General features: G+C 55.4%; 52 protein-coding genes, 3 tRNA genes and 3 pseudogenes (1 of these 58 cut by a window edge). 36 read left to right on the forward strand and 22 right to left on the reverse strand.

Features of this window, described 5'->3' with window-relative positions:
- Positions 1–57: 57 nt before the first annotated feature.
- The 3 genes from H4J77_RS10455 to H4J77_RS10465 all read right to left on the reverse strand — a co-directional run bounded on the left by H4J77_RS10455 (position 58) and on the right by H4J77_RS10465 (position 377).
- Positions 58–149: transfer RNA gene (locus tag H4J77_RS10455), tRNA-Gly, on the reverse strand.
- Positions 150–208: 59 nt separating this feature from the next.
- A tRNA-Gly gene (locus H4J77_RS10460) sits at positions 209–284 on the reverse strand.
- A gap of 17 nt (positions 285–301) precedes the next feature.
- A tRNA-Glu gene (locus H4J77_RS10465) sits at positions 302–377 on the reverse strand.
- A gap of 420 nt (positions 378–797) precedes the next feature.
- On the opposite strand from H4J77_RS10465, the gene H4J77_RS10470 reads away from it, so the two are divergent.
- From H4J77_RS10470 to H4J77_RS10480, 3 genes are all read left to right on the forward strand, one after another.
- Positions 798–1,565 carry a hypothetical protein gene (locus tag H4J77_RS10470; RefSeq protein WP_123889015.1) on the forward strand — a complete coding sequence of 256 codons (768 nt, stop codon included), beginning with the start codon at positions 798–800 and terminating at the stop codon, positions 1,563–1,565.
- A 63-nt stretch (positions 1,566–1,628) separates the two neighbouring features.
- A complete protein-coding gene (locus tag H4J77_RS10475; RefSeq protein WP_123889016.1) occupies positions 1,629–2,288 on the forward strand; it encodes a glutathione S-transferase family protein in 660 nt (219 codons plus the stop codon).
- Positions 2,289–2,545: 257 nt separating this feature from the next.
- Entirely contained in the window at positions 2,546–4,894 is a 2,349-nt protein-coding gene (locus H4J77_RS10480; protein WP_123889017.1) for an ATP-binding protein, read from the forward strand.
- A gap of 18 nt (positions 4,895–4,912) precedes the next feature.
- On the opposite strand, the gene H4J77_RS10485 is transcribed toward H4J77_RS10480, so the two are convergent.
- Positions 4,913–5,398 carry a glutathione peroxidase gene (locus tag H4J77_RS10485; RefSeq protein WP_123889018.1) on the reverse strand — a complete coding sequence of 162 codons (486 nt, stop codon included), beginning with the start codon at positions 5,396–5,398 and terminating at the stop codon, positions 4,913–4,915.
- A gap of 447 nt (positions 5,399–5,845) precedes the next feature.
- On the opposite strand from H4J77_RS10485, the gene H4J77_RS10490 reads away from it, so the two are divergent.
- The 3 genes from H4J77_RS10490 to htpX all read left to right on the forward strand — a co-directional run bounded on the left by H4J77_RS10490 (position 5,846) and on the right by htpX (position 8,557).
- Positions 5,846–7,057 carry a pyridoxal phosphate-dependent aminotransferase gene (locus tag H4J77_RS10490; protein ID WP_123889019.1) on the forward strand — a complete coding sequence of 404 codons (1,212 nt, stop codon included), beginning with the start codon at positions 5,846–5,848 and terminating at the stop codon, positions 7,055–7,057.
- 12 nt (positions 7,058–7,069) lie between these two features.
- Positions 7,070–7,501 (forward strand): hypothetical protein, encoded by a 432-nt coding sequence (locus tag H4J77_RS10495; RefSeq protein ID WP_123889020.1) that lies wholly within the window; start codon positions 7,070–7,072, stop codon positions 7,499–7,501.
- A 162-nt stretch (positions 7,502–7,663) separates the two neighbouring features.
- Positions 7,664–8,557 (forward strand): protease HtpX, encoded by an 894-nt coding sequence (gene htpX / locus H4J77_RS10500; protein WP_123889021.1) that lies wholly within the window; start codon positions 7,664–7,666, stop codon positions 8,555–8,557.
- A gap of 207 nt (positions 8,558–8,764) precedes the next feature.
- On the opposite strand, the gene H4J77_RS10505 is transcribed toward htpX, so the two are convergent.
- Both H4J77_RS10505 and ilvY read right to left on the reverse strand, forming a co-directional pair.
- Complete coding sequence (locus H4J77_RS10505; protein ID WP_123889022.1) at positions 8,765–9,376, reverse strand: hypothetical protein; 612 nt, start codon at positions 9,374–9,376, stop codon at positions 8,765–8,767.
- Positions 9,377–9,857: 481 nt separating this feature from the next.
- A complete protein-coding gene (ilvY, locus tag H4J77_RS10510; protein ID WP_123889023.1) occupies positions 9,858–10,736 on the reverse strand; it encodes an HTH-type transcriptional activator IlvY in 879 nt (292 codons plus the stop codon).
- A 194-nt stretch (positions 10,737–10,930) separates the two neighbouring features.
- Here ilvY and ilvC point away from each other — a divergent pair, with 194 nt between their 5' ends.
- On the forward strand, positions 10,931–12,403 hold the full coding sequence (gene ilvC, locus H4J77_RS10515) for a ketol-acid reductoisomerase (protein WP_123889024.1): 1,473 nt from the start codon (positions 10,931–10,933) through the stop codon (positions 12,401–12,403).
- 110 nt (positions 12,404–12,513) lie between these two features.
- Complete coding sequence (gene modF, locus H4J77_RS10520; RefSeq protein WP_123889025.1) at positions 12,514–13,986, forward strand: molybdate ABC transporter ATP-binding protein ModF; 1,473 nt, start codon at positions 12,514–12,516, stop codon at positions 13,984–13,986.
- A gap of 71 nt (positions 13,987–14,057) precedes the next feature.
- On the opposite strand, the gene H4J77_RS10525 is transcribed toward modF, so the two are convergent.
- The 7 genes and pseudogenes from H4J77_RS10525 to H4J77_RS10550 form a co-directional block, all read right to left on the reverse strand.
- Entirely contained in the window at positions 14,058–14,936 is an 879-nt protein-coding gene (locus H4J77_RS10525; RefSeq protein WP_218565735.1) for a TIGR00730 family Rossman fold protein, read from the reverse strand.
- Positions 14,937–14,949: 13 nt separating this feature from the next.
- Positions 14,950–16,368: an MBL fold metallo-hydrolase RNA specificity domain-containing protein gene (locus H4J77_RS10530; RefSeq protein WP_123889026.1), complete on the reverse strand. Its 1,419-nt coding sequence runs from the start codon at positions 16,366–16,368 to the stop codon at positions 14,950–14,952.
- Between the two features lie 133 nt (positions 16,369–16,501).
- On the reverse strand, positions 16,502–18,889 hold the full coding sequence (locus tag H4J77_RS10535) for a phosphoketolase (RefSeq protein WP_123889027.1): 2,388 nt from the start codon (positions 18,887–18,889) through the stop codon (positions 16,502–16,504).
- A 447-nt stretch (positions 18,890–19,336) separates the two neighbouring features.
- Positions 19,337–20,098: an alpha/beta fold hydrolase gene (locus H4J77_RS10540; protein WP_182248261.1), complete on the reverse strand. Its 762-nt coding sequence runs from the start codon at positions 20,096–20,098 to the stop codon at positions 19,337–19,339.
- Between the two features lie 229 nt (positions 20,099–20,327).
- On the reverse strand, positions 20,328–21,437 hold the full coding sequence (locus tag H4J77_RS20365; RefSeq protein ID WP_404940770.1) for a methyl-accepting chemotaxis protein: 1,110 nt from the start codon (positions 21,435–21,437) through the stop codon (positions 20,328–20,330).
- Between the two features lie 9 nt (positions 21,438–21,446).
- Positions 21,447–22,325 (reverse strand): annotated as a pseudogene (locus tag H4J77_RS20370) (nitrate- and nitrite sensing domain-containing protein); the annotation flags it as partial.
- A gap of 240 nt (positions 22,326–22,565) precedes the next feature.
- Positions 22,566–23,198, reverse strand: a complete 633-nt coding sequence (locus tag H4J77_RS10550) for an FMN-binding negative transcriptional regulator (protein WP_123889030.1) — start codon at positions 23,196–23,198, stop codon at positions 22,566–22,568.
- A gap of 253 nt (positions 23,199–23,451) precedes the next feature.
- Between H4J77_RS10550 and H4J77_RS10555 the strand changes: the two genes are divergently transcribed.
- The 5 genes and pseudogenes from H4J77_RS10555 to H4J77_RS20380 form a co-directional block, all read left to right on the forward strand.
- Positions 23,452–24,033 carry a TIGR00730 family Rossman fold protein gene (locus tag H4J77_RS10555; protein ID WP_123889031.1) on the forward strand — a complete coding sequence of 194 codons (582 nt, stop codon included), beginning with the start codon at positions 23,452–23,454 and terminating at the stop codon, positions 24,031–24,033.
- Between the two features lie 119 nt (positions 24,034–24,152).
- Positions 24,153–24,995 (forward strand): AraC family transcriptional regulator, encoded by an 843-nt coding sequence (locus H4J77_RS10560; RefSeq protein WP_182248264.1) that lies wholly within the window; start codon positions 24,153–24,155, stop codon positions 24,993–24,995.
- Positions 24,996–25,042: 47 nt separating this feature from the next.
- Positions 25,043–25,630 carry a LysE family translocator gene (locus H4J77_RS10565; protein WP_123889033.1) on the forward strand — a complete coding sequence of 196 codons (588 nt, stop codon included), beginning with the start codon at positions 25,043–25,045 and terminating at the stop codon, positions 25,628–25,630.
- A 157-nt stretch (positions 25,631–25,787) separates the two neighbouring features.
- Positions 25,788–26,483, forward strand: a pseudogene (locus H4J77_RS20375) (PAS domain-containing protein); the annotation flags it as partial.
- 105 nt (positions 26,484–26,588) lie between these two features.
- Positions 26,589–27,023 (forward strand): annotated as a pseudogene (locus H4J77_RS20380) (methyl-accepting chemotaxis protein); the annotation flags it as partial.
- Between the two features lie 126 nt (positions 27,024–27,149).
- Here the strand turns inward: H4J77_RS20380 and H4J77_RS10575 are convergent.
- A complete protein-coding gene (locus tag H4J77_RS10575) occupies positions 27,150–27,419 on the reverse strand; it encodes an ORF6N domain-containing protein (RefSeq protein ID WP_220469327.1) in 270 nt (89 codons plus the stop codon).
- Positions 27,420–27,520: 101 nt separating this feature from the next.
- Here H4J77_RS10575 and H4J77_RS10580 point away from each other — a divergent pair, with 101 nt between their 5' ends.
- Positions 27,521–27,736, forward strand: a complete 216-nt coding sequence (locus H4J77_RS10580) for a hypothetical protein (RefSeq protein WP_123889035.1) — start codon at positions 27,521–27,523, stop codon at positions 27,734–27,736.
- A gap of 7 nt (positions 27,737–27,743) precedes the next feature.
- Here the strand turns inward: H4J77_RS10580 and H4J77_RS10585 are convergent, their stop codons facing one another.
- Both H4J77_RS10585 and algB read right to left on the reverse strand, forming a co-directional pair.
- Entirely contained in the window at positions 27,744–29,522 is a 1,779-nt protein-coding gene (locus H4J77_RS10585; RefSeq protein ID WP_123889036.1) for a KinB sensor domain-containing domain, read from the reverse strand.
- Complete coding sequence (algB, locus tag H4J77_RS10590) at positions 29,519–30,862, reverse strand: sigma-54-dependent response regulator transcription factor AlgB (protein WP_123889037.1); 1,344 nt, start codon at positions 30,860–30,862, stop codon at positions 29,519–29,521. The genes H4J77_RS10585 and algB overlap by 4 nt, the downstream gene beginning before the upstream one ends.
- Positions 30,863–31,107: 245 nt before the next feature.
- Here algB and H4J77_RS10595 point away from each other — a divergent pair, with 245 nt between their 5' ends.
- The 4 genes from H4J77_RS10595 to H4J77_RS10610 all read left to right on the forward strand — a co-directional run bounded on the left by H4J77_RS10595 (position 31,108) and on the right by H4J77_RS10610 (position 33,329).
- On the forward strand, positions 31,108–31,530 hold the full coding sequence (locus H4J77_RS10595) for a BON domain-containing protein (protein WP_123889038.1): 423 nt from the start codon (positions 31,108–31,110) through the stop codon (positions 31,528–31,530).
- Positions 31,531–31,570: 40 nt separating this feature from the next.
- Positions 31,571–31,864: a DUF1328 domain-containing protein gene (locus H4J77_RS19760; RefSeq protein WP_220469328.1), complete on the forward strand. Its 294-nt coding sequence runs from the start codon at positions 31,571–31,573 to the stop codon at positions 31,862–31,864.
- A gap of 71 nt (positions 31,865–31,935) precedes the next feature.
- Complete coding sequence (locus tag H4J77_RS10605) at positions 31,936–32,343, forward strand: GNAT family N-acetyltransferase (RefSeq protein WP_182248268.1); 408 nt, start codon at positions 31,936–31,938, stop codon at positions 32,341–32,343.
- A gap of 269 nt (positions 32,344–32,612) precedes the next feature.
- A complete protein-coding gene (locus H4J77_RS10610; protein WP_182248270.1) occupies positions 32,613–33,329 on the forward strand; it encodes a TorF family putative porin in 717 nt (238 codons plus the stop codon).
- A gap of 197 nt (positions 33,330–33,526) precedes the next feature.
- Here H4J77_RS10610 and dcd read toward each other — a convergent pair whose 3' ends face one another.
- From dcd to dctP, 4 genes are all read right to left on the reverse strand, one after another.
- A complete protein-coding gene (gene dcd / locus H4J77_RS10615) occupies positions 33,527–34,093 on the reverse strand; it encodes a dCTP deaminase (protein WP_182248272.1) in 567 nt (188 codons plus the stop codon).
- Between the two features lie 70 nt (positions 34,094–34,163).
- Positions 34,164–35,255: an iron-sulfur cluster carrier protein ApbC gene (gene apbC, locus H4J77_RS10620; protein ID WP_182248274.1), complete on the reverse strand. Its 1,092-nt coding sequence runs from the start codon at positions 35,253–35,255 to the stop codon at positions 34,164–34,166.
- 197 nt (positions 35,256–35,452) lie between these two features.
- The gene (locus tag H4J77_RS10625; RefSeq protein WP_182248276.1) at positions 35,453–36,832 is read right to left on the reverse strand and encodes an NAD-dependent succinate-semialdehyde dehydrogenase; all 1,380 of its coding nucleotides are present in this window, start codon (positions 36,830–36,832) and stop codon (positions 35,453–35,455) included.
- Between the two features lie 134 nt (positions 36,833–36,966).
- A complete protein-coding gene (gene dctP / locus H4J77_RS10630; protein ID WP_123890660.1) occupies positions 36,967–38,121 on the reverse strand; it encodes a TRAP transporter substrate-binding protein DctP in 1,155 nt (384 codons plus the stop codon).
- 240 nt (positions 38,122–38,361) lie between these two features.
- Here dctP and H4J77_RS10635 point away from each other — a divergent pair, with 240 nt between their 5' ends.
- From H4J77_RS10635 to H4J77_RS10650, 4 genes are all read left to right on the forward strand, one after another.
- Positions 38,362–38,955 (forward strand): TRAP transporter small permease, encoded by a 594-nt coding sequence (locus H4J77_RS10635; RefSeq protein WP_123890659.1) that lies wholly within the window; start codon positions 38,362–38,364, stop codon positions 38,953–38,955.
- Between the two features lie 19 nt (positions 38,956–38,974).
- Positions 38,975–40,255: a TRAP transporter large permease gene (locus H4J77_RS10640; RefSeq protein ID WP_123890658.1), complete on the forward strand. Its 1,281-nt coding sequence runs from the start codon at positions 38,975–38,977 to the stop codon at positions 40,253–40,255.
- 192 nt (positions 40,256–40,447) lie between these two features.
- Complete coding sequence (locus H4J77_RS10645) at positions 40,448–40,771, forward strand: hypothetical protein (protein WP_182248278.1); 324 nt, start codon at positions 40,448–40,450, stop codon at positions 40,769–40,771.
- A gap of 309 nt (positions 40,772–41,080) precedes the next feature.
- The gene (locus H4J77_RS10650) at positions 41,081–42,169 is read left to right on the forward strand and encodes a methyl-accepting chemotaxis protein (protein ID WP_404940771.1); all 1,089 of its coding nucleotides are present in this window, start codon (positions 41,081–41,083) and stop codon (positions 42,167–42,169) included.
- A gap of 15 nt (positions 42,170–42,184) precedes the next feature.
- On the opposite strand, the gene H4J77_RS10655 is transcribed toward H4J77_RS10650, so the two are convergent.
- Positions 42,185–42,805 carry an alpha/beta family hydrolase gene (locus tag H4J77_RS10655; RefSeq protein WP_182248282.1) on the reverse strand — a complete coding sequence of 207 codons (621 nt, stop codon included), beginning with the start codon at positions 42,803–42,805 and terminating at the stop codon, positions 42,185–42,187.
- A 377-nt stretch (positions 42,806–43,182) separates the two neighbouring features.
- Here H4J77_RS10655 and ccoN point away from each other — a divergent pair, with 377 nt between their 5' ends.
- From ccoN to H4J77_RS10720, 13 genes are all read left to right on the forward strand, one after another.
- On the forward strand, positions 43,183–44,610 hold the full coding sequence (gene ccoN / locus H4J77_RS10660; RefSeq protein ID WP_182248284.1) for a cytochrome-c oxidase, cbb3-type subunit I: 1,428 nt from the start codon (positions 43,183–43,185) through the stop codon (positions 44,608–44,610).
- A 12-nt stretch (positions 44,611–44,622) separates the two neighbouring features.
- On the forward strand, positions 44,623–45,231 hold the full coding sequence (gene ccoO / locus H4J77_RS10665; RefSeq protein WP_182248286.1) for a cytochrome-c oxidase, cbb3-type subunit II: 609 nt from the start codon (positions 44,623–44,625) through the stop codon (positions 45,229–45,231).
- A 6-nt stretch (positions 45,232–45,237) separates the two neighbouring features.
- Entirely contained in the window at positions 45,238–45,426 is a 189-nt protein-coding gene (locus tag H4J77_RS10670) for a cbb3-type cytochrome c oxidase subunit 3 (protein WP_182248288.1), read from the forward strand.
- Positions 45,426–46,316: a cytochrome-c oxidase, cbb3-type subunit III gene (gene ccoP, locus H4J77_RS10675; protein WP_182248290.1), complete on the forward strand. Its 891-nt coding sequence runs from the start codon at positions 45,426–45,428 to the stop codon at positions 46,314–46,316. Before H4J77_RS10670 ends, ccoP begins: the two co-directional genes overlap by 1 nt.
- A gap of 202 nt (positions 46,317–46,518) precedes the next feature.
- Positions 46,519–47,931, forward strand: a complete 1,413-nt coding sequence (ccoG, locus tag H4J77_RS10680; RefSeq protein WP_182248292.1) for a cytochrome c oxidase accessory protein CcoG — start codon at positions 46,519–46,521, stop codon at positions 47,929–47,931.
- A gap of 32 nt (positions 47,932–47,963) precedes the next feature.
- Positions 47,964–48,479, forward strand: a complete 516-nt coding sequence (locus H4J77_RS10685; RefSeq protein WP_158611294.1) for a FixH family protein — start codon at positions 47,964–47,966, stop codon at positions 48,477–48,479.
- A 3-nt stretch (positions 48,480–48,482) separates the two neighbouring features.
- On the forward strand, positions 48,483–50,933 hold the full coding sequence (locus tag H4J77_RS10690; RefSeq protein ID WP_182248294.1) for a heavy metal translocating P-type ATPase: 2,451 nt from the start codon (positions 48,483–48,485) through the stop codon (positions 50,931–50,933).
- The gene (ccoS, locus tag H4J77_RS10695; protein ID WP_123890648.1) at positions 50,930–51,148 is read left to right on the forward strand and encodes a cbb3-type cytochrome oxidase assembly protein CcoS; all 219 of its coding nucleotides are present in this window, start codon (positions 50,930–50,932) and stop codon (positions 51,146–51,148) included. Before H4J77_RS10690 ends, ccoS begins: the two co-directional genes overlap by 4 nt.
- A complete protein-coding gene (locus H4J77_RS10700) occupies positions 51,145–51,891 on the forward strand; it encodes a sulfite exporter TauE/SafE family protein (protein WP_182248296.1) in 747 nt (248 codons plus the stop codon). Before ccoS ends, H4J77_RS10700 begins: the two co-directional genes overlap by 4 nt.
- A 99-nt stretch (positions 51,892–51,990) precedes the next feature.
- Positions 51,991–52,722: a fumarate/nitrate reduction transcriptional regulator Fnr gene (gene fnr / locus H4J77_RS10705; protein WP_123890646.1), complete on the forward strand. Its 732-nt coding sequence runs from the start codon at positions 51,991–51,993 to the stop codon at positions 52,720–52,722.
- A 15-nt stretch (positions 52,723–52,737) separates the two neighbouring features.
- Positions 52,738–53,286, forward strand: a complete 549-nt coding sequence (locus tag H4J77_RS10710; RefSeq protein WP_123890645.1) for an adenine phosphoribosyltransferase — start codon at positions 52,738–52,740, stop codon at positions 53,284–53,286.
- 52 nt (positions 53,287–53,338) lie between these two features.
- A complete protein-coding gene (locus H4J77_RS10715) occupies positions 53,339–54,175 on the forward strand; it encodes an ion transporter (protein ID WP_182248298.1) in 837 nt (278 codons plus the stop codon).
- A gap of 120 nt (positions 54,176–54,295) precedes the next feature.
- Positions 54,296–54,937, forward strand: coding sequence for a response regulator transcription factor (locus H4J77_RS10720; RefSeq protein ID WP_220469329.1), 642 nt, complete (start codon positions 54,296–54,298; stop codon positions 54,935–54,937).
- A 4-nt stretch (positions 54,938–54,941) separates the two neighbouring features.
- On the opposite strand, the gene H4J77_RS10725 is transcribed toward H4J77_RS10720, so the two are convergent.
- Positions 54,942–56,732, reverse strand: coding sequence for a hybrid sensor histidine kinase/response regulator (locus tag H4J77_RS10725; protein ID WP_182248302.1), 1,791 nt, complete (start codon positions 56,730–56,732; stop codon positions 54,942–54,944).
- 152 nt (positions 56,733–56,884) lie between these two features.
- Here H4J77_RS10725 and H4J77_RS10730 point away from each other — a divergent pair, with 152 nt between their 5' ends.
- Positions 56,885–57,382: the 5' portion of a hypothetical protein gene (locus H4J77_RS10730; RefSeq protein ID WP_182248304.1), read on the forward strand. The gene runs 60 nt beyond the window's last position; only the first 498 of its 558 coding nucleotides appear in the window; the start codon lies at positions 56,885–56,887; its stop codon lies beyond the right edge, outside the window.

Here is a 57,382-nt window from a genome sequence, read left to right on the forward strand (position 1 = left end):
TCGCACCAAATCGCAGACACAAAAAAACCGCTGCTTGAGCGGTTTCTTTGTTACTTCTGGAGCGGGAAACGAGACTCGAACTCGCGAGGCTCGCCGCCCGCCCCCGACCTCGGCAAGGTCGTGCTCTGCCAACTGAGCTATTCCTGCGCCTTCGCACCAAATCGCAGACACAAAAAAACCGCTGCTTGAGCGGTTTCTTCGTTACTTCTGGAGCGGGAAACGAGACTCGAACTCGCGACCCCGACCTTGGCAAGGTCGTGCTCTACCAACTGAGCTATTCCCGCAAAACTGACGCCGTAATTGGCGTCCCCTAGGGGACTCGAACCCCTGTTACCGCCGTGAAAGGGCGGTGTCCTAGGCCACTAGACGAAGGGGACACATCCGGACTTCACATCGCTAAGGCTGTTAACCTTGGCTCCTTGCTGAACATTGTTCGCTGCAAGTGGCGCGCATTTTATGCATGGTCTGGAATATCGTCAACCCCTCAACCCAATCTTTTTTCAGGTTTTTTTGCACAGCGCTGCCCATGTAACACCTCTACCATCGGCAAAGGCCGATAAAGCGAGGGCTAGACGCAAAAACATAACATCCAAGCGCAAGTCGACCAACGGCAGAAAAAAGCTTGTCGCCTCCGGCTGTGTCGGCCATGATGCTTTAGTGAGAGCTAACGAGCTGGGACTCTGCTAACGCATGCGCGCTGCGCATCAGTCAGGGAACGCTGATATCGCAGTCGCTACCAGATAGCCTGCTCTGATCAGCACAGCTCAGGATATTCAGTACAAAAGAGAGACAACTAAGTGTCCCCACTCCTTATAGGCGGTTTACTGGCAGCTGGCCTAGTCGTTTTGGTCAGCATTGGTCTCATCAGCCAGGGGCTAGAGCGCGCTCGTCTGGAGCGCGCCAGAAAATCGGCAGAAATTGCTGCGCGTATCAAAATAGGTAACAGCGTTATGGCCAACCTGCCCGGCCAGTTTTTCCCCGCTGAGCTGGGCAACCTGTTGCTCAGCATTGAAATCAAACTTCTGCAAAAGTTAGCGAGCATTAACAATAACGCGCCGGAAACCACGAAACGCCTGGAAGAATCCAAAGCACAACTTCAGCAGAATAACCCACCCAGCAACGAGCCTGTAGCACTGGATACCGAAGCCAAAGGCAAAGAAGCTCGAATACAACTGGAAAACCTCTACAAGCAACTGCAACAAGCACAGGCTGACGGTTTCATCGATAAAGCCACACTGAAAAAGTGGTCAGACCACATCCGTCAATTCCTGGTTGCAGCTACGCTCGACACCTTCAATGCCAGCGCCAAGCTAGGCATGCAGCAAGGCAAGCCACGAGTTGCCAAGTTACAATATGAACGAGCTGTAGCGTATCTCACCAAGCTAAACAACCCAGCTTTCAGTGAGCATCTGGCTCAGTACAAGGCCTTAATGCAGCGAGCCGACGCCGCCGTCGCAGCCGAAAACCAGCAAAGTACAGGCGCTCCCAGCGAGCTAAATGCTGGTCTTGAGGTTATGGAAAGTGCCGAAGAAATCTGGAAGAAGAAAGCGGTCTACGACGACTGATCTTCATTCCTCATTCGCGGCTGGCAGCCCAGCCGCGTCCTTCACCCCTGTACGGAAGACGCAATGGCCCTGACTCTCTATGGCGCGCCACTATCACCTTTTGTTCGCAAGATTCGTATTCAGCTCGCCGAGCAAAATATCGCCTACGAACTAAAACCCATCCCACCGCGCGGCCAACCTGATTGGTATTTTGACATCAGTCCGCTGGGCCGTATTCCTGCAATACAGGATGGCGATGTCAAGCTGGCAGACTCTGCGGTAATCGCACAATACCTTCACGAAAGCCGCGGTGGTCAATCGCTCTATGGCAATACCGCGGAGCAGGCGGCAAGAGTTCGCTGGCTGGAGAAGTACGCCGATTACGAGCTGGCCCCGCACAGCACATTCGCGCTGTTCTTTCAGCGAGTGGTAGCACCAAACTACGGTGAGGAGCCCGATCAGGACATGATTCAGGCGGCACTTGAACACCATCTGCCGCGCCTGCTCAACTACCTGGAAACAGAACTGGGCAACTCGCTGTATTTTCTGGGCGAGCAGTTCAGTCTGGCGGATATCGCAGTCTGCACCCAACTGATTAACATGGCACACGCGGGCGAGCTGATTGACGAGTACCGCTGGCCTGGCCTGTCATCGCTACTCAGCCGGGTGAGCTCACGGTCCAGTGTCTCGGCGCTGCTACCAGCAGAGCATCAAATGGTTGCCAAGCTAACCGGGCGCATCTAAAAATCCGCATAGCGATCCATATGGATCTCTGGATTGGTAAACGGATAAGCGCAGCGATAGCCTCGTGCACCTTGCTCGGTAACTTAACAGACAACCTTCGCCAGAAGCTCGTAGACCCAACGCCACTCAAGGGCAGCATTTCTGACTGAGGGAGTAGAAAAGAACAAACTAGCCAGCGGGTGTCATGCTGATACCTTGCTGGCGATAGTACGCTAAGCTTCTGCCATAAGACTGCACAAAGGACCGCTGCCGCCGTGATGGATATCCGCCTGACCAACCGCCTTTCATTCAAGCAGACCCGCCTGGGCGTGCTGGCAGCGTTTATTCTAGGCACTTTGCTCGGACTGGTGCAGGTTATGGTGGATTATCGTTCTGAAGACGCGGCTATAGACGAAGCTGTCCAGGCGCAAATCAACGTCAGTCTCGGGCCGGCCTCACGCATTGCCTACAACATTGATGCCGAGCTGGCACTGGAGCTGGTCAACGGCCTGCTGCAGGCCCCGCCAATCATTCGTGCCGAAATCATCGATAACAATGGTATCGCGCTAGCCAGCGTCAGTCGGCCAATGGCCTCCAGCCGCTACCGCTTTGTCAGCGACGCGCTATTCAAGCGTCGCCGGGATTACTCGCATCCACTCTACGTTGAACACACGCCCAACGAGCTGCTAGGCCACCTGGTCATTGAAGTCGATACCTTTCATCAGGGTGCCAGCTTCCTGCGCCGTGCCGGGCTGACCATGCTCTCAGGCTTCATTCTTAGCCTGGTACTCTCGCTCATTCTGATGGTGTTGTTTTACGGCATGCTTACCAAGCCGCTGGTGCGCTTGATTCAAGACCTGCTGAACATGAAAACCGAGGGCGAGCGCAGCCGCCTGCCCTGCCCCGATGGCCATGAACGCGACGAGATCGGAGCCCTGGTCGAGGTTATCAACAGACAACTGCAGAGCATCGACGTCAATATGCGGCAGAAGCTGCGCGCCGAAGAACGCCTGCGCAAATACCTGGAAGAACTGGAAAGCATCGTTGAGTCACGCACCAACGAACTGCAAGAGACCAACGCGCAGCTACGCCGCTCGAATCAGGATCTGGAGTGCTCACGCGAAGAAGCGCTGGATATGGCACGCGCGCGCTCAGCCTTTTTGGCCAACATGAGCCACGAAATACGCACACCAATCAACGGCCTGCTGGGTATGATCGGGCTAACGCTGGACAGTCCCCTGAACAACGAACAGAAACAACAACTGTCGATTGCCTACGACTCGGGCAAGGTATTGGTAGCACTGCTCAATGATATTCTCGACCTGTCCAAGTTTGAAGCTGGCAAGCTACAACTGGAACGCATCCCCTTCGATCTTGGTGCACTGCTGGAAGAAACCGCCAGCCTGCTATCACAGAATGCGGGCAAACAGGACATTGAACTCACCTGCCGGGTTGATCCGCGCCTGCCCGGCATGTTGCTGGGCGACCCTACTCGCATACGTCAAATTATCAGCAACCTTCTGTCCAACGCACTCAAGTTTACGGAGCAGGGCCATGTCGCCCTGACCCTCAATCTGGAGCACAGCGGTAGCAGCGAGCAACGCGTGCGCATCAGCGTCTCGGACACCGGTATCGGTATTGCGGACGAATCTTTGGAAGCTATTTTCTCGCCCTTTACCCAAGCTGACGCACACATCTCCCGGCGCTTTGGTGGCACAGGCCTGGGGTTGGCACTGTGCCGAAGCCTGACAGACGCTATGGGCGGCGATCTGACCGTCCAATCGACCCTGGGGCATGGCAGTACCTTCAGCGTATCCATCCCACTGGCCACCCATACCCAGCAACCGGGCTTCCCCAAACCAACACCACGCACAGTCACTATCTGGAATCAAAGCGGAAACCTGCAAGGCGCCGTGCTAGAAGAACTGCTGACAAGCTGGGGCATGACCTGCATGCTGATCGACTACCAGCCAGCCGCCACCCTACCTGCGATGACGCACGACAGTGACTTCTGGTTGCTCGACAGCCCTGCCCTGGCGCAGCGGTTGAAAGCGGTCGAACCGAACAAACCACGCCTGCTGATTTGTGGCTACAGGGCCTTGCTGACTACCAACAAGGCCTTGAAACTCGGAATTCGCCAGCAAGTCGCCTCGCCACCCTCAAGACGCCGACTGGCGCAGGCGATCGACGAGCTGTTTGGTCTGTTCAAAGACACCCAGGCGCCCAGTAAGACTGAAGTCTCAGCGGCGGGTCAGCGCTTGTTACTGGTAGAGGACAACATGGTCAACCAGATGGTTGCCAAAGGCATGCTAAGCCGCCTGGGCTACGAGGTAGATCTCGCTGAACACGGTGAAATTGCTCTGAGCATGCTGGAAAAAGCACCTTATTCGCTGGTGCTAATGGACTGCAATATGCCCGTCATGGACGGTTACGAGGCGAGCCGGCGGATACGTGCAGATCCGCGCTGGAAAGATCTGCCGATCATCGCGTTAACGGCTAATGCACTGCACGAGGACCGGCAGCGCTGCCAGGATGCAGGTATGAGCGACTATCTGGCCAAACCCTTCAAGCGAGAAGATCTACAAGCCATTCTGCAGCGCTGGCTGAGCAGCCAACGCACAGACTGACCGGCGTCGTACCAGCGTTTAAGCCAGCAATGCCTCAATATCGGCACGCAGATCTTCCGGCTTGGTAGTAGGTGCATAGCGCTTGACTACCTTACCCTGACCGTCGACCAGAAACTTGGTGAAGTTCCACTTGATACCCTTGCTGCCCAGCAAGCCAGGCGCCTGCGATTTAAGTTGCACAAACAGCGGGTGAGCCTGGTCGCCATTTACATCGACCTTCTTGAACAGCGGAAAGCTAACGCCGTAGTTCAGCTCACAAAACTCGGAAATCTGTCCTTCATCACCCGGCTCTTGCGCGCCAAACTGGTTACACGGAAAGCCCGCCACCCGCAGCCCCTTGGCCTGATAGTCCTGCCACAAGGCTTCCAGCCCCTTGTACTGAGGAGTGAAACCACATTTGCTCGCGGTATTGACCACCAGATACGCCCTACCATCCAGTTCGGCGAGACTGCTTTCACGGTTATCAATGGTGGTACAGGGGATCTGCAGTAGTTGTTCAGCCATGGGGTGGTGCTCCTTGGGAGTATTGTTGACGACGTCACAACAGCTTAGCGTATATTTGTTTGCATGCAATTTATTTGCGCGCAATTAAAGTAGGCATGGCGGCGCTCAAAGGAAGTGCACGCAACCACGGGTACTTTTCCCTGGCAAATTCAAGCACCAGTTCGTTCAGGGCTGGCGGTAACGCTGCATAATCACTCCGCCCCACCTGCTGCGGTAGGTTAAAACGGTCCTTCTCAGCCTCCATGTCTTCATGCACTCAGGTCAAAACCCACAAACACCAATACAGCTACACACTTTCTGCACTTTCCCCACCCAGAATCGCCAACACAGGCTTTCACAGGGAGCCACGCAAGACGTATGATGGTCGTATTACAATCGCTCAGGGATGACTGCCATCACCCTCCTCCCTGACGTGCACATCAGCCCTGGATCGACAAGGTAAGCACCATGCAGGTTAGCAAGTCCAACAAATTGGCCAACGTCTGCTACGACATTCGCGGCCCCGTGCTGCGTCACGCCAAGCGCCTCGAAGAAGAGGGCCACCGCATTCTCAAGCTGAACATCGGCAACCCCGCTCCCTTCGGTTTTGAAGCGCCGGAAGAGATCCTGCAGGACGTTATCCTCAATTTATCTACGGCCCAGGGTTACAGCGACTCGCGCGGTCTGTTCTCCGCCCGCAAAGCGGTCATGCATTACACCCAGACCAAGAACATTCCCAACGTCGGCATCGAAGATATCTATCTCGGCAACGGCGTATCCGAGCTCATCGTCATGGCCATGCAAGGCCTGCTGAACAACGGCGATGAAGTACTGATCCCGGCGCCGGACTACCCGCTGTGGACGGCATCAGTGAGCCTCTCCGGCGGCAAGCCGGTGCACTACCTGTGCGACGAACAGTCGGACTGGTATCCGGACATCGAAGATATTCGCAGCAAGATCACCAGTAACACCAAGGCGCTGGTCATCATCAACCCCAACAACCCTACTGGCGCCGTATATCCGCGCGAGGTGCTGGAGCAGTTGGCGCAAGTTGCTCGCGAGAACGACTTGATCCTGTTTGCCGATGAGATTTACGACAAGATCCTGTACGACGGCGTAGAGCATGAATCCGTCGCAGCCGTTGCACCTGACGTGCTCTGCCTGACCTTCAACGGTTTGTCCAAGTCCTATCGCGTCGCGGGCTTCCGCTCTGGCTGGATGATCATCAGCGGGCCCAAACAGCATGCGACCAGTTACCTCGAAGGCCTGGAAATTCTCGCCTCCATGCGCCTGTGCGCCAACGTACCGGCACAGCACGCAATCCAAACCGCACTGGGCGGCTATCAGAGCATCAATGACCTGATCCTTCCGGGCGGCCGTTTGCTGGAGCAGCGCGACACCGCTTGGGAGTTACTCAACGAAATCCCCGGCGTTAGCTGTACCAAACCCAAGGGCGCGCTCTACCTCTTCCCGCGGCTGGACCCCAAGGTCTACCCTATTCATAACGATGAAAAGATGGTGCTCGACCTGCTGCTGCAGGAGAAAATCCTGATCGTGCAAGGCACCGCATTCAACTGGCCATGGCCCGACCACTTCCGTATTGTCTCGCTGCCGCGTAAAGACGATCTGGAGATGGCCATCGGGCGCATCGCCAACTTTCTCAAGACCTACAAGCAGTAAAGGGCTAGCAACGTGGCTGATTTGCATATCGAAGACTTTCACCAGGATGTCGCCCGCATCCTGGTGGCGCTGTACAACCGCTTTCCACAGCCTACAGCCATCTTCGTCAGCGACCTTATCGGCGAGCACGAACCCGACTCCTTTGGCGTGCCCGCGCCACGCCACCTCGGCTGCTTCAGCGCCATGCTGTGGCTGGCCGATGAAGGTTTTTTGCGCTTCACCGACACCATCCGTCAGGAGGCCATTGATCAGGCCTGCCTGACCGAACGCGCCTTTGTACTGCTCTCCAAAGCAGAACCACAAGCGCGCGATCCCGAGCTTCCTGCCAGCATTGCGCGCCAACGCGCCACCCTTGCTCAGCGTCTGCGCGATGCGCTTAGCAGCGGTTCCAGCAGCCAGCTATACGACACGGTTCAGCACTGCTTCATACCGAGTTACAAATAGCTACAGCCCTCACTTCCTGCCAGTGAAACCTGACCATGACATCTTTTGTCATAGAGTCAGTATTGAAAGCCCGCCCCGCTCGCCCAATATAAGCTCAGAATAGAGCTTGAAACCGCGATGCCGGACGAGCTGATTTTTCTCTATACAGGAACGATCCAAAACATGATGCGCATTTTCCTATTTCTGGCTACCAACATTGCGGTAGTGCTGGTTGCCAGCATTACTCTGAGCCTGCTTGGCGTCGGTAATATTCACAACGGCCAGGGCGGCATGAACCTGCAGGCGCTGTTGATTTTCTGCGCCGTGATCGGTTTTGCCGGCTCCTTCATATCGCTGTTTCTATCCAAGTGGATGGCCAAACGCGGCACGGGCGCGCGCGTTATCGAGCAGCCACAAACCCAACAGGAACAATGGCTGGTCAAAACCGTAGAAGAGCTGGCTCGCAACGCCGGCATCGGTATGCCCGAAGTCGCCATATTCCCCTCACGGGCACCTAACGCCTTTGCCACTGGCTGGAATCGAAATGCCTCACTGGTCGCCGTATCAGAAGGCATGCTGCAGCGTTTCAGCCAGGCAGAAATCAAGGCCGTCATGGCGCACGAGATTGGCCACGTGGCCAATGGCGACATGATCACCCTTACCTTGATTCAGGGCGTAGTGAACACCTTCGTTATGTTCTTCGCCCGCATTATCGGTAACTTTGTTGACCGCGCCGTGTTTAGAAATGAAGGCAGTGGGCCTGGCATCGGCTACTTCGTCGCGACCATATTTGCTGAAATGGTACTGGGCATTCTCGCCAGCATTATCGTCATGTGGTTCTCGCGCCAGCGTGAGTTCCGCGCAGATGCCGCCAGCGCCCAGCTAGTCGGTGCCGGGTCGATGATTGCAGCACTCGAGCGATTGAAGGCCGAGCAAGGTATCCCGGTAGAACTGCCAGGTGAAATGACCGCCTTTGGCATCAACGGCGGCCTGAAGCACGGCCTGGCCGGTCTGCTGATGAGCCACCCGCCGCTGGATGAACGCATCGCAGCGCTCAAGGCCGGGAATTATCGTTGAGGTACTGACACGTGGAGCAGGGAGCTTAGAGGTTGAAGCGGAAAGTTAAACTCAAAGCGGACTGGGTAAAAACCAGCCCGCTTGAAACCTTAAGCCAATGCAAAACAATACAACCCTTTATTGAGCATTGCGTAAACGTCTGGACCAAACTTGAAGCAACCAGGTCCAGACGTATACCAAGATCGCAAGCGCTGTCGCCCAGCGCTATTACGCGCTATTACGCATAAACAATTCATTGAGCGTCAAAACATTACTGTCCTGCATTTCCTTAACAAACTGCAAAACAACATCTTCTACGACGCCACTAAATGCGTTAGCCAAAGTCGTTGGCGTAACACCTTGAACCGGAGCGGCCTTGTTACCTACAGTAGTGTGTATGGCATGGTCATATGTTTTAGAAACAACTTCATCACCACGCTTCAACTCAATAGTAATCTGATAGAAGTCAGTAACTGCCGTACCTGCAGCACCGAAGGTTAACCCGGTACCAAACCCCTTCATCGCCGCACCGCTAATATCAGCGATGTTGTTGCAGACGACCTTGATACTCATATCAGAAGAGCCTGGCGAAGGAACAACGACACCCGATGCTCGAAAAATCCGCTCTACATTAGCTCGAAGCTCTGAGTCAGCCGCAGAATAGTGACTGCCATTGCGTTGAAACTCGACATCAATATTCGCGTTGTACTGCTTTTCAACACGCTTTATCTCCGAGTAGCTGGTACCTGCGTACTTCGGATCCACATACGCTTTAGGCGATACACAACCACCTAAAGCCAGCACTAACAGTCCAATCGAAACCGCATATTTGCTCTTCATACGCCTCTCCATATTTTTTATTGTATTAACTTAGCGTCTTGATACGGGCCGACACGCCTAAAATCACAGCACCGCTAACGCAAAGTCAGTTTCCTTACTAAGTTTTTTGTGAAGCTTTTTTTCACGAGAATGAGAAACGCAACAATTTCCCCAAGATCGCAACATCACGTTTTACACTTAAAACACACACTCATTCTGACCACTTTTTTTGGTTAGCACCCTCCTACGTCTTCATATATACGCAGCGAACCAAAAGCGAGGCCTTCCACACCTCATCGCCAGCTAAAACTCTTCTGACTTTTTATAAAAACCGCATAAATATCTACCACTACAGCGGTTAGCGCAATCATCTTTATGCATCAACCTCTCTATGAATCTTCGCTTATAAGTATGACAAAACAGACACAGTGCCTGCCCGCTAGCCAGCGCACTTCCGCTCAGGATCCAACCTCGCACCAACGTGGCAAACTGGCTGACAAACTCACATCAAACTCCAAAAAGCCTCAACCAGTGGGTTTTTCAGGTTCTTCTTCAAGACAAACAAACCGATATCGTAAGGCTCCAGTTCAGGCGTCACCTCAAGCACACGAATACGATCGCGCAGTGGACTATTGTCGAGCACGATCTTGGGCACCACACCAATACCAAAGCCCAAGCTGACCATGCTGACAATAGCTTCATTACCGGTGACCTGAGCATAAATGCGCGGGGTGATGTCTTGCAGGCGAAACCATTCATCCACCCGGGTTCGGGACACACCGCTCTCCGAGAGAATCACCGGAATAGTCGCCCACTCTTGCGGCGTCGCCGGCGTGCTGGTGGGTACGTTCGGTACTTGCTGCTCAAGAGGCGCGATAAACAGCAAAGGCGAAATAGCGATAGGCTGGAATGCCAAGCCACGCGGCAGGCTTGCTGGCCGTGCTGCGATACTGATGTCTTCCTTGCCCCCCAGCACATGCGCGATAGCATGCTCCGGGTCGCCGGTACGCAGTTTGATTTCAATGGCCGGGTACGCATTTCGAAAGCGTCGCAACAGCTCATACAGAAAGCTGTAGCTGGCAGTAACCGAGCCATACAAACTGATCTCGCCACTTAACTGATCAGAATTGTCGGTCAGTTCATGCCGAATCAGATTCCACTGATTGCTGGTTTCGCGCGCATACTTGAGAAACTTTTGCCCTTCCCGAGTCAACACCACGGTACGATTGTCGCGACTAAACAGCGAGACACCCAGCTCGTCCTCCAGCTGGCGGATATTGCGCGACAAGGCAGATATGCTGATATGGCACTCATCGCTGGCACGGCCAAAATGCAGGGTCTCGGCCAAGGCGAGAAACTGTTTCAGGGTTTTGATATTCATACCCGTGAGCATAACGGATGATTGCAAAAAACGGGACGTCTTGTTGCAAATATATCAATTTCCGAAAAGGTAAATTTTCTATACAGTAGCGGCACTCACATGGCGCTGTACCTCAGATGTAGCGGCTGTGTCACTTTTCAGGATCGATGTACCCACCCCATCGATGTCTTCAACATATAAGCAGGGTTCTCAAAATGGCTAATTACTTCAATACCTTACCGCTGCGCGAGCAACTCGCTGAGCTGGCAAAATGCCGCTTCATGCACAACGCTGAATTTGCTGATGGCGTAGACGCGCTGAAAGGCAAAAAGCTGGTCGTCATCGGTTGCGGTGCACAAGGCCTTAACCAGGGTTTGAACCTGCGCGACAGCGGCCTGGACGTTTCCTACGCCCTGCGCCCTGAAGCCATTGCCCAGAAGCGCCAGTCCTGGAAGAACGCGACTGAAAACGGCTTTACCGTGGGTACCTACGAAGAACTGATCCCCACCGCAGACCTGGTTCTGAACCTGACACCAGACAAGCAGCATAGCGCTGTTGTGACTGCTGTTATGCCGCTGATGAAGAACGGCGCTTGCCTGTCTTACTCGCACGGTTTCAACATTGTCGAAGAAGGCATGAAAATCCGTGACGACCTGACCGTCATCATGGTTGCTCCCAAGTGCCCAGGTTCTGAAGTACGCGCTGAATACGTGCGTGGCTTCGGTGTACCTACCCTGATCGCCGTGCACGAAGACAACGATCCAAAAGGCGAAGGCCTGGCGCTGGCCAAAGCCTACGCAGTGGGTACGGGCGGTCACAAAGCCGGCGTTCTGATGTCGTCCTTCATCGCCGAAGTTAAATCCGACCTGATGGGCGAGCAAACCATCCTGTGCGGCATGCTGCAGACCGGGTCTATCCTGTGCTTCGACAAGATGGTTGAAGAAGGCATCGACGCTGGCTATGCCTCTCGCCTGATCCAGTACGGCTGGGAAACCATCACCGAAGCTCTGAAGTACGGTGGCGTGACCAACATGCTGGACCGTCTGTCCAACCCTGCCAAGATCAAAGCCTTTGATCTGGCTGAAGAGCTGAAGCAGATCATGCGTCCGTTGTACAACAAGCACCAGGACGACATCATCAGCGGTCACTTCTCCAAGACCATGATGGAAGACTGGGCCAACGACGACAAAAATCTGCTGCAATGGCGCGCCGATACCGCTGAAACCAACTTCGAGAAAACCCCAGCTGGCGATGTAGAAATCTCCGAGCAGGAATTCTTCGACAACGGCATCCTGATGGTTGCCATGGTTAAAGCCGGCGTTGAGCTGGCCTTTGAAACCATGACGGCTGCTGGCATCATCGCCGAGTCTGCTTATTACGAGTCTCTGCACGAAACGCCACTGATCGCCAACACCATCGCGCGTAAGAAGCTGTATGAGATGAACGCGACCATTTCTGACACTGCAGAATACGGTTGCTACCTGTACAACCACGCGTGCGTGCCGCTGCTGGCCGACTTCATGAAAAACATCAAGACCGACGTCATCGGCAAAGGTCTGTCACTGGAAGACAACGGCGTTGATAACGCGCGCTTGATCGAAGTAAACGCAGCGCTGCGTTCACACCCGGTAGAAGCAGTAGGTACCGTCCTGCGCGGCTACATGGCTGACATGAAGAAAATCGTTTAATCGATTAGTCAGCGTTAAGCCACAGAAGCCGGGTTTCCAACCAGAAACCCGGCTTTTTTGTCTCTGCCATTCGCAGACCCGGTAGTTTGCACAGCAAAAGGCATGCATCAATGAACGCTTCAACCCGTTTAGGCCCTATTCAATTGAAAAAAGCGACTGTCAGCTTTGACGATCGCTTCACCCTAAGCGAGATCGATTGGACCATTACGCCGGACCAACACTGGGTGATCACTGGCCCCAATGGCGCGGGCAAATCAGCCCTGGCCGCCGCGCTGGCTGGTATTGGCGAGATCACGGCTGGGAGTTCTGAAGGCCTTCCAGCACGCGCAGGCTTGGTCTCATTTGAAGCCCAGGCGGAGCTGATCGCCAGGGAACTGAAAAAAGACGATGCCGACATCATGGACGTGATTTCACTCGGCACGCCCGTCCATGAAATGATTTTCGACTACTGCCAAGACCCTGAACTCGCCCAGGCGCTGGTCGAGAAATTCGGTCTGAGCAGACTGCTCGATCGCGCGTTTCGCAAACTTTCCACCGGTGAAACCCGCAAGGTTATGCTGATCCGCGCGCTGGCTAACAAACCAGATATGCTTATTCTCGACGAGCCATTCGACGGCCTGGACGCTGAGACCCTTGCCATGCTGCAAGCACACCTCGCCTCCATCGTCGATAGCGTGCCTATGGTCATGGTGCTGAACCGCTTTGATGAAATGCCAGACTTCATCACCCATGTTGCCTACCTGGATAAAGACACCTCGGACCCAAAGAACCCGAATCAGGGTCGTTTAAAGCTCACTGTCGATAAAAGCAACGAAGCCGCCTTCAACGAGCTGTACCAATTACTGCATTTGAAAAGCACCGACCTGACCGTGCCCGAGTCGGACCCAAGTAACACCCTACCGGGCCTCGACCCAAGCCAACCTCTAGTGAAGCTTAACGCCGCCACCATCAAATACGGCGATACCGTCATTGTCGACAAACTGGATTGGACCATAGAGCCCGGCCAGCACTGGCAACTCAGCGGCCCGAACGGTAGCGGCAAAACCGGCGTTTTATCACTGATTACCGGCGATCACCCGCAGTGCTATACCAACGATATATTTGTGTTTGGCTTTCAGCGCGGCAAGGGTGAAAGCATCTGGCAGATTAAACAGTTTATCGGTTACGTCTCCACTGCCCTGCAGTGGGAATACCGCGTCAGCACCAGTTGCAAGAACGTGATCATCTCCGGCTTCCACGACAGCATCGGCCTGTATAGCAAGTCGTCCGACAACCAGAAGAAAATCGCCGACCAATGGCTGGAACTGCTCGGCATGACAGCCCGCGCCGATCAACCGTTCAACAAGCTGTCCTACGGCGACCAGCGTTTGCTACTCATCGCGCGCGCCATGGTCAAGCACCCGCCGCTGCTGATTCTGGATGAACCCTGCCTTGGCCTGGACGACATGAACCGCCAACTGGTGCTGGCCCTGATCGAAAAGATCTGCCAAGGCTCAGAAACGACCGTGTTGTACGTTAACCACCACGCAGAAGATCGGATAACGGGGATAGAGCGGTACTTGAAATTGAAAAAAAACGGTTAGGCTGTCTACTGGCGAGAAGACCCTGCAATGCGGAAAAACGCGGGCGCTGCATTGCGCTACCCGCAACCCGCTCAGTCAGCCCAGGATTGGCATAAATACTGATATGCCTCCTCGGCTGTATCGACAAAGTGAACAAGCTGAAGGTCGCCTTCGGTGATGGCGCCTTGCTCAATCAGATAGTCAAAGCTAATCAGTTTATTCCAATATTCCTTGCCTATGAGGACTACAGGCAAGGGCTGAATTTTCGTGGTTTGAATGAGAGTGAGGGTTTCAAACAACTCATCCAAGGTGCCAAACCCTCCGGGAAAAGCCGCGAGACCTCGAGCTCGTTTTAGAAAGTGCATTTTGCGCATCGCAAAATAATGAAACTGGAAACACAGGTCCTGAGTGATATAGGGGTTGGGTTGCTGCTCAAAAGGCAGCACTATATTGAACCCTATGCTCTTGCCACCCATGTCGGCAGCCCCACGATTAGCGGCCTCCATAATGCCTGGCCCACCGCCGGTGGCGACTACAAATTCATTGCCTCCCCTCAGCAGCGACAGCTCGGTGAGCTTTTGCGCAAGCGTCCTTGCCTGTTGATAATAGTGGCTGTTTTTCAGCGCATTCTCGGCCACCTTTTGGTTGCGCTGAAGCAGCTCCGCTGCCGGGTTCTGCGCCAGCATCTCAGTAGCAGTACGCAAATCGCGCTCCGCCACCTCCGGATCTCGGAAGCGCGCGCCGCCAAAGATCACTACCGTGGAAACAACCTGATTTTCTTCCAGTATGAGATCAGGCTTAAGCCACTCTAGTTGCAGCCGGACAGCGCGCAGTTCGTCGCGCAGCATAAAGTCTTCGTCAACATACGCCAGCCGATACGAAGCACTGTCCATTCGCACTTTTTTGGCATGCTCAACATCGTCAGCAGCGCTCGGAGGCCAGTTTTTCGATACGTTGTCCGGATGAATCAATATTTCTCGCCCCTTAAAATTTTACTTTCTCTCCTAACCCGGCAATATGCGGCCGCCAACCATGGGTTGTGGCCACCGTCGCCAAAGCCTGCTTGGCATTTTCCTCGCCATGCACCAGGAACAAGCGCGGCTTCTCGCCCTCGAAGTGCCCAAGCCACTCGATAAGCTGCGTCTGGCTCGCATGCGCTGAGAAACCACCCAGGGTATGGATGGCCGCTTTAACAATCACTTCTTCGCCGGCTATTTTGAAATACCGCGCGCCATCAACCAGCGCTCTTCCAGGCGTGCCCATTGCCTGGAAGCCGACAAAGATCACATGCGACTGCTTGCGCCAGAGATTATGCTTCAGGTGGTGGCGTATCCGCCCACCGTTACACATGCCGCTGCCTGCGATAATTATGGCACCACGCTCTACCTTGTTCAGCGCCATGGATTCATCTGTGCTGATCGAGTATCGAAGGATCGGCAGAAAGGTGTGCAGGCTGCGCTCTTTAGCGCTCGCGGTAAGCGACGCCGTTTCAATTGCCGCTTTGTCTTCCGCATTATAGATATTCTGATAGCGGTGATAGATCTCAGTCACAGCGATAGCCATGGGGCTATCCAGAAAGATTGCCTGCTGATGCAACTTGCCCTGCTGATACAGCTCACCCAAGCGAAAAATTATTTCTTGGGTTCTGCCGACCGCAAACGAAGGAATCAATATGTTGCCACCGTTTTCGGAAGCCTCAAGAATCACGTCTTCAAACTCTTGCAGGGTATCTTCCATTGAGCGATGATCGCGATCACCATAGGTAGATTCCAGCAACAACACATCCGCGCTTTGTACCGCTTCAGGGTCGCGCAACAAGGCGGCTTGCGAATTGCCAAGATCGCCGGAAAATACCAGCTTCTTCTCCACGCCCCGTTCACTTATATACAACTCGACAATCGCCGAGCCGAGAATATGCCCGGCATCGAGGAAACGAACCTCCACATCCTCAGTGATACTGATACGTTGCTGGTAATTCAGCCCCTGACAAAGTTTCAGCGTCTCCTGCACATCCTCAGCCCGATAGAGAGGCTCGACTTCCGGCTTGCCCGCACGACGAAGGCGCTTGTTCTCCCACTCAACGTCACGCTCCTGCAGCGAAGCGGCATCCTTGAGCAATACTTCAATCAGATCACCGGATGGCTTGGTCATATAGATAGGGCCGCTGTAGCCCTCGGCCACCAACAGCGGCAACCGACCGGAATGATCAAGGTGAGCGTGCGACAAAACAACCGCATCCAGGCTTGAGACTGCAAATGGCAGAGGCTTTAGATTGGCCTCCTCTTCTTCTCTGCGCCCCTGGAAAAGCCCACAGTCGAGCAACAGGTTGCTATGATCGGTTTGCAACAAATACATGGAGCCGGTGACACCGGCAACCGCACCGTAGAAAGTTAATTGAGCCATAGCGACCTCCAGTTTGTGGAAACACGTGCAGGGAATTTCACCTGTCCGGGGGGTTTGCAAAAGCCGGAGATCGGATTGCCTGCGCCGTGCTTCTCAACTTGCCCACGGAGCCACCACATACCCGGCTGTACCACTAATCATAGGGCCACACCCAGTCACTGACCGCAGGATCATCAATGCCGTAAGTGTGAGCATACTGGCGGCAGGCTATCTGCTGGTCCAGAAAACGCTGCTTGGCATGCGCGCCAGCGACGCTTAAACCCGGAACCCGACTGATAACCTCAATTGCCAGGCTAAAACGGTCAATTCGGTTATCGATGGCCAGTTCCAGAGGCGTATTTATATTACCGTGTTCAACATAGCCTCTTACGTGCAGGTTGGCGTGATTTTTACGTCGATATGCCAAACGATGGATCAGCCAAGGGTAGCCATGAAAGTTGAAAATAACCGGTTTATCAGTAGTGAACAGGCTGTCGAAGTCGCTATCAGAGAGGCCGTGGGGATGATCGCGCTCGGGGCTTAAACGAAACAGGTCGACCACGTTGATAAAGCGGATCTTCAGCAAGGGGAAAGCCTCACGCAGCAACACGGTGGCGGCCAGCGCCTCCTTGGTCGGGATATCGCCGCAGCCCACCATTACCACGTCCGGCTCCTCGCCCATATCATTGCTGGCCCATCTCCATATCCCCAACCCCTTGGTGCAGTGGGCTATAGCGCTCTCCATATCAAGATATTGAATATGTGACTGCTTATCACAAACGATCACATTGATATTGTTATGGCTGCGCAGACAATGATCTGCGGTGGACAATAAACAATTCACGTCGGGGGGCAGATAGATGCGCGTGACCAGCGGATTTTTGTTAACAACCAGGTCGAGAAACCCCGGATCCTGGTGTGAAAACCCATTGTGATCCTGTCGCCACACCGTGGAGGTGATCAATAAATTGAGCGAAGCGATAGGCGCTCGCCAGGGGAGTTTTGCGGCAATGGTGAGCCATTTGGCGTGTTGGTTAACCATCGAATCAATTACGTGTACAAAAGCTTCATAGGTGGCCAGAAAGCCATGCCGCCCGGTCAGCAGGTAACCTTCCAGCCAGCCCTCCAAAGTATGCTCGGAAAGCATTTCCAGCACTCGACCATCGGGGCTAAGCTCACCACCGTTCTCGTCCTCGGGCAGGTAGTCAGCCAGCCACAACTTCTTGCTCACTTCATAAATGGCATCAAGTTTGTTGGAGGTATTTTCATCTGGGCCGAAGACCCGAAAGTTGTGCCCGTTCAAACGCATGATATCGCGTAGCATGGCCCCTAGTGGCTTGGTATTCATGGCACTGGAGGTCGCTGGCCGGCTGACATCGAGCGCATATTCGCGGAAATCAGGCATTCGTAAATTGCGCTTCAACAACCCGCCATTGGTATGCCGGCTCGCACTCATGCGCCGCTCACCCTGAGGCGCCAATGCTTGCAGTGCGGGGACCAGCTGCCCGTCTTGTGTAAAGAGTTCCTCGGGGCGATAACTGCGCAGCCACTGTTCCAGAATTCGCAGATGCTCGGGGTTGCTGTGGACCATCGTCAGCGGTACCTGGTGGGCGCGCCAAAAACCCTCGATTTTGTTGCCGTCAACTTCGCCTGGGCAAGTCCAGCCCTTGGGCGTGCGCAGTACAATCATCGGCCAGATCTGTCGCTGCGCCTTTCCCGACTCGCGTGCTTCGCGCTGCAGTGTGCGGATCTCTTCAACACAGGCTTGCATAGTAGCAGCCATGCTGCGGTGCATATCCATTGGATCGTCGCCTTCGACGAAATAGGGCTTCCAGCCATAGCCTCGAAACAAGGCCTCCAGCTCGGCATGGGGAATACGCGACAGCAAGGTCGGATTATTGATTTTGTAGCCATTCAAATGCAGTATCGGTAGCACTGCACCATCGCGAATGGGATTGAGGAACTTGCTTGAGTGCCAAGAGGTTGCCAGGGGACCGGTCTCAGCCTCACCATCGCCCACCGCCACCACACAGATCAAATCGGGATTATCGAACGCCGCACCAGTGGCATGCGAGAGGCTGTAACCCAGCTCTCCGCCCTCGTGAATCGATCCCGGCAGCTCCGGCGTACAGTGACTACCAATGCCGCCAGGGAAGGAAAACTGTTTAAACAGGCCTTGCATACCCCTCTCATCCTGACTGATATCGGGATAAGTTTCCGAGTAAGTGCCTTCCAGATAAACCGGGGCCAGCACCCCGGGAGCCCCGTGACCTGGGCCAGCCAGAAAAATGGCTGGCAAATCGTACTTGTTGATCAGACGATTCATATGCACATACATGAAAGAGAGGCCCGGACTCGCCCCCCAATGCCCCAAGAGGCGCTTCTTCAGATGTCTGACTTCCAGGGGTTCGCGCAACAGCGGGTTGTCTTGCAGATAGATCATGCCCGCCGCGAGGTAGTTGCAGGCGCGCCAATAAGCATCTATCGCTTGCAGCTCAGCAAGGGGAATCGCTTCGGCGTGGGATGAGTCGGTTTTATGCATTGTTGTCTCCACGAAGAGTTGCGTGCCGGCGTGATCAGAAACCCAGTTCAAGTTAACAGCTTACACGGGATTTTTATTATCTTTACCCCGAAATGTAAAAGCCTAGGTCGCCACCGGCCAGGGGGAAATCCGCGCTAAGGCGGTACTGGATATCTATGCAGAGAAAGGTTTCGGGCTAATCAGGGTACGGCGCGGCTTTTTGCGGTAGCAACCAACTGCCAACTGAATGTGCAGCGCGGCAGCCTTCCGATCCGCAGAATTTGGCGCAATTACTCCGCCAGATGCATGGGCAACCGCGCAGCCAACCACGCCAACGTCACTTGATATGATATTTAGCCAGAGATCGGGGCCCGCGGCGTAAACAGCGCGACGCTCCCTTCCAACTGACCGAATTAATTTTCATCTGCCCCCGATAACCGGCAAAGCTAACAGCCTCGTGGCAGAGCGTTAAGCGGCACCGCAGAACTCAACGATTGCCCGCTGAAAACCGGCCCGTATCAGTACGCTGGAGTGATCGCCCGGGACTAAACTCAGCTCTGCGCCACGGATGGCTTGTTGCAACTGGTGTGGTTGCTTGGCAAACGGATCCTTATCGCCCGCGATAATCAGTGTAGGTACGGTGATGTTTTCCAGTGGGATACGGTCGGCATGAAACGCCAAGGCTTGAGCCGCCATCGCCTTGCGGTCTGCCCACACCATATCCGCCAGAAACCGAAAGCCTGCCAAGGTGGGGTTGCGAATGCTCCAGCGGCTAGCGAGCATGGCCCTTGAGAGCGCCTTTCTACCTTCTACCTGATAGTGGCTATCCAGCTGCAGAATATTGCCGCCCACGCCCCCTGCAACCAAACGTCGAATGCGGGGTTCTTGGGTTGCTGCCAACAAGGCCACGGTGGCGCCCATTGAGTAGCCGACCAGATCCACTTCTGCCAATTTCAGCTCATCCAGCAGACAGCTTAAGTCTCTGGCCATGCGCGACTCGCCGTAGGCTGCCGCGTCGTGTGGTTTATCTGAGCGACCGTGCCCGCGTGCATCCAGTGCGATAACGCAGCGCCCGGCCTGCGTGAACCGCCGAACAATACCGGGTATCACCCAATTGACCCGCGCATTGGCGACATAGCCGTGATGCAGTACCACCGGTGGCTGGGCTGACTGATGCCCCCAGCGTTGATAGTAAATATCTACCCCATCAAAGGATTTGAAACGACTCATACGGCCTCCAACCTGGCTTGGGTACTGGTTTGAGTATTAGTCGCTTACCATTTTGAGTCAAAATGTATTTTTGAATTCATTGTGAGACTTTAAAAATTAAAGCCTCACAGCATCTCGACAAGTTAACTGCGCAGCGCTGCTGGTCATACATCCGGCTCAGAGGCCCGACGCCAGATCAATGCTCCGCCAGGTCGATCAGTTTCTGCGCTGGCCCAAGGGGCTTGGCACACTACACCCGAAATCCTTGTGCCAACGCCTGCAGCTCCTTGGCCAGAGCTGCCTGGCTGACGGTAACCTGAGAGATTTCCTGTGAGCCATGGAGCGTTTGCAGCGAGGTTTCGCGTACCGAGGCCATACTGCGCGAGATATCGCGCGTAACCGCGACCTGTTCTTCTGCTGCCGTGGCAATTTGCGTTGCCATGCTGGAGATACGATCGACGTCCTGCAGAATATCCGCGAGCGTACCCTCCAGTTTTTCGGCGTCATCGGCCGTGGTATTAGCCAGTCCATGACTCTGCGACACCGAGGTCTTGACGTTGTCGGCGATATCACGGAAGTCGCCAATCAGTGATTCGATTTCCACCGTAGAGTCGTGCGTTTTACGCGCCAGATTACGCACCTCATCAGCTACCACGGCAAATCCACGCCCGTGCTCGCCAGCCCTGGCCGCTTCAATAGCCGCATTCAGCGCCAACAGGTTGGTTTGATCAGCCACGGCCTTGATAACGTCGATAACCCGGGTGATGGATTCGCTACTCTGCTGCAGCTGCTGCATCTGGCCATTGACCTGTTCGATCGAGCCCGCAAGATGACGAATACGGGTAACGCTCTGCTCAACAACCTGACGCCCGACGGCGTTCTTGCTGGAAGCATCACCCGCCGCCTCCGCAACTTGCTGCGTGTTACGCGAAATTTCCTCAGAGGTGCTCGACATCTCTTCCGCCGCTGCTGCGACCTGATCGACCAACAGCTGTTGCTGGCCAACCTGATCCGAGTTCTGGCTGGCTGTAGCGCGGGTCTGCTCTGAGGCAGAGGCCAGGCGCACGCTGGTCTGATCGATCTGGCTCAGGGCGCCCGAAAAGGTATCGATCAAGCCATTGAGTGCCGTACCGATCAGCCCCATCTCGTCGCGCGAGCAGACCCGGGTACGAATCGACAAATCCTTCTTTTCCATGATCTGGCGAAAATCGCCCAATAACTGATTCACCTGACCCGTTACGCCGAGGATAATCAGCAGCGCCAGCAACAACACGGCAATCACCACTACGCTGCCGATCACCGCTGCTTGCTGCAGCTCACTATTGGCTTTATCGAGCACGTAATCCGTACGCGCCGCCATCTGACCGGCGACGTTCTTTTTAAGGTTATAGACGCCTTCAATCGCAGTACTGGCGCTATCAAACCACTCGATATTCGCCATACCCAGAAAACCGTATTCCGAGCCAATCAACCGATCGCGCAGCGTTACGAAGGCAATCACTTCCGGCTGCTCACGCAGCGCCCGTACCTGCGACTGCATGGAGTCACCCAACAGGTCTGCCGCAGTATCCAGCAGCACCTGCTTGCGCGCACCAGCAGCACTGACATCACCCGCCAGGCCCAGCGAGACCTTGCCATCCGCCAGAACTCGTGCCCCTGCCGCCATCTCGCGCGCGCTCCACTCGGTAGATTGAGTCAAGGCGTAAAAGGCACTCAGCAAACGCGTGAGCTGCGGCTCATCCGATCGATGTAAAACCTCCGGCGTCAGCGCAATCAACTGCTCTATCGTCTGGGTAAAGGCGCCATAAGCCAACGCGACATCTATATCTTCCAGCATGACCCGTTCGCGCAACGGCGCGAGCTCGGCCAATGTTGCTGATACCCGTGCCAGCTGTGGCGCAATCTCTACTCTGATTTCGCCATCCAACGCGCCAACCACGGACTCAAATTCCGCCAGGGCATCCTGGGTGAATTCACGCTGGGTTTCCAACCGCTCGACCACGCGGCCATCAGAGCCGCCAGAGACGATGAAGAGTGAGGTCAGTCCACGTTCCTTTTGCAGATTCTCAACCAATGGATCTGCAACACGCACCAGATTGAACAGATCACGCGAAGCCTCAGTGCTTTGCAGGTTGGCGTGACGCAAGCTAACGGTGGTAACAGAGAAGTAAAGGGTTCCCAGCAATGCAGGAAGGATCAGCAGCAACAGTTTGCCGCGCATTGATATATTACTAAGCATGGACAGCATAGATTGGCGCCTTTGAAGTAAAACCTGACCATATGGACAGACTGCTTCAAGACAACAGCAAAAAGAGTGCCATCAGTATGCCACCCAGGGAATCAGGGGTTAGGCTGAAACAACCGCACCAGAGCGGTGCCGTGGAGTGTAAGCGCGGTCTAAAATGCAGCTTTTGACATCGCTGCGGGACCAGTCAAGCCAACTCACCAGGGGCAGAAGCGATAAGCGTACGCTCAAGGCTAATAAAGGCTAACTATCATGCTCGCGCATTGCTTCGGCCAGCACACCTTGCCCACCTGCAGCCAAGGCGCCGACAGCACCGGCAATATCGCCTGTATCCTTATTCTGACTCAGCTTGAACTTGCCGACCAAACGGTCAATATCAATCTCGATACCCACAATCGCGGCCAGCATCTGGCTAATGTAATCCGGGCTGGAATCAGTCATTTTCCAGGGCCGCTGCGCGGCAACCTGCCCCTCGTGCTCTCGGGTCAAACGCGCTACCAGCCCGCGCACAAAGCGCGCATCATCGCGCAAGCGAAGCCGACCATGAGCATGCACAACCTGATAGTTCCAGGTAGGTACCTGGCGATGGGTTTCATGCTTACTCGGATACCAGTTGGGCGAGATATAGCCTTGCGGCCCCTGAAAGATCACCAGCACCGGCATACCGTCAACCACTTGTTGCACCAGGGGGTTGGCGCGCGCGATGTGACCTTGTAATACGCCATTTTTACCCTGCTCTACCACCAACTCAAGCGGGATATGATTGGCATCAAGACCTTCCTCCGTCTGAGTAATCAGTGCAGCCAACGGGTAGGCGCGCATCAAGGCATGCAGTTGTTCGGGCCGTTCTTCAGCAAAGTGCTCAGGCAGATACACGATAATCACGCTCCACAATAGACAGACCGATTAGCAGCCAAACGGCGGGTACTATACGAAAATCTCACAATACAATGTTAGCGAAACACGAGCTCGCGCGTCAGCTTGAGACGAGGCATCACCTGCTACCCCATCTTGCGCGGTGCAGAGCATTAGCTTGGCGAAACAGGGCCTTTTCGAGTAAGGTCGCGGACGCAGCCGGATACCCGGCTTTCAGCTTGCTACCTGCTTTGCTCAACACAAGGAACCCCCCATGCGAATTTGCGTTTTCTGCGGCTCAAGCGCCGGCAATCAACCCGAATACCTCGATGCTGCCAAGCAACTGGGCACCGCATTGGCCAAAGCCGGTATCGATCTGGTGTACGGCGGAGCGCAAGTCGGCTTGATGGGTGCAGTGGCAGATGCCGCCATCGCTGCTGGCGGCAACGTCATCGGCGTTATCCCACGGCATCTGGTCGAACGCGAGCTGGCCCACACAGGCCTGACCGAACTGCATGAAGTAAGCTCCATGCATGAGCGCAAGGCCATGATGGCTGACCTGTCAGACGGTTTTATAGCCTTGCCCGGCGGGGTCGGTACCTTTGAAGAACTCTTTGAAGTCTGGACCTGGGGCCAGCTTGGCCATCACCAGAAGCCCTGCGCACTATTCAACGTCAGTGGCTACTACGACAAGCTGATCGCCTTCCTCGACCACGCCACCACCGAAGGCTTCATGAAGCAGCCTTACCGTGACATGCTGCTCGTCGACGCAGAGCTGGACTCCCTGCTAAGCAAGGTCAAGCACTACGAAGCACCCAAGGTAGCCAAATGGGTAGAGAGTAAAAGCGAGCGCTAAACGATCAGGATAGCGTGCCAGGTAAAGTCGACCTGCCGTCTGAGCTGCACAAATCTTCCAGACGTGGCTCACCATGGCGTTATCCTGAGGCCTCTCCCCTTTTTACTGGCTAACGACACATGAGTGCAGGCAACTGGATTGATCTCAAGCAGGACGCTGATACCGGCATTGAGACCATTCGCGCGCACTTTGATGGCCACGCTTATGACCCACACTGGCACGACAGTTACCTGGTGGGCTTTACCGAGCAGGGCGTGCAGCGCTTTCACTGTGGTCGCCAGCGCTATGACTGCGTGCCCGGCAAGGTCATATTGCTGGAGCCAGGCGATATTCACGACGGTGAAGCCCCCAGTGCTGAAGGCTTCACCTACTCCATGCTCTATCTTGACCCGCATTGGCTGGAAAGCGAATTGCGCAGCCTGTTCGCTGACGCCCCACAGCAATGCGTGCCCGCCATGAGTATGACCGTAGCCCAGTCACCTGAATTGATCTTCGCCATTGCCAGCACCTTTCAGACGCTGCATCAGCAGGAGCTGCGCATCGTGCGCCAAACCGCACTGGACTATCTACTGAACCAGCTGACCAGTCAGATGCACTGGCGCCAGCGGACACAGGCAGACCCGCGTATGCCCAGGGTGGCAACGCTGACCCGCGAGTATCTGCATGCCAATATGCACAATGACGTCAGTCTGGTGGATATAGCCAAGGCGGCAGGAGTTGACCGCTTTCGTCTGAACCGCGCTTTCAAGGCTGCATTCGGACTCGCGCCCCATGCCTATCTGGTGCAATTGCGACTGGCGCGGGCACGGCGCCGTCTGGCCACTGGTGAGGCGCCCGCGCTGGTCGCTGCCAGCCTGGGCTTTGCCGATCAAAGTCACCTTGGACGCTGGTTCAAACGCGCCTACGGCCTTACCCCGGCAGGCTACCGGCAGCGCTGCACAAGCCTTCCAGACCGTAACTAGGCGACCACCGACAATAACTCCCGACAACCACTCGCGGGAGATACTGCTTGATTCAACTCTTACCTTTTCTACTATTTGCTTTCGTCGCCTCTATTACGCCCGGCCCCACCAACCTATTGGCGATGAGCAGTAGCGCCCGCTTCGGCTTGCGCGCCACGCTACCCATTGTCTTTTGCGGCTGCCTGGCCTCAGCAGGTGTGGTGCTGGCGGTCGGCCTGGGTATCGGGAAAATACTCTTTTCGATGCCTATTGTGGCGCAGCTGCTCGGCTGGATAGGTGCGCTATGGTTAAGCTACCTTGGCTGGCAAATTACGCAGGCGCCTAGCACTATTGATGCAACGACCAAAGGTGAGCGGCCTTTAAGCGGTTGGGCAACGGCGCTGATGCAACTGATTAACCCCAAGCCGTGGACAGTCGCATTGGCGGTAGTCAGCGTTTTCGTCACCAGTACAGGCGCACCCGCCTGGCTACTAGCGCTGTTGTTTCTATTGATAGCCGTTCCCTGCATGCTGCTTTGGGCATGGCTGGGGCTAAAAGCAGGCAGATGGCTGCAAACCGGGATCAAACTTCAGCGCTTCAACCAGGTTATGGGTCTGTTATTGGCCATTTCAGGTTGGCTGAGCCTGCTAAGCTGAAATTAAATATCAGCGCTCACATCAAGGAAAACCATGGCGCGCCGATAATCCAATACAGCACCTCACAATGGATGTCCGCATGTTCAATAAAAAACTAAAACAAACGCTGCAAGATCAACAGGATGAGCTGGAGCAGGCGCGCCAGCTATTTACCATGATGCGCTCCGAGGTGCTAAGCATCGAGCTCACGCCCGATGTAAAAATTGCAAACGTGAACCAGAACTTTGCTGATGCCTTGGGCTATAAGATAGACCAACTCATTGGTCGCGCGCTGAGCGAGATAGTCCCGGAGTATGTAAAGAAACTGGATTGCTTCCGTAACTTTCAAACGGCTATTGCAAATATTACCTCAGTGCAAGACGACTACCGCTTTATCTGCAAAGACGGCACCCTGGCATGGATGCATATTGCCTGGTATCCGCTGAAAAACCGCGCTGGCAAGCTGTCTTGTATTCAAGGGTATGCACGCGATATTACCGAAAAAATCCAGGCCGCTCAGGAGAACCAAGAGTTCATCAACGCCCTGATTCGCTCCACGGCGGTGATTCAGTTTGATCTGGAAGGTAATATCATCACGGCCAACAAGCAATTTCTAGAGGCTATGGGCTATTCGCACAACCAGATCGTGGGCAAGCATCACAGCCTGTTCTGCCCTGCGGGTACCGCTTCAACACCCGAGTACAAATCCTTTTGGCAGACCCTGAACCGCGGTGAGTTCGTCTCGGGTCGCTTTCAGCGTGTCGACAGTCGCGGCCGTGATGTCTGGCTGGAAGCCTCCTATAACCCGGTTTACGACGTGGAAGGCAAGCTTTCCAAAGTAGTCAAGTTTGCCAGTGTGGTAACCGATCAGGTGGCGCGCGAGGCGGAAGTGAACGAAGCTGCCAGCATCGCCTATGAGGTGTCACTGCAAACGGATACCAGCGCCGAGCGTGGTGCCGGCGTTGTGCAAGAAACCGTGGGCAGCATGCATCGCGTAGCTGAGCAGGTTGAATCAGCCACGCAAGGCATTGAAGCTCTAGGCAAGCAGTCTTTGCTGATCAGCTCCATCGTACAGACCATCAGCGGTATTGCTGCGCAAACCAACCTGTTGGCCCTCAACGCTGCGATCGAAGCCGCCCGCGCAGGTGAGCAAGGCCGCGGGTTTGCCGTGGTAGCCGATGAGGTAAGGCAGCTTGCTGGCCGGACCAGCGCAGCAACTGAAGAAATTATCAGCGTAGTGGACAAGAACCAAACGCTAGCGGATGAAGCCGTCCGCGATATGGCGGTTAGCCGCGAACAAGCCGCCAAGGGGCTCGCATTCGCCAACCAGGCAGGTGAGGTCATCGTTGAAATCAGAGCCGGTGCCAAGCAGGTTGTAGACGCTGTGGGACGCTTTGCCAATGAACTCAAATAAGCACTGGGCGAGCCGGTAAACCTGGATTCCCGCTCGCCACCCACGACGACCGGGCCATCAGCTATAGCGGTCGCTCGTTGCCAGCGGCCCTGAGCCCATCCTTAAAGCGATACCGAAAAAGTTCGCCTAACCGGCCCGTATTTGCTGATACCCCGAACGGGTAAGTAAAACCAGGTGAACGGTGGAGCCATAAATCTGACCCGACGATTTGAGTAGGTCGATCAAGGCTTTATTCTCGTCCGCTGGCAAATAGTAATAGTCCCGTCCCTCTTGCAATTGTTCTGCGCAATGCTTGAACGCCTTGAAGCTCGTGCCCTTGGGCACGGCATTAAGCTCATCCAGTTGCCGCAGGCTAAGAGTTTCAGCGCCCTCGTGAAAAATCGGGGTTATGGCCACCGCAAGTTTCCTACTGTTTAAAAAATAGTCAAAAGCGCATACCGCTTTTCCAATAAATCAGTATACTTGCCGCCCCTTGCCAATGCACAACCGAGCGCACCATGACCGATCAAACCAGTAACGAAAACGCACCAGCAACGCAGACACCAGCAGATTCAACAACACTGCCAGGGTTGGGATCGCTGTTTTCTGCTGCCGCCAGCGCCAATGCACGCAAGGCGAAAGCTCCGAACAAGGGTAAGTCCGGTTCAGATCAGCACGAACAGCGCATCGGCATGGCGCCGCGCAACACACGACGCTCCATGGGTAAACGCTAAACGATAGCTAAATGGGCAGCACCATGTAGAAGCGTGCGCCCTCACCGGGCTTGGACTGTACGGCGATATGACCACCGTGCAACTGGACAACTTCCTTGCACAGAGCCAATCCGAGCCCTGCCCCGCCCTTTTTACTGCCGACCTGAACAAAGGGTTCAAAAACCCTACCCTGCTGACTGAACGCGATCCCCTCACCATTATCCTCAACGCTCATGATGATGCGCTCGCCCTGGCGGCGGCCCTGCAGCAAGACACAGCCCTCTTTGTCACAGTGGCGCAGGGCGTTGCCCAACAAGTTGTCGAGCACCCGCTCGATCTGCAGACGGTCCAGGCTTGCGTGTGGCATCTCATCATGAATTTCAATATTCAAGCTCACACCCAGCCTACGCGCCTGCTCAGCGAAGCGTGCTGCAGCCTGGTCAAGCAACTCGGCAGGGTCACAGGGCTCAAGGTCGAGTTTCTGCAGGCCATTCTGGTAACGCGAAAAATTAAGCAGGTCGTTGATCAAATCAACCAGGCGACGCATCTCCTCATCCACTACGCTGAGCAGATCGGCTTCACGACTGCCCTCAGCAAAGGTCACTCGCTCCTGCAGCAGTGAGAATGCCATGTGCATACCGGTTACCGGCGTGCGCAGCTCATGTGAGGCGCGCAGCACAAACTCACGGCGCACACGTTCAAACGCCCGTTGATCCGTCACATCACGCAGTACCATGACCGCGCCCTGCACCCAGGTATCGGTGCGCAAAACCGGTGTCAGGCTGTAATCGAGCAGACGCATCTCACCAGCGACCTCGACCTCCAGATCCTCCTGGTCGCTGCTGTTATGCGCGTTTCCTGCCAGCACCTCACGCACTTGATCATCCAGCTCGGGTCTGCCCATTGCCAGCCCAAGGCTTTGCCCTAATTCACGTGAGTCCCAATCCAGCTGACGTCGAGCAACCGGGTTAAAATGCTCAACCTCACCATCTTGGTCAAGAATCAACAGACCGTCGTCGATACTATCCAGCACCGCTTGCAAGCGTCTCTGCTCACTTTTGAGCGCCTCCATATCGCCGCTTTTGAATTCACGCAGGGCTTCGGCCATGACGCCAAAGCGTCGGCTAAGCGCCGACACCTCCAGGACCGGAGAGACGGGTAGCGTTACATTAAAATCGCCCGTGCTCACCTGATCTGCTGCTTTAGCCAAGCCTTCGATGGGCTGCGCAAAACGCCGTGCAATGCTATTGGCCGTCAGCAAACCCAGAAGTAACACAGCCAGCCCGATCAGCCCGAGCAAGCCGGCAATCAGCCAGGCTCGCTGATGAGCAGCAACTTCAACTCTTTCCGCTTTCTCTACATAACGATTCTGAATTTCATTGATCCGATCGCGCATTACCGAGACGGTGCTGCTGAACGTGTCGTTGGACAGCAACTCTCGCCGCAGCGTCAATGGGCGCTGGAGGACGTCATCGTAGACAGCGTAGGCTGCCTCGATTTCTGCAATGGCAGAACGATCAGAGTCATCTACCGCATGCGCCTTGGCAACCTGCAGCCAGCGCTTGAAACTCGCATCGGACTCATCCAGACGCTTACGATCAAGATCCTCCCCCACCAGCAGGGTGACCTGGTGCCCTATCTCCTGCCGCAGCCCGAGTGTTGCCTTGATAATGCCCAGGTTGCTACTCATCGACAGTTTCTGCGATTGGGTCAGGCTCAGTACACCCACCATACCCACGACCAAACCGACCAGCGCCACCGTGATCAATGCACTACTGCTGAGGAAAAGTTGCGTGCGTAGTTTCATAAGCCAAGCTGCTTTCGTTTGCGGTAGAGCGTTGACGCATCGATACCCAATGTTCTGGCCGCCTGATCCAGGGTAGAGCTGGCCGCAAGCACAGCAGCAATGTGAGCTCGTTCCAACTCATCAAGGCTCAGTTCCGCGCCCACTCTCGGCGCAGTGCTGGCGTCAGGCGCAGTCAACCCCAAGTGCGATACCTGAACCAACTCCTCACCGCAGATAATGCTGGCACGCTCAACCACATTGCGCAGCTCTCGAATGTTGCCGGGCCAACGGTAACTCAGCAACGCGTCCCGGGCCTCTGGGCTAAAGCCCGCAGCCGGGCGAGCATAATCTTTGACGAAGCCGGCAAGAAAACGTTCGGCCAGCGCCATGATGTCATCGCGGCGGTCTCGCAGCGGAGGCAACGTCAGCGTGATGACATTCAGGCGATAAAGCAGATCCTCGCGGAAACGCCCCTCTTTAACCATATCGCCGAGATCCAGGTTGGTGGCGGCCAGGATGCGCACATCAGCGTGACGCGTGACCGGGTCACCTACCCGTTCATACTCTTTATCCTGGATAAAGCGCAGGAGCTTGGGCTGCAGTGTCAGCGGAAAGTCTCCGATCTCATCAAGAAAAAGAGTGCCGCCGTCCGCCTGATTGACCCTACCCAGGGTGTTTTCAGTCGCGCCGGTAAAGGCGCCCTTGGTGTGACCAAAAAGCTCGCTTTCCATCAACTCGGCCGTCAGCGAAGGGCAGTTAATGGTGATGCAGGATTTTTTTGCGCGTCGGCTCCAACCGTGAATCAAGCGGGAAAGCTCTCCCTTGCCCGTGCCTGACTCGCCCAAAATCAGAATATTGGCGTCTGTCACCGCCACTTGGCGTGCCGTTTCCAGTACTGCCATCATTTCCGGGCTCTGTGAGTCACCCCGGGTCTGCGGCTGCTTTACCTCGCCCTCCAGCACTTCCAGCCGCGCCGCCATCTGCCGCATCTCAAGTTGCTTGACGGCCGACATGCGCAGCTGGTCAGGGCTGCAGGGCTTGACCAGATAATCAGCAGCACCCGCTTGCATCGCATCAACGGCGGTATCTACGGCGGAGTGAGCGGTCACAATGACAACGCGCATCCAGGGTGCAACTACCCGCATTTTTGCCATAACGTCCAAGCCGTTGTCTTCGCCCAGACGCAAGTCAAGAAAGCACAAATCAAATACCTGACTATGCAGTACCGACTCTGCTTGGGCAGCACTGGCAGCTGTGGCGACCTGATACCCCTCATCCTCCAGACAATAGCGGAAGGTTCTGAGAATCGCCGGCTCATCATCCACCAGCAAAATACGCCCATTTTTCTGCGCTGATTCCATTTGTTCGCCTACTCCAAGAAAGGTACGAGAGATGTGACTACGCAATGTCGTGCAAGTTGCATGATAGTAATCGGGCAATCTTGCAACTTGCACTCTCTCTATTGCAATGACTATCAATTAAGTAACTGATTTTTAAGTATTTTTAATTTTAAAAATAACTGGCACAGCAGTTGCTCTAACTATACGTAATTAGTCACGGGTCATGTCGCCGGCCCTGATACGGACATTGAATGGAGATTGACACCATGCACAGCGCAAACCGCACTGCTTTGCTTGCACTCTCACTCAGCTTGGCCAGTTTTCTGCCTATGGCAGCGCATGCCGACGGCAACGGGCACACCTTGCCAACTGAGCAACGTCAAGACCAAGGCATCCCCATGGATGATGATCGCGTGCTGACGGCCACCTTGCAGTCGCGTCTGCAGTGGGATGGCAACACCGACGGGATCAACATCCGGGTACACGCCCAACGCGGCGCGGTCACGCTCAGCGGTGTGGTCCAGGATATGGCTGACAAGCGCGTTGCCGTCGCCACCGCACGCAACACGCCGGGCGTGCGTGCCATCGACGCCAGCCAGCTGAGGATAGGCACAACCAACGCGCTGGAGGAGGCACGCTGGGTAAGTACCAGCGTCACCACTGATCGCGGCCCTACCCTTCGTCTCTAATCAATGACTCGGCACCTCAACACACTATGGATGACAAAAGATGAACATGGAGCAAAAGCCGGCGATCTATTTCCACATAAAGGAAGCAACACTGCCGGGCGCTATTGAGCTCTCGCACAGCACCGCCGGCAAACCTGCTTACTCCCGGAGGTACCCCTTGCTTAACTGGGCAATCGCGTTTTTCATCATGACCGTTACGGCCGCCGTATTTACCTTTGGCGGATTTGGCTCCACTGCCGCGGCATTGGGCAAGGCCTGCTTCGGTATGTTTCTGCTGTTATTTATCGGCACCATATTGTTGAACCGACGCCGACGCGTGCAACGACTGCACTGATCTTGGCGGCTGGCTACGTGACTGTGACACAATGCTCTGCCATCGTGTCCTGACCCTGTTAATACCCCTTAATGCTACTCGACATCAGCCAACTACCGCCGCTCCTCTATCCGCTAGCGAACCGCTTCTATCGCCGCTACCAACGCGGGGCCAAGGTGAACCGTCAGCATCAGGTCTGGGTTGGCAAGGAAAGCGAGCAGATTATCTGCAGCCTTTGTTTGCAACCGGTTGCTGATGGCTATTGGTTGACCAGCCTGCTGGTTGACCCAGCTCGCCGACACCGTGGTTACGCGAACGCTCTGCTCACAGCCATCAGACATCATTACACCGGCCCTATCTGGTTATTCTGCTCACCTGGACTAGTTCCTCTCTACACGGGTGCAGGCTTCGACCTGGCCTGTGATTTACCCGAATCGTTGGCTGATCGCCTGCTGCGCTACCAACGCCATAAAGAACTGGTACCACTGGTTAGCTGCTGATCACCTGATCCCCGGTTCGCCCTCTCCTTGCTAGCCAACCGCATCAACAAGCCTAATGTGCCAGCACATTGCCACGCTTTGTATCATTGCCTGTTTTTTTCGCACCCTGATAGTGCGTTTAAGCGTTTACGCCCCCCCTTCCCGTTAATAACCTTTCGCATAAAAACAACCTAAGCAAATGAAAAACAAAGGGATTAAAAAACTGGCAAGCAAAATGCTATGTGACAACTGCCAACGCATTTAATCAAAAACATTTGGGGAAACACGCGATGATGAAGAAACTTGCAGTTGCCGTAGCTACCGCCAGCACGCTGTCCTTTGCCAACATGGCTCACGCTGAAGCATACGATACCGCGATCGGCGAGATGGATGTCAGCATGACTGCCACCCTGGCTACCGACTATATCTGGCGCGGTCAGTCGCAAACCGACGGAGTTGGAGCAATCCAGGGCAGCCTGGACATCGCACACGAAAGCGGTCTGTATATCGGCGCCTGGGCATCCAATATCGACTCCGAAGACTTTGGCGGCTCCAGCGTAGAAATCGATTACTACGCCGGTTACGGTGGCGTCATTACTGACGACATCACTTATGACCTCTCCTGGGCTACTTATACCTACCCAAAAAACAGCGAAATCGATTATGACGAAGCGCTGGCCAGCGTCAGCCTGTACGGCTTCACTCTAGGTGCCAATTACGCGTACGACCCGCAAAGCCAGCTTTATACCTATATCGACTATGGCTTTGCCCTGCCCTACGACATCGGCCTCGGCTTGCACTACGGCCTGACTGACACCAAGGACCCACTCGACGGCGTCAGCGGTGACGAAAAGTATGGTGATTGGGCGGTCAGCATCGGCAAAAACATGCTGGGACTGGACGTAGCACTGATGTACAGCGATACCGATCTGGGTGACGACTGCGGTTACTCAAGCAAGGATTCATGTGACTCGAACTTCACGTTCTCAGTATCAAAAACGCTGTAAGTCCTGAATCTGTAAACGGTCGCCCTGCTCCGAGGGTTCCCGTCAGCTAAGCAGTACTTTATGCCGGTTTCGCGCCCCCCTGTTCCACGGCAGGGTAAGCAGGCCGGCTTTTTTATTTATGACCACATTCGCCGTATCAACCTGCACGCACAAAAAACCGGCCATAAGGGCCGGTTCTAGCCAATGCTACGGACGCATCAGGCTCGCGGCAAGGTCACTCCTCGCTGCCCCTGATATTTACCCCCGCGATCGCGATAAGACACCTCACAGGACTCATCGGACTCGAAGAACAGCATCTGCGCCACACCTTCATTAGCATAAATCTTCGCTGGCAAGGTTGTGGTATTGGAAAACTCCAGCGTCACGTGCCCTTCCCACTCCGGTTCAAGCGGCGTCACGTTCACGATAATGCCGCAGCGTGCGTAGGTACTCTTGCCCAGGCAAATAGTCAGCACATCACGCGGGATACGGAAGTACTCCACCGTGCGGGCCAAGACAAAAGAGTTTGGCGGAATAATGCAAACATCGCCCTTAACATCCACAAAGCTTTTTTCATCGAAGTTCTTGGGATCGACGGTGGCAGAGTGGATGTTAGTGAATACCTTGAACTCATCCGCGCAACGTACATCGTAGCCGTAGCTCGACACACCATAGGAGATCACCCGATCACCTTCGGCGCCGCGCACCTGGCGCTCGACAAAGGGTTCGATCATCCCCTGCTCCTGGGACATTCTGCGGATCCAACGGTCGGCTTTGATGCTCATGGTGTGTCCTGAACTGGTCGAAAAAGAGCCTGCATGTTACCGGGTTATGGGGGCGGACAAAAGGCCGCGATCAGTCATCACTGATGCTGATCTGCGGCATCCCCTGCGCACCGGCCTGCTGCGTAATACGAGCACCCACATGGCGTGCCATATCCTGATAGATCATGCTGATCTGACATTCCGGCTGAGCCACTACGGTTGGCTTGCCACCGTCGGCCTGCTCGCGAATCATCATGGACAAGGGCATGGACGCCAGCAGGTCGACGCCATACTCATCTGCGAGGCGTTCGCCACCACCCTCACCGAATAAATGCTCGGCATGACCACAGTTGGAACAAATGTGAATGGCCATGTTTTCAACCACCCCCAGCACCGGAATATTCACTTTCTCGAACATACCTATGCCTTTCTTGGCGTCCAGTAGCGCGAGATCCTGCGGCGTGGTGACAATAACGGCGCCGGTAACCGGCACTTTCTGCGCCAGCGTAAGCTGGATATCGCCTGTTCCTGGCGGCATATCAACCACCAGATAGTCGAGCTCATCCCAGGCAGACTGGGTTAACAGCTGCATCAGCGCACCGGATACCATGGGGCCGCGCCAGACCACGGGGGTATTATCGTCAACCAGAAAGGCCATCGACATCACTTGCAGCCCATGCGCACGTGGCGGGATAAACCACTTGTTGTCATGCACCTCAGGGCGAGTACCCTCCGGCAGCCCGAGCATCATGCCCATGCTGGGACCGTATATATCAGCATCCAGCACACCCACCTTGGCACCTTCGCGCGCCAAAGCCAGCGCTAGGTTGACGGCCGTCGTGGACTTGCCCACGCCACCCTTGCCCGAAGCGACGGCGATAACATTTTTCACCTTGGCCATTGCCGGCACCTTGCCTTGAAGCTCGCCAGCGGCAACCTCACAACGCACCTTTATCTGCGCCGAACTAACACCTTCCACATTCTCCACTGCGGTTTGAATCATGTGGCCAATTCCGCCCACGATGGAGCCAGCGGCGTAACCCAGCACCAGCTCTGCAGTCACCACACCGCCGTCAATATCCAACTGACGCAGGCAGCCACAGCTGATCAGATCAGTTTTGAGGTAAGGGTCTTGGTATTCGGCGATGGCTCGCTCAACAGCGGCACGATCAACTTGGCACATATGCTTATCCGGATCACGAATGAATGAACGCTATGCTACTGACTCGCTGACGATCATGAAAGGCCGCCGTGATAACCGCGCAAGAATGGGATAACGCACATAGAACAAAACCTGGAATGAGCGATAGGCTCACCAGGCTGTTCTAGCGCAACTATGCAAGCCGCCTTGCCCTTGAACAGGGTCAGGCGGCCGAGGGATTACTGCTGATTAATCATCACCGCCTTGATATTGACGAACTCGCGAACGCCGAAGCCGCCATGCTCACGACCATATCCACTATCTTTTACGCCGCCAAAGGGCAGGTGCGGCTGCGCCAGGTTATAACCGTTGATGTTAACCATACCGGTATCAAAGTGCAGGCGGGCCAGCTCAATCGCACGATCTTCGTTACGCGAGAAAATTCCGCCGCCCAGGCCATAACGCGAGTCGTTAGCAATACGCATGGCATCCTCATCGTCGGCAGCTCGAATCAATGAAGCAACCGGTCCAAACAATTCGCCATCGTAAGCAGGCATACCCGGTTTCACGTCTTCGAGCACGGTAGCGGGGTAATAGAAGCCCTTCCCTGCAGGAATCTTGCCGCCAGTGCTGATCGTGGCACCCTTGCGCACCGACTCCTCGACTTGCCCATGCAGAGTGTCGCGTAGATCTTCGCGCGCTATGGGGCCCAGTTGAGTACCCTTCTGCGTCGGATCACCCATCTTGATCGCCGCCATCTGCTCTACAAACTGATCGCGAAATGCGTCGTACACATCGGCTGACACCACGAAACGCTTGGCTGAAACACAGGTCTCACCGTTATTGATTATCCGGCCCTGTACACAGGTCTTAACCGCCCGCTTGATATCCGCATCAGAGAGCACGACATAGGCATCGTTGCTGCCTAATTCCAGCACGGTCTTCTTGACGACCTTGCCCGCGGCTTCGGCAATCTTCTTGCCGGTATTATCACTACCGGTAAAGGTCACGCCACGCACTTTGGGATGCGCAACCAGCTTACCCGCACTCGCCCCATCCATCAGCAGCGACTGAAAAACGCCTTCAGGTAGTCCAGCCTCAAGATAAAGCTGCTCAATCTTCTGCGCCATGCCAAATACGTTGCTAGCGTGCTTCAATACGGTGGTGTTACCCGCCATGATGTTGCAGGCGCTATAGCGAATCACCTGATAAAGCGGGAAGTTCCATGGCTGGATGCCCAGGATGACGCCAATGGGCTGATAGCTGATCAGCGCTCGACCTCCTTCCAACGGCCGGGTTTCATCTGCTAACTGGTCTGGGCCTTGTTCTGCAGAATAGCGGCAGATAGCAGCACATAGCTGACACTCCTGACCACCCTGATCGATCGGCTTGCCCATCTCGCGCGTCATCAGCTGCGCCAGCTCGTCACTGTGCTGCTCAATCAGGTCAGCCATCTTGTTCAGTACCTTACCGCGATTGGCAAAGCTCTCTAGCCGCCAGGCCTGGAACGCCGCGTCGGCACGATCAATCGCAGCGCTGGCCTGCTCCTGACTCAGCAGTTGATATTCAGCAATTTTCTCACCTGTGCTTGGGTCAATTGTGTTGACGGTGTTGCTCATGGTGTTCTCCGTTTGAGTGGGTAACTCGATTACGTCGTTTACTTGCGACCACAAAAAAACCGGATTAGCTCACGCCAATCCGGTTTTTCTTGATAACAAGCAATTACCTCACTTGCCATGGAGCCATAAGCTGATTAAGCAGCTTCATCCATCGCTGGCTCTTCAGTCTCGGCTTCGGGCTCTTCTGCAGCGGGTTGCTCAGCAGCCATACCGGCTTTGTCAGCTTCGGCTTTTTCAACCTGCTCAAGCAGCGCATTCATCAAGCGTGTGCCGCGCTCACCGACCATTTCGGAGAAAACGTCACGCACTGGCAGACTGCGCTCACGGAATACCGCGCGCTCTTCCGGAGTGAGATAAACCAGTTCGATGTCGCTGTTTTCAGTGATGATATCCAGGCGCTCGGTATTCAGACGAGTCTGAACATCGTGGGTGTAAGGCACCAACTCGGTTACCACCTCTTCGATAACATCTTTACGCTCTTGGCTCAGGCCGTCATACCATGGGCTGTTAGCCATAAAGGTCGCGATGAACTCAGCCTGATTGGCGAAGATGAGGTAATCCTGCACCTTGTAGAAGTCCATCTCCTGGTGGGCAAAGATAGGCTGAATGTTGCCATCCAACTGCCCCAGCTGCATGCCACTGAACAACTCACCGTATTCCATGGTGGTCGGATCAGCACCGTATGCGCTGTAGGTTTCGCGCAACAGGCGGTTATCCATGGTGCGCAACGCCAGGCCATCGAAATCGGCGGGCGAACGCACTGCCTTGTTGGCACTCCACACCTGCCAGCCTTCGGGCACAATGGCGAGCGGCTGCAAGTCACGCTCACGGAATGACGCAACCAGATCCTCGTTCTTACGGAATTCAGGCGCGTTCAGAATTTCAGCGTTGGTTTTCTCGTCGTCAGTCAGTACAAAGTTCAGGCTGAACAACTGAGACTCGGGGACAGTGCCGCCCAGGAAACCGGAACCAAAGGCAAACTGCACGGCGCCAGATTGAACCTGATCATAAATATCGGTCAGACCACCCAACTGGCCATAGGTATAGAGCTTGACCTCAACCTCGCCATCGGTTTTTTCCTTTACCAGCTCGGCAAACTTCGCACCGTACTCGTACTGGACGCTACCTTCGATCTCTTCCAGGGCAAAACCCCAGGTTTCGGGCTCAGCAGCTGCAGTCTTTTCTGCCTCTGCCTCAGGTGCTGCGTTAGTTGCTTTCGGCTCTTCATCAGAACCACAAGCGGCCAACAAAACCGCTGCTGCACCAATACATCCATTACGCCAATTCATGGAACACTCCTTATAAACTGTTCTGGTTAGCTGAATAACCCTACCATACGACCAGCGGATGTCCACCCGTGCAAAACCGCTTTAGATCAGGTATGTTCAAAAAAAAAAAGAGATCGCAAATCGACCCCTGCGCGGCGCATTCAGCAGAGACCGATTTACACACACCAACTCAAGCCAGATATGTTGCTCCTGACATGCTGGTCAGAGCCTGACTCAACAGGCCAAGCAGAGGACAGCTCGATGCCCGAGCCTGGCGATAAGTCGGCCAGCAACCCTCCAGCCGCATTGCTGAGCAAAGCACTGCGCACGCTGGATCGAACGTCGGAGTATATCGAGAAAGTCATCCTTGGGGTCAGCGTACTGTTTCTTGCAGGTATGCTTATCGTCCACGTTCTAGGTCGCCAGCTGTTCGGCACCGGCCTCACCGGCCAAGTCGAAATGACTCAGATCAGCCTGATCATTATGACCTTTGCTGGCCTCGGCTACGGTGTGCGACGCGCCCGACACATCTGCATGTCAGCCTTCTACGATCAGCTCAGCGGCTGGCCACGCAAGGCGCTGTTGATTTTCATAAGCCTGGTGACGGGCGCGCTGATGTTCTATTTCTCTTACTACGCTTGGGAGTACGTCAGCTCAATCCAAAGCCGGGGGAGGACAACGTCGGCGCTGCAAATACAGCTCTGGATTCCCTACCTGGCTGCGCCCATAGGCTTTGCACTCGCCGGCATCCAGTATTGGCTAACCGCTATCCGTAACCTCACCTCTCGCGAGATATACCGCTCCTTCAATGAGAAGGAAGAGTACGACGCCGTCCCCGATGACGGCGCCATCTAACCGCTAGAACTGGACCCGCATGCTGACTCTGACCGTTATAACCATGATCGTGCTGCTAATGCTGGGCTTCCCCATGATGGTCCCGCTGCTGGTAGCGAGCCTGATGCTGCTGTTTCTCGTTATCGACATGGGTAACGTTGGCCTACTGATGGGGCAAATGATCAGCGGCGTACAGTCCTGGGCCCTGGCCGCCGTGCCGCTATTTATATTTGCGGCAGACCTGATGACCCGAGGACATACCTCACAGCGACTGCTAGACCTCGTACAGAGCTTCGTCGGTCACTTGCGTGGGGGCTTGCCCATCACCACGGCGGCAAGCTGCACATTATTTGGTGCGGTATCGGGCTCTACGCAGGCAACAGTGGTTGCGATGGGTGGACCGATGCGCCCCAAGCTACTGGAAAAAGGCTATTCCGACGCATTCAGTATCGCGCTGATCATCAACGCCAGTGACATCGCCCTGTTAATCCCACCCAGCATCGGCATGATTATCTACGGCGTGGTATCAGGTGCATCCATCGGCGATCTATTTATCGCGGGCATTCTGCCAGGACTGCTGATTCTGCTGCTGATCTCGGTTTATTGCTGGATAACCTCGATTCGCATGGGCATTGAGCCAGAAGAGCGAGCCAGCTGGGCTCATCGCTGTGAGGCATTGAAGAAAGCGATACTACCCCTCGGCTTTCCCCTGGTGGTTGTCGGCGGCATCTACGGCGGCATTTTCAGCCCGACCGAAGCAGCTGCTATTGCTGTACTGTATGCGCTGATTCTCGAAATAGTCATACTGCGATCAGTTAACGTAAAAGAGCTCTGGGATATAGCGCTCTCTACCGGCCTGATCACCGCTGTCGTGTTTATCCTGGTCGCGGCTGGCAACGCCTTTACCTATACGATTTCCTTTGCCGGTATTCCCCAGGCGATTCTTGACCCGGTCATCGCCAGCATCGGTGATAGTCCTACTATGGTGCTAGCGCTGATCGCCGTTTCGTTCTTTATTGGCTGCATGTTCGTTGATCCCATCGTCGTCATCCTGATCCTGACCCCACTGTTCAAACCTGCGGTAGAAGCCTCAGGCCTGGACCCTATTCATGTGGGTGTCATCGTAACCTTGCAGGCTGCGATTGGCTCTGCCACCCCGCCCTTCGGTTGCGACATCTTTACCGCGATGGCGATTTTCCGACGTCCCTACTTCGACGTTATCAGGGGCACGCTGCCCTTCATTTTGATCCTGCTGTTCGCAACACTGCTGCTGGTTATGTTCCCTAGCCTGTCGCTCTGGCTGCCTTCGCTGGCTCACTAAGCTTCATTAAACCGTCCCTGACTCACCTAAAAACCTGAAATCCCTTGCGATGTCGCACGACACAGCAAGGGCCTTGGGCTTTATTTTCAACAAATAGCAAAAACGTGTTTAAAACGAGACCAAAGTCTCATTTTATGACAACCTATCGCCACACCGAATGCCCCATAAAAATAAAGCTGTAGCGAGACCCAAATGACCAACGAGTCCAATGCCTTAACGCTGTCTGCCAATCGCAACGACGCCTCGGCATCGTCCCCCCTATTTCCCCCATTACTTCGCTGCATTGCCTTGCTGGCATGCGAGCTGTTCTTCTTTGTCGCCCTGATATCCATCAGCGACGGCATCCTGTTCTGGGTTGCCATCGCCATGGTAGTCCCCACACTTTTTCTGACCTGGCAGGCTCTGCCGGCTAGTACCAGTGCGGGCCAGTCCATCGGCTCACTACTGAAGAAAATCAACGGCGAACAGATCGACCTGCGCTCACATCCGCAAACCGATATGGATGAGACGTCATAAGAGTTCGCCGAGCTGAATCGACGCTTGCGCAGCGTCATGCTCGACCTTCAACAAAACAGCCTGGCAACAGCTATCGCCTCTGCCAACAGCCGCCTGTTATCAGAGCGGGCGGCTAATGACGCAACGCAGCAACGGACACTCGCGGAGCATATTTTTCATGCCAGCGAACAAACCACTACCGCACTGCAGGATCTCTCGCTACGCGCCACTGGCGTTACCCAGGTTAATACGCGCAACCTGGAAATGGCCCTCGACTCAAAGGTCAGGCTCGCGGACGCACGCGATAAGATGAAGCTGATCAACAATGCGATGTCGGGCTTTCAAAAGAACATCAGCGACCTGGATGCGACCTCAAGCCAGGTACGCGACATTCTCAAAACCGTTCAGGACTTTTCGGCGCAAACCAACATGCTGGCACTTAATGCTGCCATCGAAGCAGCCCGCGCCGGTGAACAGGGCCGTGGCTTTGCCGTCGTAGCCGACGAAGTGAGAAACCTATCGTTCAAGGTCGGAAATGCCGCAGAGCAAATCAGCCAATTGATGGAGAAAATGACGACGGCCATGGCGGGCGCAGAACAACAAACCCGCGGCATGCTTGAGCAAACCGAAGCAACCGGCGCGGCCGTAAGCGGCGCGGCCGATCAATTCGACACTTTGGTAGATGATTTTCAGCACACCAACGATGATCTACTCAGAGTCAGCAGTGCACTGGATGAGTTGACCGTGTCCAATGCAGAAACGCTGCAACATGGCAGCAATATCCGCCAGCTCAGTGAGACTATCTGCCAGCATATGGAAAATGCCTTCACCCAGGCCGATTCACTGCGCGACAACACCAACCTGGCGCTGCGCTCACTAGCCAGCTTCCGTCTGGGCGAAGGCCATCTCGAAGCAGTAACCGAGTTACTGATCAGCCGCCGCCACGCGCTGGAAGAACGTTTGAGCAGCATCGCCAGTAGCGGCGTGGACCTGTTCGACCAACACTACACCCCAATCGCCGGAACCAATCCGCCCAAGCATGATGTCAGTTGGGCAGATAGCTTTATCAAACAGGTACGTCCATTGCTCGACGAGTGGGACAAGGGTGGCCAGGATGGTGTGGTGTACACCGCCGCAGTCAATGAAAAAGGCTACCTGGCGACCAGCCGCAGTGCGTCTTCAAAACCGCCGACCGGTGACGTCAAGATTGATGCCGCGCAGAGCAACTACAAGCGCTTTGCCGTCAGCAACGATAATGACCTGCGGATCATGGCCTCGTGCACGCACATCAATATGGGAACCTTCGTACTCCCCGGCACGCACATTGTGGTCTTTGTTCTGTACGTACCGCTGTTCGTCAAGGGGCGTCGCTGGGGCACCATGTCAGCCGCCGTAATGCCCGCCACTCTGGGCGTTTGATACGAACTTGAAGGCTCAGGCATGCTGCCGACAAAACTCGGCAGCATGCCTGGCCGCCTGCGCAATCAAGTTGCTCTGAGTCAAGCCGCTGCGCTTCAGCGGCGTCAAGTCATGGTCTCCTCCTTCCAGCCAGCGCATCTGCAGATCCGGGTCCAGGGGGTAGCCCTCAATTTCCTGCGGCTTACCGAAGGGGTCACGGGTGCCCTGAATAATGAGACCTGGAAGCGTCACCTGCCGCAGGTGCTCAATGCGCGTCTTCTCAAGCTTACCCGGCGGATGGAAAGGATAACCAAAGCAGATAAAGCCCTGAGCTTCCAGCTCAGCAGCCATCATGCTCGCCACCCGCCCGCCCATCGATTTGCCAGCCAGAAAAAACGGAGCATCGATAGTGCTGCAGAGCTCACGCAAACTCGCCTGAAGCACTGCCATGGGATTTGGCGGCCTCTTCCGCCCGTCTGCGCGCCTGGCTGCCATATAGGGGAACTCAAAGCGCAGCACGCGCAGCCCGTGCGACGCCAACTGCCCGGCCAGCTCTTCCATAAAAGGGCTATCCATAGGTGCGCCGGCGCCGTGCGCTAGCACCAGCGTCACAGCATGCGCGACCTCAGGCTCATTCAATAAAACCGGGTTAGACATATTTTTTCTCAAATGTGCATTGCGACATCTTGTCACAGCAAAAAAGCCCCACGCTGTGCGCTAAAACCAAGCACATATAGCCAGGCCGAATCGCTCATTATCAGCTAGGCTGACAGTAGCAAACAGCCTAAGACCTAGCTATACCCGCCTTCCCCATCAACCAAAGCTGAAAACCAATAAAATCGCGGGTACGCCGGGACCTCGACTGATCAGGCATGGCTAACAGAGCAGGGCTGCAAGAATCGCTACCAGAGCCGCTCCAGAGGCCTTTTCCCTCCGCCAAACAATGACCTATGTCATTGCAATGCGCGCGGGCTTTGCCCATACTTGCCAACGCTTTAATACCCATAAACCAACTGCTATCCGTGGAATCTCGCATGAGCACAGCTACCACTCCGACAGCCTATAATTATAAGGTAGTACGCCAGTTCGCCGTCATGACGGTCGTCTGGGGTATCGTAGGCATGGCCATGGGCGTCTTTATTGCCTCCCAACTGGTCTGGCCCGAACTTAATTTTGGCTTGCCTTGGACCAGCTTTGGGCGTCTTCGTCCATTGCACACAAACGCCGTCATCTTTGCCTTTGGCGGTTCCGCCCTGTTCGCCACGTCATACTATGTCGTACAGCGCACCTCTCAGGCTCGGCTAGTATCCGATGGTCTGGCAGCTTTCACCTTCTGGGGATGGCAGCTGGTTATCGTGTTGGCGGCTATCACGCTGCCACTCGGCTTGACTTCGACCAAAGAGTACGCCGAACTGGAATGGCCGATCGATATCCTGATCGCTGTCGTCTGGGTGAGCTACGCTCTTGTGTTCTTCGGCACCATCATGAAGCGCAAGATGAAGCACATCTATGTCGGTAACTGGTTCTTCGGTGCTTTCATCATCACTGTAGCCGTGCTGCATATTGTGAACAGCATGGCCGTACCGGTCTCGCTGACCAAGTCGTACTCGCTCTACGCTGGTGCGACTGATGCGATGATTCAGTGGTGGTACGGTCACAACGCAGTTGGTTTCTTCCTGACTGCTGGCTTCCTGGGCATGATGTATTACTTCGTACCCAAGCAGGCCGAGCGCCCAATCTACTCGTATCGCTTGTCGATCGTGCACTTCTGGGCCCTGATCTCCATCTATATCTGGGCTGGCCCTCACCACCTGCACTACACCGCGCTGCCTGATTGGGCGCAGTCACTAGGCATGGTGATGTCACTGATTCTGCTGGCTCCGTCCTGGGGTGGCATGATCAACGGCATGATGACGCTCTCTGGTGCCTGGCACAAACTGCGCACCGACCCCATTCTGCGCTTCCTGGTTGTGGCCCTTGCGTTCTACGGCATGTCCACCTTTGAAGGCCCGATGATGGCCATCAAGACCGTGAACGCGCTCTCCCACTACACCGACTGGACCATTGGTCACGTACACGCCGGTGCTCTGGGCTGGGTTGCCATGATTTCGATCGGGTCGCTCTACCACCTGATTCCCAAGGTATTCGGTCGTGAAGCCATGTACAGCACACCGCTGATCAATGCTCACTTCTGGTTGGCAACAATCGGCACCGTGCTCTACATCGTAGCCATGTGGGTAAATGGTATTACCCAGGGTTTGATGTGGCGCGCAGTCAACGTCGACGGCACACCAACCTACTCCTTCGTTGAAGCACTGGAAGCCAGCCATCCGGGTTATATCGTACGGATGATCGGCGGCGCCTTCTTCCTGCTGGGCATGCTGCTGATGGCTTACAACGTTTGGCGTACCGTGCGTCACAGCAAGCCGGCCGCAATTGACGCCGCAGTCCAGACTGCTTGAGGGACGAATTAGATGAAAATGCATGAAACAGTAGAAAAAAACGTAGGCTTGATGGTCGTGCTGATAGTAATTGCTATCAGCTTCGGCGGCCTGGTTCAGATCGTTCCCTTGTTTTTCCAGCCGGAAACAACTCAACCTGTTGAGGGCTTGCGCCCTTACACGGCCGTTGAGCTGGAAGGTCGTGACATCTACATCCGTGAAGGCTGCGTTGGCTGCCACTCGCAGATGATCCGCCCCTTCCGTGCTGAAACCGAGCGTTACGGTCACTATTCCGTTGCTGGCGAAAGCGTATGGGAGCACCCCTTCCTGTGGGGTTCCAAGCGTACTGGCCCGGATCTGGCCCGTGTCGGCAAGCGTTACTCCGACGACTGGCACCGCGCTCACTTGATTAACCCGCGTGACGTGGTACCGGAATCCAAGATGCCCGCCTTCCCATGGCTACAAGACAACGTCCTTGATGGCGAATACACCGCCAAGAAGATGGAAGTTCTGCGCGGAATGGGCGTTCCTTATACTGATGAAGACATCGCCGGCGCCAAGGAAGCGGTTGAGGGAGTCGCCGAAATGGACGCTCTCATCGCTTACCTGCAGCACCTCGGCACTGTCCTCTCGGACCGGTAAGCAACCATGGATATCAATACTCTCCGCGGCCTGGGCACCATCTTCGCGATGCTTGCCTTTATCGGTGTCGTGATATGGGCCTACAGCTCATACAAGAAGAAAGATTTCGACGAAGCAGCCCAGTTGCCCTTCGCCGATGAGAACGACGCCAAGGCCACGGCAGAGCAGCAAGATGATGCTAGGAGTAACAAGTAATGACTAATTTCTGGAGCGGGTACATTGTCGTCCTGACCCTGACTTGTCTGGGCCTGATCCTGTGGTTGCTGCTGGCCACGCGCAAGGGGCAACGCTCTGAGCAAACTGATCAGACCGTCGGCCACAGCTTTGATGGTATTGAAGAGTACGATAACCCCCTGCCCCGCTGGTGGTTTGTATTGTTCATCTCGACCATGGTGTTTGGTGCGTTCTACCTATTCCTGTATCCAGGTCTGGGTAAGTGGGAAGGATACCTGGAGTGGACTCAGGTAAAAGAGTACCAAGATGAGGTCGCCAGGGCAGAAGCACAGTTCGCTCCGATCTTCGCACGCTACAGCGCAATGCAGGTTGAAGAAGTTGCAAAAGATCAGGAAGCCAATCGCATCGGCCAACGCCTGTTTGCTACCAACTGCTCGGTTTGCCACGGCTCCGACGCCCGCGGCGCATTTGGTTTCCCCAACCTGACAGACAACGACTGGCTGTATGGCGGCGACCCGGAAACCATCAAAACCACACTGCGCGGTGGCCGTCAGGCTGCAATGCCAGCATGGCTTGGGGTTATCGGTGAAGATGGCGTGCGCAACGTTTCGGGTTATGTGCGCAGCTTGTCCGGCCTGGAAACAGAGAATGTCGATCTGGCAGCCGGTGCAGAAACGTTCAAGAATACCTGCGTAGCTTGTCACGGCGCGAATGGCGAAGGGAACCAGCAAATGGGTGCTCCGAACCTGACCGACGACATCTGGCTCTACGGGTCCAGCTTCCTGCAGGTACAGCAGACGCTGCGCTATGGCCGTAACGGTCATATGCCTTCGCAAGCACACCTGGGAGAAGACAAGATCCACATGCTCGCCTCCTATATCTACAGCCTGTCCCACAAGGACGAGCAATAAGCTGTAGTTAGCGCATAATGAAGGCAGTATCAGATGGGGGAACTTGGTTCCCCCATCTTGTTTCCGCCTATTACTCAGCGCGACCACCGGTCGCATTGTGCATATTGCCAATCCAGTTTATTTTCAATAATGCGGGCAAAGTCTGACCCCACGCGAGGCCAGTCCGCCCACACTTCCTTTCGCCTGAGAGGGTCAGCCTGATATGAGCAACAAAATCCCAGTAGAAGACGTCACACCCAAGGTCGAAACCTACGACCTGTACGCCAAGCGTGACAAGATTCAAACGCGTTCCTACCATGGACTCTTCAAGAAGATTCGGGTCGCCGGAGCAGGATTTCTGTTTCTGCTGTATTTCGGTACCGTCTGGCTCAAATGGGGTGACCGCCCTGCCGTACTCTGGGATCTGCCCGCGCGTCAATTCCATATCTTTAGCGCCACCTTTCAGCCGGAAGACTTCTTCCTGCTTTCATTTCTGCTAATCATCTGCGCCTTTGGTCTGTTCTTCATCACCGTGTTCGCTGGCCGCGTATGGTGCGGCTATACCTGTCCGCAAACCGTCTGGACCTGGGTCTTTATGTGGGCCGAGCGCGTTGCCGAAGGCGAGCGCAATGCGCGCATCAAGCTCGACAACGCGCCCATGAGCATCAATAAATTCCTGCGCCGCACAGCCAAACACAGCATTTGGCTGCTGGTCTCGCTAGCCACCGCATTGACCTTCGTCGGCTATTTCACGCCGATTCGCGGCTTGATCATGGATATGTTTACCTGGCAGATGGCCGGCTGGTCGCTGTTTTGGGTATTCTTCTTTACCGCTGCGACCTACATAAACGCCGGCTGGCTGCGCGAACAGGTATGCATCTACATGTGTCCCTACGCGCGCTTCCAAAGCGTTATGTTCGATGCCGACACGCTTATTGTTTCCTATGATACAGCGCGCGGCGAGCCACGCGGCTCCCGTAAAAAAGGCATCGACCCGGCAACCGTCGGCAAAGGCGACTGCATCGACTGCGAAATCTGCGTACAGGTATGCCCTACCGGCATCGATATTCGCGACGGATTGCAGATCGAGTGCATCAGTTGTACCGCCTGTATAGACGCCTGCGATGAGGTCATGGAGAAGATGGATTATCCGCAGGGCCTGATTCGCTACACTACCGAGCACAGCCTGGAGGGCAAACCAACCAAGGTATTCCGCCCGCGGCTGTTTGGCTATGGCACTGCGTTGCTGGTAATGATTGGCCTGTTTATCATTACCGTAGGCAACATCTCGCAGGTTTCACTGGATATCGAACGCGATCGAAATGTTCTGTATAGAGAAACTCGCAGCGGTCAGATAGAGAACGTGTACATTGTCAAAATCTTTAACAAGGGCGCCACTGAGCGCAGCTACAACCTGAGCATGAAAGGCCACCCAGGGCTCACCCTGGAATTGCCCGATAGCCGCCTGACAGTAGGTCCTAGCAGTAAGTTGCAGCTGCCATTGAATGTGCAGATAGACCCGGCCGCACTGGATGGTGAAACCAACATTCCGATTACCTTCGAAGTCATCGCCACAGATGACGACAGCATCAGTGCCAAATCGGAAAGCCGGTTTTTGGCCCCCAAAGTACGTTAAAGGCTGTTACGTTAATGACCACAGGAACAAGTATGTCGCACGACAACATCAGCACGCCCTGGTACAAGCAATTCTGGGCATGGTTCGTCATAGCCATCCTCGCCTTTGCCGTCTTTATTGGCCTGGGGCTGCTGTTTGTGGCCACGATGAACCCTGACAGCCTGGTACGTGACAACTATTACACTGAAGGCAAGGCAATCAACATGTACCTGGGGCGCGACCATATGGCGCGCGACCTCAATGTAGTTGCCGACTTCAGTGTTGATGAGGTAACCGGCGACGTCAGCCTGCAGTTGCAAGGCGACTTTGTCGCCCTGCCGCGCAGCCTGACCCTGGATCTGATTTCTCCCACCCATGCTTCACTGGATCATGCGGTCTCCTTGCGCCAGATCAAAGGCAACACCTACACAGGTCAACTGGAACAAAAGATCGAAGGCAGACGCTACATTGAGCTCAGTGATCCGGACAAACCCGGTGACCAGGGCTGGCGCCTGACCGGCGAAGTACACCTGGCGCCAGGACAGCCATACCAGATCACCGCGCAGTAACAAATGGCGCAACCCACCCCCTGCTTTCATTGCGGCGAACCGGTGCCTACCGGCGCGCCCTGGCATGTGCAAATCCTGAGTGAGCAGCAACCAATGTGCTGCCCCGGCTGCCAGGCGGTCGCGCAAGCAATCTGCAACGCAGGCCTGGAGTCATACTACCAACACCGCACCGAACGCTCTGCCAATCCCGAGGCCATGCCTCGGGTGCTGCAGGAAGAGCTTGAGCTCTATGATCGCGAAGACGTACAACAGCGCTATACCCAGAGCAGCGGAGAGCAACAGCAAATTCAATTGCTGATCGAAGGCATTAGCTGTGCTGCCTGCTGCTGGCTGATTGAACGTCACCTGCGGGCAGAGCCCGGGGTTGTCGAAGCCAACCTGAACATGGGCAACCAACGCCTCAACCTGACGTGGCACGCGAGCGAAGCCAAGCTGTCCGCGCTGATCGCCGGGCTACGCCGTATCGGCTATACCGCGCACCCATACGAGCCCGACAAGGCCGGTGAGCAAATCGCGCTGGAAAATCGTCGCTATCTGCGGCGCTTAGGGCTGGCTGGCTTGATGTTCATGCAAGTGATGATGGCCACCATGGCACTCTATGAGGAGTTCGATCAGGACCTGACCGAAGGCATGGCTCATCTGTTGCGCTGGGCAAGTTTACTGATGACCACGCCGGTTGTGTTCTACAGCTGCGCGCCCTTCTTTCAGGGCGCCTGGCGTGACCTTAAAAATCATCGCCTCAGTATGGATGTATCCGTGTCGCTCGCTATTGGCGGCGCTTATCTTGCCGGGATTTGGGCTACGGTTACCGGTACCGGCGAGGTCTACTTTGATTCCGTCACCATGTTTGCCTTCTTCCTGCTGGCCGGTCGCTACCTGGAGCGACGCGCACGGCAGCGCACGGTCGAAAGCACCGCTCGACTGGTCAACCTGCTACCACCCAGTGCCGTGCGTATTCAGTCCGACGGCAGCAGTCAGCGCATCATGCTGGATGAGCTCAAGGTCGGCGACGCGGTCGAGGTAAAGCCTGGCGAGAGCATCCCGGCGGACGGTCGTATCCTGCGCGGCACCAGCAGCGTTGACGAATCGGCGCTATCGGGCGAATACCTGCCTATAGCTAAAAGTGCGGGTGACCTGGTTACTGCCGGAACGCTGAATGTCGAGGGCCCCATGCAGATAGAGGTGACTGCATTAGGCGAGGAAACACGCCTGTCGGCTATTGTTCGCCTGCTGGAGCGCGCGCAATCCGACAAGCCGAGACTGGCCAAACTGGCCGATCAGGTCGCGCAGTACTTTCTGCTGATTGTACTGCTCAGTGTGGTTGCGGTCGGCGGCGCCTGGTGGGTGCTAAGCGACGGGCATACCGCGTTCTGGATAGTGCTTGCCATGCTGGTAGCCACCTGCCCTTGCGCACTCTCGCTGGCTACACCGACCGCCCTGACTACGGCGACAGGAAGCCTGCACAAGTTAGGACTCTTGATCACCCGTGGTCACGTGCTGGAAGGCATCAACCAGATTACCACCGTCATTCTGGATAAAACCGGAACCTTGACCGAGGGGCGCATGACCCTTGAGCAAATCCAACCCTTTGCGAATCATGATAGCGAGCAGGCGCTGCGCTGGGCGAGCATGCTGGAAAGCGGTTCTGAACACCCTATCGCCCGCGCCTTCGGCCGGAGCATGCTCAGCGCGAGCGAGCTCAGCAGCGTTCCCGGGCAAGGCCTGCAAGGCGACTGCGATGGCATCACCTTGCGTATTGGCAAGCCCGATTTCGTCAGCGCACTGGGTCACTACAGCGCTCCTGACTACCCCGATTCGCCAGGCCAGTGGTTGCTGCTCGGCAGCGCCGCCGGGCCGATTGCCTGGTTCGCGCTCAATGACCGTCTGCGTAGCGATGCCGTCGCCATGGTTGCAGCACTGCAGAGTCAGGGACTGCGCGTCGTTCTGTTATCCGGCGACCAGTCTCCGGTAGTGCAGCGCATGGCTGCCACTCTCAACATCAGTGAAGCCATCGGCAACGCCAGCCCGGACGATAAGCTGGCCTTTGTTCAGGCCCAGCAAGCGCGCGGTGAGAAGGTATTGATGCTGGGAGACGGTGTAAACGATGTGCCGGTGCTAGCCAGTGCTGACATCTCAGTCGCCATGGGCAACGCTTCTGATCTGGCCAAGACCAATGCCGATGCGGTGCTGCTCAACAGCCGCTTGCTCACTCTGGTCGACAGCATGCAGATAGCCAAACGCACGCGCGCCATCATGATTGAGAATCTCTGCTGGGCGAGCCTGTATAATCTTGCGGTATTACCCCTCGCGGCGCTCGGCATGGTCACACCGGCCTGGGCTGCACTTGGCATGTCCGCAAGCTCGCTACTGGTGGTGCTCAACGCGCTGCGCCTGACGCGAGTCACGGTGCAGCCTCAACCACCGGCCCGCTCAACCTTGGAGGTCAGTGCATGACGGTACTTTACATTCTGGTCCCCATTGCAATCTTACTGGTGATCCTGGCCATCTGGGTATTCAACTGGGCGGTCAACAACGGGCAATACGACGATCTGGATAGTCCGGCGCACAGTATTTTATTTGACGAAGATGACCCAGCTCACCTAGCCGCCCAAAGCCAGCACGATAAAGCCAAAACTGGCGATGAAAGCCCTGATGATAAATCGGTATGACGGCTGACTTGCTGCCGCAACTATTTACTGCTTTGGCGCTTGGCCTGCTCGGCGGCGGCCATTGCATTGGCATGTGCGGCGGACTTATGGGCGCGCTCACCATGGCCATACCTGCCAAACAGCGCCAGGGCTGGCCATTGTGGCGCATTTTGCTTAGCTACAACCTCGGCCGCATCGCCAGCTATACCCTCGCAGGCGGCTTGCTCGGCAGCTTTGGCTGGGCACTGCAGGGAATGGGACTGGGTCCTGTATTACGGACCATAGCCGGCCTACTGATGATTTGCATGGGCCTCTACCTTGCCAACTGGTGGTCTGGCCTTACTCGCATTGAAAGCCTGGGACGCGGCCTATGGCGGCACATAGAGCCGCGCGCGCGCAAGCTCTTGCCTGTCGAGCGCCCACGACAAGCATTGCTCTTAGGCGCGCTCTGGGGCTGGCTACCCTGCGGTCTGGTATACAGCTCGCTGGTCTGGGCCAGCAGTCATGGCAGTGGCGCCACCTCTGCCCTGCTGATGCTCGCATTTGGTGTTGGCACCCTGCCCACCTTGCTGGCAACGGGCGCTGCCGCAGACAAGCTCACTGCGCTGCTGCGCAAGCGCACCTTGCGCATTGGCGCTGCGAGCCTGATCATCGCATTTGGCCTATGGACGCTCCCCGGACCGCATCAGCACTGGATTATCAGCAAGCTGACACCACCTGCCAGCGTGCAACAGCCGGATAACCAGCAGCATAGTCACCACTAACAGCAACATCTTGAGCACACCCCGAGGTGAAACCCATCGGGCCTTGTTGTACTCTTGCAACCAACGCCTGTACACCAAGACTGAAGAGACACTTTTGCCATGACTGACGCCATTAAACTTCGTGCATTGCCAGAGGCCCACTGCAAAGATTGCAGCCTGGCCACCATGTGCCTGCCACTGGCGCTGCATGACAAGGATATGGATACGCTTGACGACATCGTCAAACGTGGCAAGCCGCTGCGCAAGGGTGAGCTGCTGTTTCGTCAGGGCGACACCTTCAGTTCGGTCTACGCGCTTCGCTCCGGTACTATCAAGACGTTCAGCGTTGACGATGCTGGCATAGAGCAAATAACCGGGTTTCATCTGGCAGGTGAACTGATCGGCCTGTCCGGCATGGATGGTGATCGCCAGCCGCTGTCGGCCATGGCGCTGGAGACTACCTCGATTTGCGAAATCCCCTACGAGCGGCTTGATGACCTAACGGCTAATATCCCCGGCTTGCGCCGCCAGGTAATGCGCTTGATGAGCCGAGAGATCCGCGAAGATCAACAAATGATGTTACTGCTGTCGAAAAAAACCGCCGACGAGCGTATCGCGACCCTGCTGATCAACCTGTCAGCTCGTTTTCGCTCCCGCGGTTACTCAGCCAATCGCTTTCGACTGGCGATGTCACGCAATGATATCGGCAACTATCTGGGCCTCGCCGTCGAAACCGTATCGCGTGTTTTCACGCGCTTTCAGCAACAAGGGCTGGTTGCCGCCGAAGGTAAGCAAATTGATATTCTTGACCACGCCGAGCTCTGTGCTCTGGCCGGTGGCCAACTCGATTGATCCGCAGGAAAGCCCATGATTTTTGACGAATACACCATCAAGTCGCTGATCCGTCCGGTACCGGATTTTCCCAAGGTCGGCGTCACCTTTCGCGACATCACGCCGCTGTACCACTCACCACGCGCCATGCGCATGGTTGCCGACAGCCTGATTCAGCGCTACGTCGAGTCGCCGGTAACTCATATCGGCGCCATTGATGCCCGTGGCTTTCTGCTCGGCGCGGTATTGGCTTACGAGCTGAACAAACCTCTGGTGCTATTTCGCAAAGCAGGCAAATTACCAGCCGACACCCTGCGTGAAAGTTATGCAACTGAATACAGCGAAACCACACTGGAAATGCACCGTGACGCCCTGAGTGGCGGTGAACAGGTGTTGCTGCTCGATGACCTGATTGCCACCGGCGGCACCTTTCTCGCCGCAGCACGACTGGTACGCCAATCCGGCGCCCATGTTTATGAAGCCGCTGCCATCATCGACCTGCCCGACCTTGGCGGCTCCCGCAGTATGCAGGATGCCGGCATTCCGACCTTCACTCTCTGCGCCTTTGCCGAGGACGAACAGTAGAAGCCCTCCGGCTGGCAGCACTGGCCAGCCAAGGCATTCACCGACAACGCCCATGAACGATAATATCCTGAACCTTGCTAGTCCCTGGCGTCAGCGCCTGGCTGAATGGCTGGAACGTGCGTCCGTGCAATATCTCGTTACCGGACTGATCCTGATCAATGCAGTGATCCTTGGCCTGGAAACCTCCAGCACCGCCATGCAGCAGTGGGGCCATTGGCTGAGAACACTGGATCAGTTGATTCTCGCCTGCTTCGTTGTCGAGATCGCGCTTCGCTTCACCGCGCATGGCTGGCGCCTGCTGCGTGATCCCTGGGGTCTTTTCGACACGCTCGTCATTGCCATAGCGCTGATTCCAGCCAGTGGGCCTTTGGCGGTATTGCGAGCGTTACGGGTGCTGCGGGTTTTGCGCCTGATTTCACTGGTACCCAGCATGAAGATGGTGGTCCAGTCACTGCTGGCCTCCTTGCCCGGCATGGGCAGTATTGTCGCGCTGCTTGGCCTGGTTTTCTACGTAGCCGCCGTCATCGCTACACAACTATTCGGCGAGCAATTTCCGCAGTGGTTTGGCACCCTGGGCGACAGCCTTTACACCCTGTTTCAGGTAATGACGCTGGAGAGCTGGTCGATGGGTATCGTCCGGCCGGTGATGGAAGAGTTCCCCTACGCCTGGCTGTACTTCATACCCTTTATTCTGATTGCCACCTTCATGATGCTGAACCTGTTCATCGCCGTCATTGTCGATGCCATTCAGAATCAGCGCGAAAAGGTCGCAGAGCAAGAGCAGGAACAGGCGCCACCCAGCGAGAGTGCGCTGCTGTTGGAAGAAGTGCGCCAGCTACGTGCTGAATTGCGCATACTGCAGCAGCGTCTACCGCCCAACGAGCCCTAAAGCACATCTTTGATCCTGGGCGCTAGACCTGGCAACTGCAGTTACTTATCATCTGCGTTGTTCAAAATAAAAAGCCTACCCTGCCACCTGGCTAGAAGGTAGCTGCCGAGGATGATCAAGATGCCTAGTAATCTGCCGCCGGATACCCGGCTGCTGTTGATTGATGATCACCAGATATACCTTGACGGGCTCAGCCTCACACTGGGTAGCCTCTGCGAGGGAGTGAAGCTGGACCACGCTCACAATGCGGCGCAAGCCATACAGCAAGTCCAGTCCAATACCTATGACCTTATCCTGCTCGACTTGCAGCTACCGGACAGCAGCGGCCTAGCCTTGCTACAGCGGTTGAACGCAATAGATGCAATGGTACCCGTCGCCATTCTTACCGCCAGCAATAGCCCCAGTGACCTTGATGCCGCCCTCCAGCTTGGCGCCGCCGGATTTATCAGTAAAACCGCCGACGGCAAGACCCTGATTGAAGCGGTTACGCAGCTCCTGTTCGGCGCGCAAGTAGTGATCGGTGATGAAAGTCGGCCGCTGGACCGCCAGAGTAGCGCACGCGATGTCGGCATCACACCAAGACAACTGGAGATTCTGGACCTGCTAGCCGAAGGGCTGCCAAACAAGGTGATATGCCAGCGTCTCTGTTTGTCCGAAGACACCGTAAAGACGCACCTCAAGGCGCTTTTTTCCTCACTGGACTGCCACAACCGTACCGAGTGCGTCAGCAATGCACGCAAGCTGGGGCTGGTTAGTTTTTAACCGCTCATTTGCTTAACGACAAGAGTTTATGCACCACTCGGCGCAAGCGCGCTGGCAGGACCGGCTTGTAAAGCACCTCGACATCCGCCAGGCGCGCAGACTCGCCCAACTCCTCAGAGGTATCCGCGGTCACCAAGGCAGCGGGGCCGGCAAAAATAGCCTGATCGCGCAGCGCGCGAATCAAATCCAGTCCGTCGCTATCGCCCTCAAGACGATAATCAGTCAACAGCACATCAACGCCTATGCTATTCAGGCCATCAATCGCCTCATCGGCACTTTCGAACGCCCAGACGATGCAACCCCAAGACGACAGCAAGGTCTGCATTGCCTCGCGGCTAATCCGATCATTTTCAATCAGCGCAATCCGGCCATTCAGTGCAGGCGCCTGGGCCTGTGTCGGCGTATCTGGTTGCGCTTGCCATTCGCCCAGCGGCACCTCGAACCAGAACAGCGCGCCCTCGCCCGCGACCGAGCTTACGCCGGATGGATACTTCAACAGATGAACGATCTGTCTGCAGATACTCAACCCTAACCCTACGCCCTTATCCAGCGTACGGGCAGGATTTCGGAGTTGAGTAAACTCCTCAAAAATACGCTCCTGATCAGCCTCAGCCAATCCACAGCCATCATCCACCACACTGATACGCAAACTGTTATCCAGGCGCTGCACCTCAATACTGACCGTACTGGCGTCAGCATGAATCAGGGCATTATTCAGATAGTTGCGAATAAGGCGTTCCAGCAGCACTGGGTCACTCGAAACAGCATAGGCTTTATTGCACTCCAACTGCAGGCGGATATTGCGCCGTGCAGCAAAGGGCTCAAGGCTATCGAGTAACTGACGCAACCAGGGTGCCAGGTTGAACGAGCGACGCTGCGCCCGCACCATCCCGACCGACAGCCGAGAGATATCCAATAGCGAGTTCAGCATGGCCTGCAACAATTGAGTCGAATCACTCAGCTTAGCTACCGTTTTGTTTGCTTCAGGGCTGTCTACCTGCTCGTAAAGATGCTGAATAAACAAAGACATGGCATGCAAAGGCTGCCGTAGATCGTGGCTAGCCGTGGCCAAAAAGCGTGTCTTGCTCTGACTTTCGCGCTCAGCACGACTGCGCGCAGCTTCCAGTAGCTTTTCGTTCAAGTAGGCGCGCCGTTGCATGTATTCATACAAGTAGGCACCAAAGGCGCCCATCAACGTAAAGTTGATCAGATAGATGCTGCTGGAGATCACCGTCGACCGGCTGGAACCAATGCCGTACTCGGCAAGCAAATAAACCACGACGATTGCAAGAGAGCCCACAGTGGCATGGCGCATGGGCAGACCTAATAAAAACATACCGGACAGTAACACCACGTATAAACCGTCATGGGTGATCCGTATCGGCACGTCGGCCAGGCGCGCGGCTATGATCACCATCGCCACCATCAAACCCGTGCAGAAGTAGGCAAAAGTCGACACAGCAAAAGCGCGGTAAGGTGCAACCCGTCCCGCGCGATTGGAATAGAACAACGCAAAAATCATCACCATCAGCGCCACGCCTCGCACGCTCAAGGTGTAATTCCTTACCCAGTCAGGCAGATAGATGACGTCGAGCAGCATAAAAAACAGCATGAAGGCGATGCTTGAGATAGCGACTATTTTTGCGCGCGCACACATTTTACCGTGCAGGTAGAGCTGAAAATCAGGCTCCAGCTGTGCACTGAAGCGCAGCCGGGCAAAACCTCGCGCCTGCCCCAGCAGTGCCGGTTCATCTACAACGGCACCGGCAGCGGTGAGCCGCATATCGCTCATCATTTTTCATCCATTTTTATTGTAATAATCCAGCTTATATACCCAGCCGTTATATCCGCAAAACCGAATTGCATAAAATAATTTAAAAACAATGCTTTACAGCGTCAATTTACGACTACGCTTCACCTTAGGCAGATAAACAACAGGATGTAGTCGTGATTGCCAACCCGCTCTTGCAAGCACCACAAGTAACCAATACTCAGGACCTCTTCCCTCTTAATCTGCTGGCCCTCAGTGCAGCTGACAATTTGTTGGAAAACATTCTCCGCCCCACCCTCACCTATCTAGGCGTCACCTGCATAGCGATGGAGCAGTTACTCCTCGGCACCCTGCTTACCACGGCCCGCCTCTCAGCATTGCAGCGCAACGAGCAGGCCATTGGCCCGTATGCAATAACGCCTGAACAGCACACCGAGATCTGGGACAAGCACCTGGCCTTGCAGCCTGAACTAGCCAGCAAGATACGAGGACTGGCCAGCCAGCACTGTTTTCTGCATAACCCACATGCCGAGCTGGGCTACAACCTGGGCTACGCCACGGCCATCGCCTGGCTAATCTACGAGCGTCAGCAATTGTCTATCGGGAGCCACAGCGATCTACCAAGCCTAGCGCGAATATGGGAACGCTCCTACCCCCATAGAGGTGGTCGTGCG

This window comes from Pseudomonas sp. 5Ae-yellow (genome assembly GCF_014077575.1).
Classification (GTDB): Bacteria; Pseudomonadota; Gammaproteobacteria; order Pseudomonadales; family Pseudomonadaceae; genus Halopseudomonas; species Halopseudomonas neustonica.

Excerpts from the sequence above, each read along its gene's own strand:
- H4J77_RS10475 (WP_123889016.1), top strand. The coding sequence starts at position 1,629 with ATGGCCCTGACTCTCTATGGCGCGCCACTATCACCTTTTGTTCGCAAG.
- H4J77_RS10480 (WP_123889017.1), top strand. The coding sequence starts at position 2,546 with ATGGATATCCGCCTGACCAACCGCCTTTCATTCAAGCAGACCCGCCTG.
- H4J77_RS10485 (WP_123889018.1), bottom strand. The coding sequence starts at position 5,398 with ATGGCTGAACAACTACTGCAGATCCCCTGTACCACCATTGATAACCGT.
- H4J77_RS10490 (WP_123889019.1), top strand. The coding sequence starts at position 5,846 with ATGCAGGTTAGCAAGTCCAACAAATTGGCCAACGTCTGCTACGACATT.
- htpX (WP_123889021.1), top strand. The coding sequence starts at position 7,664 with ATGATGCGCATTTTCCTATTTCTGGCTACCAACATTGCGGTAGTGCTG.
- H4J77_RS10505 (WP_123889022.1), bottom strand. The coding sequence starts at position 9,376 with ATGAAGAGCAAATATGCGGTTTCGATTGGACTGTTAGTGCTGGCTTTA.
- ilvY (WP_123889023.1), bottom strand. The coding sequence starts at position 10,736 with ATGAATATCAAAACCCTGAAACAGTTTCTCGCCTTGGCCGAGACCCTG.
- ilvC (WP_123889024.1), top strand. The coding sequence starts at position 10,931 with ATGGCTAATTACTTCAATACCTTACCGCTGCGCGAGCAACTCGCTGAG.
- modF (WP_123889025.1), top strand. The coding sequence starts at position 12,514 with ATGAACGCTTCAACCCGTTTAGGCCCTATTCAATTGAAAAAAGCGACT.
- H4J77_RS10530 (WP_123889026.1), bottom strand. The coding sequence starts at position 16,368 with ATGGCTCAATTAACTTTCTACGGTGCGGTTGCCGGTGTCACCGGCTCC.
- H4J77_RS10535 (WP_123889027.1), bottom strand. The coding sequence starts at position 18,889 with ATGCATAAAACCGACTCATCCCACGCCGAAGCGATTCCCCTTGCTGAG.
- H4J77_RS10540 (WP_182248261.1), bottom strand. The coding sequence starts at position 20,098 with ATGAGTCGTTTCAAATCCTTTGATGGGGTAGATATTTACTATCAACGC.
- H4J77_RS20365 (WP_404940770.1), bottom strand. The coding sequence starts at position 21,437 with ATGGCGGCGCGTACGGATTACGTGCTCGATAAAGCCAATAGTGAGCTG.
- H4J77_RS10555 (WP_123889031.1), top strand. The coding sequence starts at position 23,452 with ATGCGAATTTGCGTTTTCTGCGGCTCAAGCGCCGGCAATCAACCCGAA.
- H4J77_RS10560 (WP_182248264.1), top strand. The coding sequence starts at position 24,153 with ATGAGTGCAGGCAACTGGATTGATCTCAAGCAGGACGCTGATACCGGC.
- H4J77_RS10580 (WP_123889035.1), top strand. The coding sequence starts at position 27,521 with ATGACCGATCAAACCAGTAACGAAAACGCACCAGCAACGCAGACACCA.
- H4J77_RS10585 (WP_123889036.1), bottom strand. The coding sequence starts at position 29,522 with ATGAAACTACGCACGCAACTTTTCCTCAGCAGTAGTGCATTGATCACG.
- algB (WP_123889037.1), bottom strand. The coding sequence starts at position 30,862 with ATGGAATCAGCGCAGAAAAATGGGCGTATTTTGCTGGTGGATGATGAG.
- H4J77_RS10595 (WP_123889038.1), top strand. The coding sequence starts at position 31,108 with ATGCACAGCGCAAACCGCACTGCTTTGCTTGCACTCTCACTCAGCTTG.
- H4J77_RS19760 (WP_220469328.1), top strand. The coding sequence starts at position 31,571 with ATGAACATGGAGCAAAAGCCGGCGATCTATTTCCACATAAAGGAAGCA.
- H4J77_RS10605 (WP_182248268.1), top strand. The coding sequence starts at position 31,936 with ATGCTACTCGACATCAGCCAACTACCGCCGCTCCTCTATCCGCTAGCG.
- H4J77_RS10610 (WP_182248270.1), top strand. The coding sequence starts at position 32,613 with ATGATGAAGAAACTTGCAGTTGCCGTAGCTACCGCCAGCACGCTGTCC.
- dcd (WP_182248272.1), bottom strand. The coding sequence starts at position 34,093 with ATGAGCATCAAAGCCGACCGTTGGATCCGCAGAATGTCCCAGGAGCAG.
- apbC (WP_182248274.1), bottom strand. The coding sequence starts at position 35,255 with ATGTGCCAAGTTGATCGTGCCGCTGTTGAGCGAGCCATCGCCGAATAC.
- H4J77_RS10625 (WP_182248276.1), bottom strand. The coding sequence starts at position 36,832 with ATGAGCAACACCGTCAACACAATTGACCCAAGCACAGGTGAGAAAATT.
- dctP (WP_123890660.1), bottom strand. The coding sequence starts at position 38,121 with ATGAATTGGCGTAATGGATGTATTGGTGCAGCAGCGGTTTTGTTGGCC.
- H4J77_RS10635 (WP_123890659.1), top strand. The coding sequence starts at position 38,362 with ATGCCCGAGCCTGGCGATAAGTCGGCCAGCAACCCTCCAGCCGCATTG.
- H4J77_RS10640 (WP_123890658.1), top strand. The coding sequence starts at position 38,975 with ATGCTGACTCTGACCGTTATAACCATGATCGTGCTGCTAATGCTGGGC.
- H4J77_RS10645 (WP_182248278.1), top strand. The coding sequence starts at position 40,448 with ATGACCAACGAGTCCAATGCCTTAACGCTGTCTGCCAATCGCAACGAC.
- H4J77_RS10650 (WP_404940771.1), top strand. The coding sequence starts at position 41,081 with ATGTCGGGCTTTCAAAAGAACATCAGCGACCTGGATGCGACCTCAAGC.
- H4J77_RS10655 (WP_182248282.1), bottom strand. The coding sequence starts at position 42,805 with ATGTCTAACCCGGTTTTATTGAATGAGCCTGAGGTCGCGCATGCTGTG.
- ccoN (WP_182248284.1), top strand. The coding sequence starts at position 43,183 with ATGAGCACAGCTACCACTCCGACAGCCTATAATTATAAGGTAGTACGC.
- ccoO (WP_182248286.1), top strand. The coding sequence starts at position 44,623 with ATGAAAATGCATGAAACAGTAGAAAAAAACGTAGGCTTGATGGTCGTG.
- H4J77_RS10670 (WP_182248288.1), top strand. The coding sequence starts at position 45,238 with ATGGATATCAATACTCTCCGCGGCCTGGGCACCATCTTCGCGATGCTT.
- ccoP (WP_182248290.1), top strand. The coding sequence starts at position 45,426 with ATGACTAATTTCTGGAGCGGGTACATTGTCGTCCTGACCCTGACTTGT.
- ccoG (WP_182248292.1), top strand. The coding sequence starts at position 46,519 with ATGAGCAACAAAATCCCAGTAGAAGACGTCACACCCAAGGTCGAAACC.
- H4J77_RS10685 (WP_158611294.1), top strand. The coding sequence starts at position 47,964 with ATGTCGCACGACAACATCAGCACGCCCTGGTACAAGCAATTCTGGGCA.
- H4J77_RS10690 (WP_182248294.1), top strand. The coding sequence starts at position 48,483 with ATGGCGCAACCCACCCCCTGCTTTCATTGCGGCGAACCGGTGCCTACC.
- ccoS (WP_123890648.1), top strand. The coding sequence starts at position 50,930 with ATGACGGTACTTTACATTCTGGTCCCCATTGCAATCTTACTGGTGATC.
- H4J77_RS10700 (WP_182248296.1), top strand. The coding sequence starts at position 51,145 with ATGACGGCTGACTTGCTGCCGCAACTATTTACTGCTTTGGCGCTTGGC.
- fnr (WP_123890646.1), top strand. The coding sequence starts at position 51,991 with ATGACTGACGCCATTAAACTTCGTGCATTGCCAGAGGCCCACTGCAAA.
- H4J77_RS10710 (WP_123890645.1), top strand. The coding sequence starts at position 52,738 with ATGATTTTTGACGAATACACCATCAAGTCGCTGATCCGTCCGGTACCG.
- H4J77_RS10715 (WP_182248298.1), top strand. The coding sequence starts at position 53,339 with ATGAACGATAATATCCTGAACCTTGCTAGTCCCTGGCGTCAGCGCCTG.
- H4J77_RS10720 (WP_220469329.1), top strand. The coding sequence starts at position 54,296 with ATGCCTAGTAATCTGCCGCCGGATACCCGGCTGCTGTTGATTGATGAT.
- H4J77_RS10725 (WP_182248302.1), bottom strand. The coding sequence starts at position 56,732 with ATGATGAGCGATATGCGGCTCACCGCTGCCGGTGCCGTTGTAGATGAA.